Source organism: Bacillus sp. UNC125MFCrub1.1 (genome assembly GCF_000701305.1).
Classification (GTDB): Bacteria; Bacillota; Bacilli; order Bacillales; family Bacillaceae; genus Bacillus; species Bacillus altitudinis.
This window is the reverse complement of record NZ_KL370769.1, coordinates 170450-228120: the sequence shown is the minus strand read 5'-3', so window position 1 is coordinate 228120 and position 57671 is coordinate 170450. Positions and strand designations below refer to the sequence as shown.

The 57671-nt window shown below is 41.0% G+C and carries 52 protein-coding genes, 1 other RNA gene and 1 pseudogene (2 of these 54 running past the window's edge); 16 read left to right on the top strand and 38 right to left on the bottom strand.

Going from position 1 to position 57671, the window contains the following annotated elements; all coding sequences use genetic code 11:
• Positions 1-222: the start of a MerR family transcriptional regulator gene (locus N521_RS14015; RefSeq protein ID WP_035391789.1), read on the bottom strand. The gene continues 600 nt to the left of window position 1, outside the view; only the first 222 of its 822 coding nucleotides appear in the window; the start codon lies at positions 220-222; its stop codon lies off the left edge, out of view.
• 88 nt (positions 223-310) lie between these two features.
• On the opposite strand from N521_RS14015, the gene N521_RS14010 reads away from it, so the two are divergent.
• Positions 311-880 (top strand): GNAT family N-acetyltransferase, encoded by a 570-nt coding sequence (locus N521_RS14010; RefSeq protein ID WP_035391788.1) that lies wholly within the window; start codon positions 311-313, stop codon positions 878-880.
• 199 nt (positions 881-1079) lie between these two features.
• Here N521_RS14010 and N521_RS14005 read toward each other — a convergent pair whose 3' ends face one another.
• The 3 genes from N521_RS14005 to proC are packed head-to-tail and all read right to left on the bottom strand — an operon-like array spanning position 1080 to position 4310.
• Complete coding sequence (locus N521_RS14005) at positions 1080-2348, bottom strand: glutamate-5-semialdehyde dehydrogenase (RefSeq protein WP_025207480.1); 1269 nt, start codon at positions 2346-2348, stop codon at positions 1080-1082.
• Positions 2349-2366: 18 nt separating this feature from the next.
• Entirely contained in the window at positions 2367-3485 is a 1119-nt protein-coding gene (proB, locus tag N521_RS14000; protein WP_019743320.1) for a glutamate 5-kinase, read from the bottom strand.
• A gap of 27 nt (positions 3486-3512) precedes the next feature.
• Positions 3513-4310, bottom strand: a complete 798-nt coding sequence (proC, locus tag N521_RS13995) for a pyrroline-5-carboxylate reductase (protein ID WP_035391787.1) — start codon at positions 4308-4310, stop codon at positions 3513-3515.
• A 470-nt stretch (positions 4311-4780) separates the two neighbouring features.
• Between proC and N521_RS13990 the strand changes: the two genes are divergently transcribed.
• Together N521_RS13990 and N521_RS13985 are read left to right on the top strand one after the other, a co-directional pair.
• Complete coding sequence (locus N521_RS13990; protein WP_035391784.1) at positions 4781-5977, top strand: cytochrome P450; 1197 nt, start codon at positions 4781-4783, stop codon at positions 5975-5977.
• A 118-nt stretch (positions 5978-6095) separates the two neighbouring features.
• A complete protein-coding gene (locus tag N521_RS13985) occupies positions 6096-8135 on the top strand; it encodes a molybdopterin oxidoreductase family protein (protein WP_035391782.1) in 2040 nt (679 codons plus the stop codon).
• Positions 8136-8181: 46 nt separating this feature from the next.
• On the opposite strand, the gene N521_RS13980 is transcribed toward N521_RS13985, so the two are convergent.
• From N521_RS13980 to xylA, 3 genes are all read right to left on the bottom strand, one after another.
• The gene (locus N521_RS13980) at positions 8182-8868 is read right to left on the bottom strand and encodes a glycoside hydrolase family 11 protein (protein ID WP_007500674.1); all 687 of its coding nucleotides are present in this window, start codon (positions 8866-8868) and stop codon (positions 8182-8184) included.
• A 94-nt stretch (positions 8869-8962) separates the two neighbouring features.
• The gene (gene xylB, locus N521_RS13975) at positions 8963-10456 is read right to left on the bottom strand and encodes a xylulokinase (RefSeq protein WP_035391780.1); all 1494 of its coding nucleotides are present in this window, start codon (positions 10454-10456) and stop codon (positions 8963-8965) included.
• Positions 10457-10489: 33 nt separating this feature from the next.
• The gene (gene xylA, locus N521_RS13970; RefSeq protein ID WP_017367424.1) at positions 10490-11827 is read right to left on the bottom strand and encodes a xylose isomerase; all 1338 of its coding nucleotides are present in this window, start codon (positions 11825-11827) and stop codon (positions 10490-10492) included.
• A gap of 213 nt (positions 11828-12040) precedes the next feature.
• Between xylA and xylR the strand changes: the two genes are divergently transcribed.
• On the top strand, positions 12041-13201 hold the full coding sequence (xylR, locus tag N521_RS13965) for a transcriptional repressor XylR (RefSeq protein WP_025207484.1): 1161 nt from the start codon (positions 12041-12043) through the stop codon (positions 13199-13201).
• Between the two features lie 46 nt (positions 13202-13247).
• On the opposite strand, the gene N521_RS13960 is transcribed toward xylR, so the two are convergent.
• From N521_RS13960 to csaA, 3 genes are all read right to left on the bottom strand, one after another.
• Positions 13248-14855: a glycoside hydrolase family 43 protein gene (locus N521_RS13960; protein ID WP_035391777.1), complete on the bottom strand. Its 1608-nt coding sequence runs from the start codon at positions 14853-14855 to the stop codon at positions 13248-13250.
• 25 nt (positions 14856-14880) lie between these two features.
• Complete coding sequence (locus N521_RS13955; protein ID WP_007500679.1) at positions 14881-16272, bottom strand: glycoside-pentoside-hexuronide (GPH):cation symporter; 1392 nt, start codon at positions 16270-16272, stop codon at positions 14881-14883.
• A gap of 517 nt (positions 16273-16789) precedes the next feature.
• The gene (gene csaA / locus N521_RS13950; RefSeq protein WP_035391774.1) at positions 16790-17122 is read right to left on the bottom strand and encodes a chaperone CsaA; all 333 of its coding nucleotides are present in this window, start codon (positions 17120-17122) and stop codon (positions 16790-16792) included.
• A 244-nt stretch (positions 17123-17366) separates the two neighbouring features.
• On the opposite strand from csaA, the gene N521_RS13945 reads away from it, so the two are divergent.
• Positions 17367-17846, top strand: coding sequence for a hypothetical protein (locus tag N521_RS13945; RefSeq protein WP_007500681.1), 480 nt, complete (start codon positions 17367-17369; stop codon positions 17844-17846).
• Here N521_RS13945 and N521_RS13940 read toward each other — a convergent pair.
• The 7 genes from N521_RS13940 to N521_RS13910 all read right to left on the bottom strand — a co-directional run bounded on the left by N521_RS13940 (position 17843) and on the right by N521_RS13910 (position 23849).
• Complete coding sequence (locus N521_RS13940) at positions 17843-19468, bottom strand: YndJ family protein (protein WP_035391772.1); 1626 nt, start codon at positions 19466-19468, stop codon at positions 17843-17845. The genes N521_RS13945 and N521_RS13940 overlap by 4 nt on opposite strands.
• The gene (locus N521_RS13935) at positions 19461-20066 is read right to left on the bottom strand and encodes a DUF4166 domain-containing protein (protein WP_035391769.1); all 606 of its coding nucleotides are present in this window, start codon (positions 20064-20066) and stop codon (positions 19461-19463) included. Before N521_RS13935 ends, N521_RS13940 begins: the two co-directional genes overlap by 8 nt.
• The gene (locus N521_RS13930) at positions 20029-20910 is read right to left on the bottom strand and encodes a membrane protein (protein ID WP_035391767.1); all 882 of its coding nucleotides are present in this window, start codon (positions 20908-20910) and stop codon (positions 20029-20031) included. Before N521_RS13930 ends, N521_RS13935 begins: the two co-directional genes overlap by 38 nt.
• Positions 20911-21061: 151 nt before the next feature.
• Positions 21062-21634, bottom strand: coding sequence for a TetR/AcrR family transcriptional regulator (locus tag N521_RS13925; RefSeq protein WP_035391765.1), 573 nt, complete (start codon positions 21632-21634; stop codon positions 21062-21064).
• A gap of 3 nt (positions 21635-21637) precedes the next feature.
• Complete coding sequence (locus N521_RS13920) at positions 21638-22357, bottom strand: MBL fold metallo-hydrolase (RefSeq protein ID WP_035391762.1); 720 nt, start codon at positions 22355-22357, stop codon at positions 21638-21640.
• 37 nt (positions 22358-22394) lie between these two features.
• Positions 22395-22871, bottom strand: a complete 477-nt coding sequence (locus N521_RS13915) for a GyrI-like domain-containing protein (RefSeq protein WP_017359480.1) — start codon at positions 22869-22871, stop codon at positions 22395-22397.
• 54 nt (positions 22872-22925) lie between these two features.
• Positions 22926-23849 carry a helix-turn-helix transcriptional regulator gene (locus N521_RS13910; protein ID WP_017359481.1) on the bottom strand — a complete coding sequence of 308 codons (924 nt, stop codon included), beginning with the start codon at positions 23847-23849 and terminating at the stop codon, positions 22926-22928.
• A gap of 118 nt (positions 23850-23967) precedes the next feature.
• On the opposite strand from N521_RS13910, the gene N521_RS13905 reads away from it, so the two are divergent.
• The gene (locus N521_RS13905; protein WP_035391760.1) at positions 23968-24492 is read left to right on the top strand and encodes a CcdC protein domain-containing protein; all 525 of its coding nucleotides are present in this window, start codon (positions 23968-23970) and stop codon (positions 24490-24492) included.
• Positions 24493-24527: 35 nt separating this feature from the next.
• On the opposite strand, the gene czrA is transcribed toward N521_RS13905, so the two are convergent.
• A complete protein-coding gene (gene czrA / locus N521_RS13900) occupies positions 24528-24857 on the bottom strand; it encodes a Zn(II)-responsive metalloregulatory transcriptional repressor CzrA (RefSeq protein ID WP_007500691.1) in 330 nt (109 codons plus the stop codon).
• 187 nt (positions 24858-25044) lie between these two features.
• On the opposite strand from czrA, the gene N521_RS13895 reads away from it, so the two are divergent.
• Positions 25045-26370: an APC family permease gene (locus N521_RS13895; protein WP_017359483.1), complete on the top strand. Its 1326-nt coding sequence runs from the start codon at positions 25045-25047 to the stop codon at positions 26368-26370.
• A gap of 97 nt (positions 26371-26467) precedes the next feature.
• Positions 26468-27130 carry a lysozyme family protein gene (locus tag N521_RS13890; RefSeq protein ID WP_017359484.1) on the top strand — a complete coding sequence of 221 codons (663 nt, stop codon included), beginning with the start codon at positions 26468-26470 and terminating at the stop codon, positions 27128-27130.
• Between the two features lie 36 nt (positions 27131-27166).
• On the opposite strand, the gene prpB is transcribed toward N521_RS13890, so the two are convergent.
• The 4 genes from prpB to N521_RS13870 form a co-directional block, all read right to left on the bottom strand.
• Positions 27167-28084, bottom strand: coding sequence for a methylisocitrate lyase (gene prpB / locus N521_RS13885; protein ID WP_035391757.1), 918 nt, complete (start codon positions 28082-28084; stop codon positions 27167-27169).
• Between the two features lie 12 nt (positions 28085-28096).
• A complete protein-coding gene (locus tag N521_RS13880) occupies positions 28097-29533 on the bottom strand; it encodes a bifunctional 2-methylcitrate dehydratase/aconitate hydratase (protein ID WP_025207494.1) in 1437 nt (478 codons plus the stop codon).
• Positions 29534-29535: 2 nt separating this feature from the next.
• The gene (gene mmgD, locus N521_RS13875) at positions 29536-30678 is read right to left on the bottom strand and encodes a citrate synthase (RefSeq protein WP_035391756.1); all 1143 of its coding nucleotides are present in this window, start codon (positions 30676-30678) and stop codon (positions 29536-29538) included.
• Positions 30679-30845: 167 nt separating this feature from the next.
• The gene (locus N521_RS13870; protein ID WP_008346516.1) at positions 30846-31385 is read right to left on the bottom strand and encodes a DUF420 domain-containing protein; all 540 of its coding nucleotides are present in this window, start codon (positions 31383-31385) and stop codon (positions 30846-30848) included.
• A 204-nt stretch (positions 31386-31589) separates the two neighbouring features.
• Between N521_RS13870 and N521_RS13865 the strand changes: the two genes are divergently transcribed.
• Entirely contained in the window at positions 31590-32096 is a 507-nt protein-coding gene (locus N521_RS13865; RefSeq protein ID WP_008346514.1) for a GNAT family protein, read from the top strand.
• A gap of 152 nt (positions 32097-32248) precedes the next feature.
• Here N521_RS13865 and N521_RS13860 read toward each other — a convergent pair whose 3' ends face one another.
• The 8 genes from N521_RS13860 to N521_RS13835 all read right to left on the bottom strand — a co-directional run bounded on the left by N521_RS13860 (position 32249) and on the right by N521_RS13835 (position 38167).
• A complete protein-coding gene (locus tag N521_RS13860) occupies positions 32249-33040 on the bottom strand; it encodes a LysM peptidoglycan-binding and 3D domain-containing protein (RefSeq protein ID WP_007500712.1) in 792 nt (263 codons plus the stop codon).
• 256 nt (positions 33041-33296) lie between these two features.
• Positions 33297-35078, bottom strand: a complete 1782-nt coding sequence (gene recQ, locus N521_RS13855; protein WP_035391753.1) for a DNA helicase RecQ — start codon at positions 35076-35078, stop codon at positions 33297-33299.
• A gap of 135 nt (positions 35079-35213) precedes the next feature.
• Positions 35214-35399, bottom strand: a non-coding RNA gene (gene ssrS, locus N521_RS19370) — 6S RNA.
• A gap of 133 nt (positions 35400-35532) precedes the next feature.
• Positions 35533-36033 carry a TraR/DksA family transcriptional regulator gene (locus N521_RS13850; protein WP_017359489.1) on the bottom strand — a complete coding sequence of 167 codons (501 nt, stop codon included), beginning with the start codon at positions 36031-36033 and terminating at the stop codon, positions 35533-35535.
• Positions 36034-36122: 89 nt separating this feature from the next.
• Complete coding sequence (locus tag N521_RS13845) at positions 36123-36770, bottom strand: SDR family oxidoreductase (RefSeq protein WP_017359490.1); 648 nt, start codon at positions 36768-36770, stop codon at positions 36123-36125.
• Between the two features lie 177 nt (positions 36771-36947).
• On the bottom strand, positions 36948-37289 hold the full coding sequence (locus tag N521_RS13840; protein ID WP_008346505.1) for a PH domain-containing protein: 342 nt from the start codon (positions 37287-37289) through the stop codon (positions 36948-36950).
• A 478-nt stretch (positions 37290-37767) separates the two neighbouring features.
• Positions 37768-37905 carry a YozQ family protein gene (locus tag N521_RS19365; protein WP_017359491.1) on the bottom strand — a complete coding sequence of 46 codons (138 nt, stop codon included), beginning with the start codon at positions 37903-37905 and terminating at the stop codon, positions 37768-37770.
• Between the two features lie 49 nt (positions 37906-37954).
• The gene (locus tag N521_RS13835) at positions 37955-38167 is read right to left on the bottom strand and encodes a DUF6501 family protein (protein WP_008346502.1); all 213 of its coding nucleotides are present in this window, start codon (positions 38165-38167) and stop codon (positions 37955-37957) included.
• Between the two features lie 209 nt (positions 38168-38376).
• On the opposite strand from N521_RS13835, the gene N521_RS13830 reads away from it, so the two are divergent.
• The 4 genes from N521_RS13830 (at position 38377) to N521_RS13815 (ending at position 43758) form a co-directional block, all read left to right on the top strand.
• The gene (locus N521_RS13830; protein ID WP_017359492.1) at positions 38377-39861 is read left to right on the top strand and encodes an aldehyde dehydrogenase family protein; all 1485 of its coding nucleotides are present in this window, start codon (positions 38377-38379) and stop codon (positions 39859-39861) included.
• A gap of 100 nt (positions 39862-39961) precedes the next feature.
• Positions 39962-41839 carry a terpene cyclase/mutase family protein gene (locus N521_RS13825; protein WP_035391751.1) on the top strand — a complete coding sequence of 626 codons (1878 nt, stop codon included), beginning with the start codon at positions 39962-39964 and terminating at the stop codon, positions 41837-41839.
• On the top strand, positions 41832-42656 hold the full coding sequence (locus N521_RS13820; RefSeq protein WP_035391748.1) for a superoxide dismutase: 825 nt from the start codon (positions 41832-41834) through the stop codon (positions 42654-42656). The genes N521_RS13825 and N521_RS13820 overlap by 8 nt, the downstream gene beginning before the upstream one ends.
• Before the next feature lie 151 nt (positions 42657-42807).
• Positions 42808-43758 carry a bile acid:sodium symporter family protein gene (locus N521_RS13815; RefSeq protein ID WP_035391745.1) on the top strand — a complete coding sequence of 317 codons (951 nt, stop codon included), beginning with the start codon at positions 42808-42810 and terminating at the stop codon, positions 43756-43758.
• A 31-nt stretch (positions 43759-43789) separates the two neighbouring features.
• Here the strand turns inward: N521_RS13815 and odhB are convergent, their stop codons facing one another.
• The 7 genes from odhB to cdaS all read right to left on the bottom strand — a co-directional run bounded on the left by odhB (position 43790) and on the right by cdaS (position 54032).
• Complete coding sequence (odhB, locus tag N521_RS13810; RefSeq protein WP_007500721.1) at positions 43790-45046, bottom strand: 2-oxoglutarate dehydrogenase complex dihydrolipoyllysine-residue succinyltransferase; 1257 nt, start codon at positions 45044-45046, stop codon at positions 43790-43792.
• Positions 45047-45060: 14 nt separating this feature from the next.
• A complete protein-coding gene (gene sucA, locus N521_RS13805; RefSeq protein WP_035391743.1) occupies positions 45061-47895 on the bottom strand; it encodes a 2-oxoglutarate dehydrogenase E1 component in 2835 nt (944 codons plus the stop codon).
• A gap of 224 nt (positions 47896-48119) precedes the next feature.
• Positions 48120-50036: a vWA domain-containing protein gene (locus N521_RS13800; protein ID WP_017367448.1), complete on the bottom strand. Its 1917-nt coding sequence runs from the start codon at positions 50034-50036 to the stop codon at positions 48120-48122.
• Between the two features lie 11 nt (positions 50037-50047).
• Positions 50048-50926, bottom strand: a complete 879-nt coding sequence (locus tag N521_RS13795) for an ATP-binding protein (protein ID WP_017367449.1) — start codon at positions 50924-50926, stop codon at positions 50048-50050.
• Positions 50927-51015: 89 nt separating this feature from the next.
• Positions 51016-51594 (bottom strand): superoxide dismutase family protein, encoded by a 579-nt coding sequence (locus tag N521_RS13790; RefSeq protein WP_035391741.1) that lies wholly within the window; start codon positions 51592-51594, stop codon positions 51016-51018.
• Positions 51595-51671: 77 nt separating this feature from the next.
• Positions 51672-53003, bottom strand: coding sequence for a C40 family peptidase (locus tag N521_RS13785; RefSeq protein ID WP_035392632.1), 1332 nt, complete (start codon positions 53001-53003; stop codon positions 51672-51674).
• 402 nt (positions 53004-53405) lie between these two features.
• Entirely contained in the window at positions 53406-54032 is a 627-nt protein-coding gene (cdaS, locus tag N521_RS13780; protein WP_024718575.1) for a sporulation-specific diadenylate cyclase CdaS, read from the bottom strand.
• An 81-nt stretch (positions 54033-54113) separates the two neighbouring features.
• Between cdaS and N521_RS19910 the strand changes: the two genes are divergently transcribed.
• The 3 genes and pseudogenes from N521_RS19910 (at position 54114) to N521_RS13770 (ending at position 57137) form a co-directional block, all read left to right on the top strand.
• Entirely contained in the window at positions 54114-54239 is a 126-nt protein-coding gene (locus N521_RS19910) for a hypothetical protein (RefSeq protein WP_003215647.1), read from the top strand.
• A 59-nt stretch (positions 54240-54298) separates the two neighbouring features.
• The gene (locus tag N521_RS13775; protein ID WP_019743266.1) at positions 54299-55666 is read left to right on the top strand and encodes an MATE family efflux transporter; all 1368 of its coding nucleotides are present in this window, start codon (positions 54299-54301) and stop codon (positions 55664-55666) included.
• A gap of 118 nt (positions 55667-55784) precedes the next feature.
• A pseudogene (locus N521_RS13770) lies at positions 55785-57137 on the top strand (IS1182 family transposase).
• Positions 57138-57271: 134 nt separating this feature from the next.
• On the opposite strand, the gene bshB2 reads toward N521_RS13770, so the two are convergent.
• Positions 57272-57671: the 3' portion of a bacillithiol biosynthesis deacetylase BshB2 gene (gene bshB2, locus N521_RS13765; RefSeq protein WP_007500738.1), read on the bottom strand. Its footprint extends 266 nt past the window's final position; only the last 400 of its 666 coding nucleotides appear in the window; its start codon lies beyond the right edge, outside the window; it ends in the stop codon at positions 57272-57274.

The window sequence follows — 57671 nt, the reverse complement described above, 5'->3', positions numbered from 1 at the left end:
GTATTGTTTTAATTGCTTGATCGGAAATTGAACAGCACGAAGGGATTGAATGGCCATGAAATGATCAAATTGTTCAAATGTATAATAACGGTATCCATTTTCCTGAACACCTGCCGGCTTAAACAAATCGATTTTATCATAATAGAGCAGTGTATCTTTTTTCACTTCAAATAATGACGCAAATTCTCCAGTTAAAAATGTTTTTTGAACATCGCTCATCATTTTTAGGGCTCCTTTCTTGACTATGGAGTTACTCCATCCTTTATGATAACATGCATAAACACCACGTATGTGGAGAAAGGATTTACACATGAACAAAATCGCACAAGATCAAGTCACATTATCACTTGCAAAACAAGAGGACTTCCCTTTGATGAAAAAGGAACTGCAAGATGCTTTCACAGCTGGCATCATTGATGCATTTGGGAATGCAGAAGGTGGACCAATTCCTCCTGATGAGTCGATTGATGAATCTTTTTATTCGACAGAGAACCTTGTCTATCATATTTTACTAAATGGTCAAAAGGCAGGAGGGGTTGTTTTAAAAATCAACCATCACACACACCGCAATTCGGTGGACCTGTTATATATCTCTTCATCATCTCACAGCCGAGGCATTGGTCAGGCAGCATGGAAAGCCATTGAGGCGCAATATCCAGAAACGAAGGTGTGGGAAGTTGTCACTCCTTATTTTGAAAAGCGCAACATTCATTTTTATGTGAACAAATGCGGGTTTCAGATTGTTGAGTTTTATCACTTACACCATCCAGATCCGAGCTTCCCTCATGAGAAGAATCAAGAAAATGACCCTTTAGCACCTGAGACATTTGAATTTTTCAAATTTGAGAAAGTCATGAAAAAAGATTGTTCAAGTTCATAAAAAAACTCCCTCTTATGGGGAATTTCAGATTGTTGACAAAGGGCTAAAATGGACTTCATTTTAGCCCTTTGTCTTCTTTTTCAAGAGTTGTCAGTGCTTCAGCATCGTTTCCATGTCGTTCCCCCTTTTTCTCTCTTCTTTTCTCATACACTAAAAAAACACTACCCCAAGAAGAAAGGTAGTGTTCGTTACATTCATTCTAGCTTCTAATCTGACCATCACCAGATAGAAGCAGCTTTGTTGTTGTCAGTGCAGGAAGTCCCATTGGCCCTCTTGCGTGCAGTTTTTGAGTAGAAATGCCAATTTCAGCGCCATATCCTAGTGCACCGCCATCTGTAAAACGTGTAGATGCGTTATGATAAACAGCGGCCGCATCGACTTCGTTTAGAAAGATTTGTGCGTTTTTTTCATCCTCTGTTACGATGGCTTCTGAATGTTTCGTTCCGTACTGATCAATGTGGTGAATGGCGTCCTCAATTGAGTCAACGACTTTCACCGCAAGATCAAGACTTAAATACTCATCTGTCCAATCCACTTCCTCCGCAGGAACCGCTTCGGAAAAGAAAGATTGAGCGTCTTGATCTCCATGCACAGTGACATGATGCTGAAGCAATGCTTCATTCAATGCTGCACCATTTTCTTTCAGCCAATCGCGATGAACGATCAGAGTCTCAAGCGCATTACAAACGGCCGGACGATTTGTTTTCGCATTGATGACAATCTGAATGGCTTTTTCTACATTCGCTGTTTGATCAATAAAGATATGGCAGTTCCCTGTCCCTGTTTCAAGAACTGGAATGGTCGATTCTTCTACAACGGTTTTGATTAAAGAAGCCCCGCCTCTCGGAATTAAAACATCAATCCACTCTTTTAGATGAAACATCGCTTGAACCGATGAACGGTCTGTTTGTTCAATAAACTGTACCGCATCACGAGGGATCTTTGTTTGATCCAATGCCTCATGAATGACGCGGACGATGGCTTTGTTGGAAGAAATAGCGGAGGAACCGCCTTTTAAAATCACTGAGTTGCCTGCCTTGAGGGCAAGCCCTGCTGCATCGACAGTGACATTCGGTCTCGCTTCATAGATCATCCCGATCACGCCGAGCGGTACTCTTCGGCTTTTCACATGTAAGCCGTTCTCAAGAGTCCATTCATCCAATATTTCTCCAACAGGATCTGTTAATCTCGTCACAAGCCGCAAACTTTCTGCAAACTCATGAATTCTCTCTTCATTTAACATTAATCGATCCATTAATGCTTCAGAGAAGCCCTTTTCTTTTCCTGCCTCTAAATCCTTTTGATTTTCCTGTAAAATAAAATCACTTTGCTGTTCGAGCGTTTCTGCTATTTTCAGCAGCGCCTCATTTTTTTCCTCTGTTTGAAGTAAGCCTAGTTTTTTTGATACGTGCTTTGCTTTTTTCGCTTTTTCTTTGACCGATGTGACAACTTCAGCTGTCAGTGTCATGAAATTCCTCCCTTATGATTAGCAAACTGGTATTGATAAATCTAAATGACAAACAAACGCTTCAAGATCTACGACATGCACCACTTCATCCTGTAGCAAGTCACCGTTGAGTGCGAGTTCGTCGGACGCATAATTGACAATGCCAAGCCCTATTTCTCTTTCATCTTGATCTAAAATACGGACTACATCGCCTTTTTTAAACGAACCCTTTACATCGACTATGCCGTCAGAATCCAGACTTTTCTCACGATGCATGAGAAGCTCCTGTGTTTTCTCTTGAACAACGATTTCGCCTTTTGGGCCAGAATGAAAAGCAATCCACTGTTTTTTATAATTCAGCGGCGCTAAATTTTCGTCAGCTGTAAAATAAGTGCCGTCCTCTGTCCCGTTGATGGCTTTGTCTAAAATGTGAGGCGTATCGGCTTTTCCCAAAAAGCCATTGATGCCTGCGGCCATTGAAATTTTAAAGGCATCGAGTTTTGATTTCATTCCGCCTGTGCCAACGCTGCTTCCCGCATCTCCAGCGGCTGCTTCGATGTCTTCTGTGATTTCTGTGACTTCTAGAATTCTCTTCGCATTCGGGTTTGTATGAGGGTTATCTTCATACAAGCCATCAATATCAGATAAAATAGCAAGGAAATCCGCATCAATCAGTCCAGCTACTTTTGCAGACAATGTATCATTATCTCCAAACTTCAACCGATTGATCGTCACTGTATCATTTTCATTAATAATCGGGATGATCCCTCGATCTAATAACACATTCATTGTATTTCGCACATTTTGATAGCGCGTTTCATCTGAAAAATCACTTCTTGTAATTAATAGCTGTGAAGCAATATAGCCGTGCGATAAAAATAAAGTAGAATATGACTCCATTAAAAGCCCTTGCCCTATTGAGGCAGACGCCTGTTTTTCTGGCAGTGTTTTCGGTCTATCAATAAATCCTAATTTTCGGTAACCAGCTGCAACCGCACCAGATGAAACCAAAATGACTTCGTGTCCTTCATCTTTGAGTTTTACAATTTGATTGACGAGGTTTTCTAGTTTTTTTAAACTAATCTCACCTTGAAAGCTAGTAAGAGAGCTGCTTCCGATTTTCACAACAATTCGTTTTCTCTCTTTATCTGCGTACACCTTATCACTCCTGTATTGAGGCTCTATTTATATCGTTACTTTTTGTTTTTGCTGTTCACTTATTTCTTTTGATCGATTGGCGGCATGTTTGACGGCCTGCTTGATGGCTTCTCCTCCGCCAAAATCATCTAATGCATCTAGTCCTGCAGCAGTTGTTCCATTAGGTGACGTAATTTTTTCTCTGAGGACAGAAGGATTTTCAGCTGTTTCTTGCAGCATCTTCGCTGCACCGAGAAGTGTCTGTGTACCGATTTGACGGGACATTTCTTTTGATAAGCCAGCTTCTTCTCCAGCTTCTTCGATTCTTTCCATTAAGAAATAAAAATAAGCTGGACCGCTTCCGGCAATTCCTGTGAAAATATCCATTTGCTCTTCCTGAATGGTATACACTTCTCCCATTTCAGATAAAAGAGCCCGACTCATGCTTACATGTTCATTTTTCACATCACGTCCAGCAGATAAAGCGGTCGCCGACGCCCCAATCGTACTTGACGTATTTGGCATTACTCGCATAACAGGCTGCCCATCATGCAGCATGTCTTCAATATACGATGATTTCACACCTGCAAGTACAGACAGGATGAGCTGATCTTTCTGAATATGAGGTTTTAATGATTCAAGTGCTGTTTCAGCATCCTTTGGCTTCATTGCCAGGATCAACATATCCATTTCTTCAAAAGGAAATGAATCCATTGTGGCTGTTTGGATTCCGTAGCGTTTCGTTAGTTCGTTTAATCGCTGCTTATTTTGCTTGTTTGTTGCGTAAATTTGGCTGAGCGGCATCTGACCTGATCGCACAATACCTGCAATCATTCCTTCCGCCATAGAACCTGCTCCAATGAAAGCAACTTTCTTTTGATCAATGATATTGATCCTCTCCCTTGTTCGCTTTTTGTTCGTGTTTTTCGCACGTTAGTTATCGTAACATGATGAGAAATCGTGTCAAGAAAGAGCCAGCGCTTTTCAAAAGTCCCGAATGCGCGCTGAACAGCTTGCGGTATGTATGTTAGCCGTGTTTTTTCAAATCATCAATTTAGATCAAAAGAACTATACAGATTTGAATCATAGTACCCTTTCGTTCGACTGAATTCACCATTTTATTTTTGGTTTCGGTGACTTCAATTCTAGTTTTTAGAAAGCGCTATCATTTTTGATGACTTTCTATTTTCCTATAGGATGAATGTGTTTGAATCTTTCAATTAGACTATTGACATATTTTAGAAAACATGTCCGTTGAAATGCGTTTTTCGTGGTGATACCGTGAAAGGGAATCAAGAGAAAAAGGAGCGTTCATAATGAAAGTAAAAGAAAATTACGTTAATGTCATCCCAATGAAAGAAATCCGATCTACAGATGACCTTCTTTTCCCATTCCCTATCTACAATGAATTACGATCGCAGGGTGATATTCGATACGATGAAACGAGAAAGTGCTGGGATCTCTTTCGATATGCTGATATTCAGTCTGTTCTGAAGCAGCCAAAAGTGTTTTCATCACAGCGAGGAAGAAGCACATCTAAAACGAGTATTTTAACAATGGACCCTCCAAAACATACCAAAATGAGAGCACTCGTCAATAAAGCCTTCACGCCAAAAGCGATCAAACAAATAGAAGAAAAGATCAAAGACTTGACCCATGATCTATTACATCAAGTAAAGGATCAACGGACCTTCGATATTGTGCAAGATCTTGCCGCTCCCCTACCTGTCATGATCATCGCCGAGCTTCTCGGTGCAGAAGTGAAAGACAGAGAGCTGATCAAAAAACATTCAGATGCTCTAGTTGCAGGAGCCAAAGATGATTCAAAAGAAGCTATTCAAGCCGTTGTCGACATGCAAAAACAAGCAGAAAAAGAGCTGTCAGCGTACTTTGCTCATTTGATCCAAAAACGAAAAGAAACGCCAGCCGATGATTTAATCTCCCTTCTCATCCAAGCGGAAATTGACGGTGAGCGTTTATCAGAAAATGAACTACTTGGCTTTTGTATACTCTTACTCGTTGCTGGTAATGAAACAACAACGAATTTAATCACAAATGCAGTACGACTTTTAACAGAACAGCCGCATATCGCCGAATCAGTGAGGAAAGACCTGTCTCTCATTCCTCAATTGACAGAAGAAACGCTACGCTATTATCCGCCTGTTCAAGCGATTGGGCGAGTTGCAGCAGAGGATGTTCAGATTGCCGGTTCTCACATTGAAAAAGGAGACTATCTCATCAGCTGGGTGGCATCTGCGAATCGTGATGAACGGAAGTTTGACGATCCAGATACGTTTCGTCTTGACAGAAAATCAAATCCACATTTGAGCTTTGGCTTCGGCATCCATTTTTGTCTTGGTGCCCCTCTCGCCCGGCTTGAGGCTCATCTAGCACTTGAGATTTTACTCCGTACGTTTCGAGAAATCACCTGTACGGCAGATCAGCTGAAACCAATTCAAAGCACGTTTGTGTTTGGGGTCAAAGAATTCCCTGTGCAGGTCACCCGCTTTTAAAAGTCCCTTTCATTAGGGGCTTTTTTTCATATGCTTATCCTTACCTTCCTCGTCTGAACATGCTAAAATAAAGTCCATATGTACAGTGATCACGGAATTCGGAAAGGAAGCTAAACGTATGACCGATTACACAGCAATGAAAGACGGAATATTCAAATCAGTTTGTTCGTTAGATTGCCCTGACCAGTGCGGTCTTTTAATCCATAAAGAGAACGGAAAGATCGTTAAAGTTCAAGGAGACCCAGATCATCCAGTCACTCAAGGAAACATTTGCAATAAAGTGCGGAATGTCACAGCTCGTTTATATGATGAAAAACGTCTGACAACGCCATTAAAACGTGTAGGTCAAAAAGGTGACCGGCAGTTTGCACCAATTACGTGGGAAGAAGCGATTGAAACCATTCGTCAAAAATGGACAAAGCTGATCGAAGAAAAAGGACCAGAAAGCATTTTGCCTTACAGCTTCTATGGGAATATGGGGAATCTTAATGCAGAAGGAATGGACCGCCGCTTTTTCTATCGACTTGGCTCAAGTCAGCTAGACCGAACCATTTGTCAGTCAGCCGGAACAACAGGCTATAAATATACAATGGGCGCAAGCATCGGGACAGACCCAGAAGAAACCATTCATACGAAACTATTTATCTTTTGGGGCATCAATGCGGTTTCAACCAATATGCATCAAATCACGTTGGCACAAAAAGCTCGAAAGCAAGGGGCTAAAATTGTCGTCATTGATGTGCACAAAAACCAAACGGGCCGGATGGCAGATTGGTTCATTCCGCTTCGCCCTGGCACTGACAGTGCGCTAGCTCTTGGGATCATGCATGTCCTTTTTAAAGAAGACCGCACAGATGCGTCATTTTTAGAGACTTACACGGTCGGTCACAATGAACTTCGCGAGCATGTGAAGCAGTATGATCCAGAAACGGTTGAACAAATCACGGGTGTCCCGAAAGAAGACATCATCACACTTGCGAGAATGTACGCAGAGACAACGCCGTCTCTCATTCGTATTGGCAATGGGCTACAGCATCACGATAATGGCGGTATGAGTATTCGAACCATCTCCTGCCTCCCTGCCCTCACCGGTCAATGGCTGCATAAAGGCGGCGGTGCGATGAAATCGAACTCTTCTTTTCTTAGTTATAATGAAATCGCTCTTCAGCGACCGGAATTATTAAAGGAACGCGAACCTAGAACATTTAATATGAATCAGCTGGGCAGCGTGCTAACGAACGCAGAACCTTCTATTGATTCTCTTTTTGTCTACTCTTGCAACCCGGCTGTTGTGACACCTGAAGCAAATAAAGTAAGAGACGGTTTGATGCGGGAAGACTTATTTACGGTTGTCCATGACTTGTTCATGACAGAGACAGCCTCTTATGCGGATATTGTTCTGCCAGCTACATCTGCCTTTGAAAACGAGGATTTTTATACTTCTTACTGGCATCATTACATTCAAATTCAAGAACCTGTTATAGAACGTTATGGAGAAAGCAAATCAAACACAGAAGTGTTTCGTCTTTTGGCTCATGCGATGGGCTTTGAAGATGAAGCCTTTAAAGACACAGATGCGGAACTAATGGAACAAGCTCTTCATCATCCTGAAAATCCGCATTATGAAAACATTTCATATCAAGCGTTAAAAGAGAAAAAGTGGATCAAAGCAAAACGAGGGCCTTTCGAAGATTTAAAGCTCCCTACCCCAAGCGGGAAAATTGAGCTTTACTCTGAACAAATGAAAAAAGATGGATATCCAGCCCTTCCAACCTATGTACCTTTATTCAAGGAAAGTGATTATCCACTAACGTTTATACCGGGACCAAACCATAATTTTCTTAATTCCACCTTCTCTCTTCATGAGAAGCATCAAAAGCTAGAGAAATGTCCGAAGCTTCATATGAATGAACAAGATGCAAAAGAAAGACAGATTGAAGATGGGGACATGGTTCGTGTGCTGAATGATCGAGGAGAATGCGAGCTGATCGTGTCAGTCGGACAAAATGTGTTATCTGGTGTTGTTGTCAGCCAGGGATTATGGGCAGACCAAAAAGGCAAAAAACATTTGGTGAATGGCCTCACACCTGATCGCTTGGCAGATATGGGCGGCGGTGCGACGTTCTTTTCCGGCAGAGTCGAAGTTGAAAAATTATGATAGAAAAAGCCAGGAGTTTTGCTCCCGGCTCTTTTCTTTGACTTTTTTAGTTGCCAATAAACAGCTGATTGGTCATCACATTTGCACTTCCGCTGCTTTGGTAGCCTTCTACAGTAAATGCCGTTTCATACATTTTCCCCATTGGCATCCCTAAGCTTTCCCATTTTCTAAAATGCGCACTGACGGAGACCGTTCCGCTTGTACGTTTCGTTTGACGTACACTCCAATATTGCTTGAAGGTTGCGATCCCGATAATGGAAGGCTGATTGACACGGGTTGTTTCATAAATGTCATATGTGCCTCCATCAGCATAAAATGATCCTTTATACGCTCCTGTTGGACGATATGTGCCCCATGAATCAACAATGTAGTATTCTGCTAATGGAGATTGTGTCCAGCCATAGACACATAGATAGGAATTCCCGCCTGGGTTAAAACTTGCGTTGTAATTGATGGAGATGTTGCCAAGCTGATGGTGAGTTCTAGTGGAATCAAACTTTTTCCCTTTTCTAAATAAAGCATTTCCGATATTGTTCCAGCCTGCACTAAATGCCCCGCCGTTATTGAGTGTCATCGAGGTGTTTCCATAATCCTTCCATAATTCATAATCGTACCCGCTATGGTTACCCATTTCATTATTCGTAATGGTTCTCGCATGGGCTGGTACAGCCGTCAGTATAAGCGTCAGTCCAATACACATCACAAACAACAGTCTTAATTTTCTCAAATTCATCGTCCATTCCTCTCCTTTTTCATCCTTTTGATTCTGTCATCTCTAAGATGAAATGAATTCATCACCTCCTTTCATGCCCCTACTCACTACTAGATTATCGATACTGTTCTAGACCCGCATGAATGTCTCTTGTGTTTGTATAAATGCTTTGATACAAACGAAAGAGATGATCATATACATCGACATGCTGTTGATTTGGTGTAAATACGGCTGCTTGATGGATAAACTGATCCGCGCACGCCTCAAGTGACTCGTACCAGCCGCATCCAACTGCTGCAAGCATCGCTGCACCTAACGCGGGCCCTTGCTCATTTTCAAGCTGTATCACCTCAGCTTGAAAAATGTCTGCCTGCATTTGAAGCCATGTATGACTTCTCGCACCTCCACCAATAGACACGATGGAATCAATGCTTTTTCCCGCGTGCCTGAATAAAGCGATCGATTCATTTAATGAAAAAGTGATTCCTTCAAGCACAGCTCTAACCATATGCGCTTTTTCATGCCGGCTGTCTAATCCAATGAAGCTTCCACGAATGACTGAATCTGCATGAGGCGTTCTTTCCCCAACTAAATATGGCGTAAATAGCAATCCATTTGCGCCAGGCGCTATATCCTTTGCTCCGGCTAAAAGGTCTTTAAACGAATCATTTGGAGCAAGTAAAGATTTAATCCAATCGAGGCTATAACCTGCTGACAAAGTGACTCCCATTGTATAAAAAGCGTCTTTTTTTGCATGATGGAACAAATGCAAGTTTCCATTCAGCTCTCTGTTATGATTTTCTTCATAGGAAAGAATGACACCTGATGTGCCAATGCTGCATAGTGTGTGACCTGATGATAAAATGCCGGCACCAATGGCACCGCAAGCATTATCCGCTCCACCCGCAAAAACCTTCACATCTTCTGTCATCCCGGTTGCCTTTGCGATCTGTGGCAAGAGTGTTCCAACCTCCGCCTCCGACGAAACGAGCGGCGGGCAAATACGAAGCGGAATATCAAAGGTTTTGCAAATCTCCTCACTCCATGTTTGTTCTCCAATATCCAACAGTAACGTACCAGCCGCATCAGAATAGTCCATATGAATAGCGCCGGTTAATCGATATCTGACATAATCTTTTGGAAGTAAAAACAAATGGATTCGTTGATCAATTTCTGGTTCGTGTTCCTTTACCCATAACAACTTTGGCAGTGTAAATCCTTCTAACGCCTGGTTTTTTGTGATCGCTTGCAGCCTGCCTCCTAGCTTTTCTGTCATGCGCACGCATTGCGGTGTTGTTCTTGTGTCATTCCACAAGATGGCAGGCCTGAGCACTTGAAGGAATTCATCTAATAAAACAAGTCCGTGCATTTGTCCAGAAAAACTGATGCCTTCTACTTGCCTTGACTGAACAGGCTTTCTCTCCATAAGTTCTGTCATCGCGGCCATCGTCTGCTCTACCCAGTCTTCAGGATTTTGCTCACAATAACCTGGTTTGCTTTGAATGAGGCGGTAAGATTTAGTCGTCTCGCAGCATACCTTCCCGCTCTCATCTACTAATATCGCTTTAACTCCGCTCGTTCCAAGATCAATTCCCATCACATACTTCATGTGTTCACTCCTTCAAAACATCAGCCCGCTCCATTAATCTTCTAACAAATATTGATTCAATCTGGCTTTCAGCTGTTCCTCTCTGCCAGATTCGTTTCTGATGAGCGGATGTTTCAGTGCATATTCTTCTAATGTATGAAAGTTTGCCTTTCCTTCTGAAATCTCCCGTCCAATTCCTTCAGAAAAACTGCGGTACCGGTGCTTGATCACATCTTCAAACACACGGTCTTCTATGAGTCTATGAGCCACCCGCAGCCCTTTTGCGAATGCATCCATCCCCGCAATATGGGCATACAGAAGATCTTCCAGTTCAAAGGAGGCTCTTCTGACTTTTGCATCAAAATTGAGACCGCCTGTTCCAAGTCCGCCATTTTGCAAAATTTCATACATGGCGAGTGTTGTGGCATATAAATCCGTTGGGAATTCATCTGTGTCCCATCCTAGAAGGGAGTTTCCTTGGTTGGCATCAACGGAACCGAGCAGTCCATGAATTCTTGCTACACGCAGCTCATGCTCAAACGTATGACCCGCTAATGTCGCATGATTGGCCTCGATATTTAATTTAAAGTGTATATCCAATCCATATTGTTTTAAAAAGGCGATCGATGTCGCTGCATCCGTATCATATTGATGAGTTGTCGGTTCCTTCGGCTTTGGCTCAATTAAAAATTGACCTGTAAATCCAATTTCTTTTGCATAATCGACCGCCATATGCAAAAAGGTCGCCAAATGGTCAAGCTCTCTTTTCATATCTGTATTCAGCAGTGTGTCGTAACCTTCTCGTCCTCCCCAGAAAACATAATTTTCTGCGCCGAGTTCCTTTGCTGTTTCGATGCCCTTTTTCACTTGTGCTGCTGCATAGGCAAATACATCTGCATGACAGGATGTCGCTGCACCGTGAACAAATCTTGGATGCTTAAACATATTAGCCGTGTTCCATAGAAGACGAACCCCGCTTTGCTGCATGTAATCTTTCATTCTTTCTATGATGATGTCTAACTGTTGATTGGTCTCTTGAAGCGTGTCGCCCTCTGGTGCAATATCACGGTCATGGAATGAAAAATACGGGACATCCAATAGATCAAAGAGCTGAAAAGCCACTTCCAATCTAGCCTTCGCCAAATCCATTCCACTATAAGAATCCCATGCCCTTTTCATCGTGCCAGTTCCAAACATGTCTGTTCCATCAGCAGTCAATGTATGCCAATAAGCGACGGAGAATCGCAGGTGATCTTTCATTGATTTTCCGCCAATCATTTCGCTCGGATTATAATATTTAAATGCGAATGGGTTCTTTGAATGTTTTCCTTCATATTGAATGTTGCCAATCCCTTGTAAACTACTTAACGAAGTCATATTTGATTTGACCATAAGTGATTCCCCCTATATATTCACTTAGTAAGTTGATTCAACAAACAAATGAACGAGTTGACCAACTAATCTCTTTGAATTTTCCATATTTTTTAGTTTTTTAGAAATATTTTCGTTATAATAAAGTGAAAAGCATGTTTTATAGAGAATGAACTCGACAAAAAATGGCTTTTCTTCACTTAATCTAAAGACGAAACAAATGGAGTGGATACAATGGATATTGCGGATCAAAACTTTGTGAAAAAAATAAATCAAAAGCTATTGCTAAACGAAATTCTGCACCATGCACCAATTTCCAGAGCAAAATTATCTGAACGCACTGGGTTAAATAAATCGACCGTTTCTTCTCAAGTGAGTACATTAATGAAAGAACATCTTGTTTATGAAATCGGTCAAGGCGAATCTAGCGGCGGAAGAAGACCCGTGCTTCTCATGTTTAATAAACGTGCAGGTTACTCTATCGGCATTGATGTCGGTGTTGATTATGTCAACGGCATTTTAACAGACCTTGAAGGGTCGATGATTCATAATGAGCAGCTCAAGCTCCCATCCAGCACACCTGATGTGACCGTCCGTATTTTAATTGAATTGATTCAGCAGTTACGTTCACACATTCCTTCTTCTCCATACGGGCTGATTGGTATAGGGATTTGTATACCTGGTCTGGTCGATGCAGATGAACAAATTGTGTTTACGCCTCATTCAAAATGGAAAAATGTCGATCTAAAAACAAGTCTCCAAGACACATTCCAAGTACCGGTTTTTATCGAGAATGAAGCAAATGCCGGTGCATACGGTGAAAAAATCTTTGGTGCTGCTAAACATTATGACCATCTGATCTATGCAAGTATCGGCACTGGTATTGGAATAGGCATCATTATCAATCATCATTTATATAGAGGTACAAACGGTTTTTCTGGTGAAATGGGACATATGACGATCGACTTTAATGGACCGACATGTAGCTGCGGAAATCGTGGTTGCTGGGAACTGTATGCATCTGAGAAAGCACTGTTCCAATCGCTCCAAACAGATGATCAGCCATTCACCTATCAAGATATTGAGCGGCTGGCGAAGTTAAATGATATGAAAACACTCAATGCCTTGCGTAACTTTGGCTTTTACATTGGGGTAGGTCTCACAAACGTTCTGCATACCTTCAACCCACAAGCCGTTATTTTACGAAACAAGGTCATTGAATCTGAGCAGGCCGTTCTAAGTGTCATTCAAGATGAAGTATCCTCTAGAATGGATGCACAATTCAGCTCACGGGTGGAGCTGCTTCCTTCATCATTAGGACAAAACGCACCAGCCTTAGGGATGACATCTCTTGTCACTGAAGCTTTTTTGCGTGATGTCACGCCTTCACCATGATGGAATACATGTTAAAGAGAGACAGCCTTTAGAGTGTTGTCTTTTTTTATTCAGTTGTTTCTTCGTATCGAAAATACTTAAAATCGGCAGGCAGACGTTCACCGCTTGTGTCTTGGCACTGCATTCCAACAAAAGCCCCTGTAAAGAACCCCCCTCCTCGAATAAAATCATCTGACAAATGGGTCGATTCAAGCGGTACATCTATTTTTTCCCACTCTTGTTGATCAAAAGAATAAGAATACGTGTACGTCTCTCTCTGAACGGTCACTTTTAAATACACATACGGAATCTCGTCTGGGATGATGATTTTTTTAATTAGCGGCTGAGAAAAGGCCAGGTTTTCACACACAGATAACTCAAGGATACGGTCAAGCGCATCGTCATAAGTCACCTGAAGTGCAGTCCAATTTTCCGTATTATAATAATTCACAAGACCTGCCGCTTGCTGAAAGTTTTTCGGAAAGAAGGAAACCGCTGTCTCTGCTTCAAAATAAAAGCTTTGCCAGCGCCTCGCAACAAACGCTTGGGTAAATTTAGACGTTAAAGATTCCTGCCCATACAGCCTTAAATGATGAGGATTTTCCGTCACTGAACCAATCTGATCCGTAAATGGGATTCTTAATGTTTGGAAATGTCTATTTAACGATGAATCTTTAAATTCATCGACTATGTGATAGGTTGGAGAGAACTCTTTTACGCTCATCGCAGGCGCTTCAACCTCTAGGAGCCCCTCTTTTCCGCCTACCACATACGGCCAGCCATCTTTCCATTCAAGCTTTTGTATGGCTGTCTCTCTTCCTAAAGGGCACCAGCCTCTTTGCTGAAAAATGGATTCCTTACTTGAATGAATTGGACGGCCAGTCAGATGAGCCAAATACCATTCATTTGTATGCGTTTGTACAATGGAAGCATGCCCGCATTTTTGTAGTGGATGGCTAGGCGCGTGAAAAGCCGTTAAAATTGGGTTGTCAGGATGAACCTCATACGGCCCATCAATACGCGAGGAACGGGCGATTGTGGCTGCATGTTCGTAACGTGTTCCCCCTTCAGCTGTTAATAAATAATAGACATCATTGATGTAATAAAGATGCGGGGCTTCTGTCAGTTTGATTGGCGTGCCTTTAAAAATGACCTTCCGTTCACCGACCAGTTTTTTTTCAGATACACTATATTCCTGCAAGGCTATACCTGCAAAGGAGTGATGTTTTTCTCGATGGTCCCACAGCATATTCAACACGTATTTCTTTCCGCTTGGATCATGGAACAAGGAAGGATCAAACCCAGAACTATTGAGCCGAACCGGATCGCTCCACTCACCATCTACTGCATCAGCTGTGACCAAATAATTATGACCATCCTTAAACGGACCATCTACTACTTTAATATCTGAATAGATGAGCCAAAACTGACCATCCGCATAACTTAAACACGGTGCCCATACCCCGCCGGAATCAGGATTTCCTTTCATATCGAGTTGAGAAGTTTTTTGCAAGGGACGCGCGGCGAGCCGCCAATGGATGAGATCCTTCGAGTGATAAATTTGCACCCCCGGGAACCATTCAAATGTAGAAACCGCCATGTAATAGTCCTCTCCCGCACGGCAAATACTTGGGTCAGGGTTAAATCCTTTGAGCACTGGATTAGTAATCTTCAATTGAACTTCCTCCTCTTTCAGAGAACTACATTTTAAAATCGTCCATATGATCGATATACACCTTGTCTCTATTCTCAAGCTCTCGTATGACTTTTTTATGTTTTTCTTCATCTAGGTTATAAAAATTAATATCAACCATCGCTAAAATGAGTAAGCATACAGGAATCACCGTTGTCGTGATTAAAATGCCCAGTAAAGCTTCTGGTGTTTGCACTTGATTTGCAATATAACCAAATCGGTCAAGGACAAGCCCTGGAACGATGCCGCCTAAGGCCATCCCAAATTTAAAGAAGAAGCCAATCACTGCGTAAATCAGTCCACCCATTCTTTTCCCTGTTTTATATTCGCCATATTCAACGGTTTCAGGAATGAGTGCCCACATGTAAGCACCTGCTGTAATACTCCCTGCAGCCGCAACGAGCCTGAAAATAAGTATTAAAGTGATTTGACTCGGCGGGATCACAAGTAATGCAAGAAGGCCTACAATATTCAGCAATAATGAATAATTCAGCAGCTTTTTCTTTCCTAATAGTTTGTGCAATTTTGGAATAAACGGCAGCACCATTAAAGCTGGCAGACTGCCAATCAGGCCGTACCACTTCACTAAATCTTCTCTGCCGAGGTTATACGTCACATAATAGATCCCGACTGAGTTGCTGATCGAGTTCACACCAAAGATAATGATAAAGAAAATGCTTAACACAACAAGCGGACGATTCACTCGTAACTGGACAAAGAGATCACTGAACTTGATCTTTTCCTCTGGCTTTTGAAGTGTGACGCGCTCATTCGTACTTTTAAAACAGAAAATCAGTAATCCGCCCCCAAGTACACCGAGAAATGCCATCGTGATCTGCCAGCCAAGTGCTGTATTTCCTGTTGTATCACTCAAAAACGTCGCAAGAAACGGAACAAAAAAAGCAACAACTAAACCACCGAGATTTGCAAAAAGCATACGAACAGACGTAATACTGACGACCTCTTGGTTATTTCTTGTCATTGCGGAAGTTAAAGCACCATAAGGAACATTGATGAACGTGTATGTAAGCGATAAACCAACATACGTGATGTACGCATAAATGAGTTTTCCCATTTCGGAAAAATCCGGTGTCGTAAAACAAAGAATAGCAAGAACGGCAAAAGGTAACGCACCAAATAACAAATAAGGTCTAAACCGGCCAAAACGGCTGTTCGTTCGGTCAACCATCGCCCCAATAAACGGATCTGCAAGCGCATCGATGGCCCGAACCACCAAAAACATCGTCCCTGCTGCTGCTGCTGATAATCCATACACATCCGTATAAAAAAATAATAGATACGTAGAGACAGTTGCATAAATTAAATTACATGCGAAATCTCCTGAAGCATACCCCACTTTTTCAGACATACGAATCTTCTTTAAATTCTCACTCACCATGAGTTTTCTCCCTTCTTCACTTAGCCTCTTCTAACGGACAGATGGTGCAGGGCAGCAGCAATCAATAGGTCGAAAATAAAGCGCTTTCAATTCGTTGTAAAAATGAAGCTGAACAGCTCTTTCTTTCAGCTTAGCCCACATAGCAGCAAATCATGTGCTTTAAACAATAGATCAATAGATGATCGCCATCTTAGTTTATCGATTAAACAAACTAAGATGAATTCATTTTATAAAATATGATCTGACTTTTCAATATTTTTTGAAAAAATAATCCAAATAATTGATTTCTTGTCATTTTTTCTATGATATGAGGAGATGAACCTTCTTTTTATCTTCCAAAGACAAAGAGAACTCAAATAATGGTTGCATTCATACCAATCCCATGCTATATTAATCAAGCGATGAGCTGAATTGTGTAAGTCGGGTAACACGTCTCTTTGAGACACACACGAATGTGGCGTGTGGTTATTCCGCCTCAATACGCAAAAGACATCTTCTGATGAAGATGTCTTTTTTCTTACCCTATTTTGGTGCCATTTTCAACCGGCTCATCGGTGGCAAGCAGGACAACGTCTTCTTTTGACGGCATGCCTCCTAAGACAAGCACCTCTGATTTAAACCCGGCAATTCTTCTTGGCGGGAAATTGACCACTGCAATAATTTGTTTCCCAGTGAGATTCTCAGCCTGATAACGTTTTGTCAGCTGTGCACTAGATTGTTTTATGCCAATCTCATCCCCAAAGTCAATCTTCAGCTTGAAAGCAGGCACTCTCGCTTCTGCAAAGAACTCTGCTTCTACTATCGTCCCAACACAAATGTCTAATGCTAAAAACTGTTCAATATCTGCCATTAGAATCTCTCTCCCTTTCAATCTTTCATAAAAGATGACCACTTGTCTTCCACTAATTTCTTAATTGTAGCACACCCTACTCTTCTAAAAGAAAGGGTTAAAAAGACTATTCATTGAAAATCCTTTTTAGTTTACATAATCATTTTATAGTAGTCTATTAAATATTTGCATCATGAAAATGAATTCGGTAAAATGGCAAATAATCCTACTGCTTCCTCCCAAATATATCAGGGAGGGTTAACACTTGTTTACATTATCAGATATGTGGACGTTTTGCTGGTCGTTTTTCGTCATTCTTCCTATCGTTGCCATCTTGCATCAGCTGGGCCATATTGTAGTCGCATGGCTGTTTGGAGCAAAGGTTTCGTTTGCACTTGGCCGAGGCAAAAAAGTATTGAAAATAGGCGTCGTTGAAATTAGAAGAATCTATTTTCTAGATGCATTTTGCCACTATGAAGAAATGAGGAGAAATAACCGTTTCTCACACATACTTGTCTACTTAGGCGGATCATTATGCAACCTGCTCAGTGTTCTCATATTGAATACAATGATCGCCAATGATTTCCTGCCAGAACATCAATTTTTCTATCAATTTGCTTACTTCTCAGTCTACTATGTATTTTTTGCTTTACTGCCAGTACAGTATGCAGATCATCATCCGAGTGATGGGCAAGCGATTGTGAACATCATTCGTCACGGTGAACCATGCGACATCATTGACTAAGATGAGGGGCTTTCACTGGCGATTTGATACTGAATCGTTAAAAAAGGAATACCGAATAACTTCATTTGATGAATTGCTGTGAGACTTTTTTCCGTCTCTGCTTTCATATGAAAGCTTTCTTCCATTGGCAGTTTCATGGTGATGAAAGACGTATGCAAATACAATCCTTCATCGCCCGTACTGCCTTTTGGACTTTTACTTTTTAATAGAAAATCTTCCTTTTCATTCAAAGGTTTTAAAATTGCCGTAAGCTGTGAAAAAGGAAGCGGCAAAGCAATATTCATATAGACTGTCTCTTCATCATGGTGCTGAGCATAGAGCGCATAAAAGACTTGCTCGCCTTTCTCATTGCGCCTGACCCACACACGTACATTCTTCCTTTCTTCAAGAGGATGTTGAAATCTTGAAAGACTCCCCGGCATTTCATATGGCATTCGTGATGACCCTAAATAGAGCTGTCCTAGTTGTCTAAAAACAGGTTGAAGCAAAAAGACAAACGGCCTTACCCACCAATGAAAACAGACGGCTGCTTTTAACGTAAAGGACATCGGGTCTTCATAAAATCTGCGAATAACAGTTGACACACTCTCTGCTGAAAATGCCTTTCCATTTAATTGGTCAAGAGAATCGACTAAACCAATCTTCTCATCATGCTGCATGTGCTCATGTTGAAAAGACATGACCTGAAAACGACCGTGAACTCTCGATACCGGAAAATCCTTCTGTTTCAATCGATCAGCTGGTTTTTCAATCAACCATCCTATGAGGCCTGGTAAAATAACCAAACTTGCATTGATACTGCCATGAAACCAAATCATTTGATCCATGCTGATGTAGGTAACATGTAAAAGCATTCCGGCAGAATAAAGGAATGATAGGACGATCGTTCCCATTAACATGATGCTAGAAAACACAACGAACCCTTTTGCGACAGTTGAACGAAAAGAAGTTGTCATACATAAAATTCCATACAAATAAAGTGCGATCACATAAAGAACGACGCTGAACGTATCAAACAGGCGAGAATAGCTGATTCCCACAGCAATCATCACTGGCGACAGTAAAATAACCCAGCCACCCACTTTGTATAGCGTCGTCTCTTTTTTCCGCTGCCTCCCCAATAATCCATAAAAGATAGGGATAAAAAAAGCCGAATAATGAAAATGAATAGCGGTCAAAAGTACAATCATCGGTGAAAATGTCATCACTTGTATATCTGCTATGTACAGCCAGAACCAAAGCCCACCTAGAGCGATATACATACATGCGCCATCGATCATCAGCTCATGAAGCGGATGGGCCCCTCTTTTCAGCAAACGAGTGAAACCAAATAAAGCCAGAATCATTGTAAAGAAAAGCCATCCCAATGCAAGCCAAAGAGAATGATAGATGAATGCGCCTGTTGCACATAGAGCTGCTACTGGAAAGGCTTTCATTATGAAGCCGATCAGCCCCTTCTGCTGCCGTTTCTTCTCTTCCTGATAAAAAAAGTGTAAGAAAGCGGGAAGAAAAAATAACATCGCAATCAAAACAAAAAATTCTGGTATGGGAGCTGTCGTCAAACGTGTAAGGAGAAAGCAAGCCATCAACACGATGCTACACATCAAATGCCATTTATTCATGAGATGACACCCTTTCCGTAAACCGGCCCTTATACGTAAAAAGAGTGCCAAAAAGGCGATTTTTCACTTGAACATCAATCGTATACTCACCTGCATGCTCATCGTACCCTTCTGTTACATCAGATTCACCGTAAAGCCAAGAAGGCAGTGGCCACTCCCGCCCAAACAGCAAAAACTTTTGCTTACCTGATTGAATGTGCAAGAATCCTTTTTCCGTGACTGTAAAATGAAGCTCTGACACAAGAAGCCTAGGTTTTCCAAAGTAGTCTAGTACTTGATGGCTCTTCTGATCAATGATCATATCTGCATCAAAATGTCTTTCCTTGTCAGGAAAATAGAACGTTCGAAACCAGTGCATCCCTTCTTCTCCCTTACTTGTCGTAAAAGGCTTGTTCACAATTTGGAAGGGAATATTTCGCCCTCTTTCAGGAAAAAAACAGCGAAACAATGGACCGATTTTGAATAACAATCGGATGAGCTTTGTCCCGCCTCCTATTTCCTCCATGATGCCTTCGGCCGTAAACGCGCGGTTATAACGTTCTTTTAATGCTGGATGCAGCTTATCGTAGTCTTTTACTTGATGATGATGAACGACCATGTCTACCTCCCCTTTTTCGTTTGATCGAAAACACATCTACACAATCTTTTAAATTGATCATTCCTGCAACGGATAAAATGAAAAATGCACTCAGCACCAGCGGCTCGTGCAGAGTCGTTTCTGGCGATAAAATCCCTATACCAAGCATCAGTAGCAGAAAAATGCTTTGAAGGATAAATATATATTTTTTTGGCAGTTTAGGCATGAGCCATGATACACCTAATAGCGCATAAAACAATCGAAATCCGGTGCTATGATCAAAAGCAGAAGGTGAAAAAGGAATGATCGCTTGACATAACCAGACGATGGCAAACAACAAACAAATGCCATAATGGGCAAGTGTTCTCTCTAGCAGCAAACGGGGATGCGTTCCCTTTTCAAGCCACGTCTTTAATGCGCCAAAGCTAAAGGCAGTCATAAACCCCATCATTGGCCGAAAAAAGAACCGGTCTGCCCATTTCCACCCTTTTCCTTCCTTTGTTTCATAATCAAATTGCGTTTGAAACACAATGTGATCATTCGTTTTCATGTATTTCCAATACCCTCCGCCTTCTTTGATGAAAGACAAAGGGTGTGATGATTTAAATTGAAGTGAGGATGCTCTTTCATGACGCTCATCCTTCACGCTCGTTCGATACGCTCCTGTCCCAGTTACACTAATGCCGAATCCAAGGTGTTTCTCATACAAAAAGGATTGGGGCTGTTCATCACTAGGTCCATTTAATGAAATGGTCGAAAATCGCAAATCCCATTGTTCATGAAGCTTTGGATTTTGCGTATACTCCCATACTTTTTCAATAGGTGCTTGAATGGTTGTTTCCACATAAACAGGCTTTCTTTTCATCTGCCTCTACTCCTCTATGTGAATTATTTCACATAATAAGCATACCATGTTTCACAAAACTGTCAAATCTTTATTGGTTTTTTGCCCAAAAAATGTTTTGATTTGTTTACATCTCCTTCATCAAATCGGTTCGATACATAAAAAAGACCTGTCAATGAGACAGATCTTCTTGCTCTTTGATGCCTGCAATATAAAGACGGACCGCATAGCTCACACTATCTTCAAGCTGTTCTTTCCGTTGAAATCCTTTTTTGTTTGAAATATCTCCAAAGCCGTGCAGTAAGCTTCTAAGCCCTCTGACGACATGCGTCATGTCCTCTTCTTTTACACCAAAACGAGACATGATGGATTGGACAAGATCAGCAAGATTCTCTGCAGCCACACTGACTTCTCTTTCATTCATATGTGAAAAAGCAGCCTCATAAAGGCCGGGATGCTGACGAACAAATTGAACATATTGTCTTGCAAATGCTAAAACAGCGTCTTCTTTTTCCAGCCCCGCTGTTACTTGTTTGCCGGCCTCACAAAGCATTGTCAGCCCCTTGACAGCAAGAGCTGCCTGTATTTCATGAAGACCGGATATATGGTTGTAAAGAGATGGTGGTCTGATGTTAAGCCGTTTGGACAATGTAGCAATGGTCAAAGCGGAAAAGCCCTCCTCATCGACAAATTCGATGGCAGATTCAACAATTTTTTCTTGTGTGATACCCATTCTTGGAGACATGGCTTACTGTCCTCCCTTTTGTAGCTGATGCTTCCTTTTTTCGATAGCGGCTTTGAGCTTTGCCTCAGGCTCTATGATGAGATCACCATGTCCTGCTGCGAGACAAGACAAGCGAAGTGCCAGTAATTTTTCAGCGCTTTTTAGTGCTGTTTCTGCATCCCAAGTGGCAAAAGCCGGGAATGGGAAGGTGAAGCGAAACTCACCCGTTACAAATAAACCGCCTTTTGTCACAACTGCATCACCCGCAATGACAACCCCTGACTTTTCATCGTATAAAGAGATGCTTCCTGGTGTATGTCCTGGTGTGGCAATGACTTTAAGTGACCCAATCTCGTCCCCTTCTTCAACAAGCACGTCTGGTTTTGTGAGAATGTCTTTTGAAAAACTGCCTTTGACTTTTTTCTCTGGTTCACCAGGAAGTAAAGAGAAATCGCCAGCAAACAGGCGAGCATCTCGTTTCGATAAATAAACAACTGCCTCTGGAAAAGCCTTTTTCACTTCATCTAGTGCGCCAATATGATCCATATGACTATGAGTCAGAATAATTTTGTTAATGGGTTTGTTTAATTGATGTGCAAATTCAATGATCGAGCTTGCTGCCATTTTCAAAGCTGCATCAATTAAGATGAGTTCATTCTCTTCCTCAAATACATAACAATTTACCGGAAAAATACGTGGCATGAGTGTAAGCTGGTGCAAACGGTCAAATGTTGTCAATCTCATCTTGTTTCCCCCTAAAACTAATGTCGTTAGTTTTATATTAACTAATAGTATTAGTTTTAGCAACTATTTTTTCATCGACTGCAATATAAATATCAACTTGCGCTTCTTTTGGATCAATCGATCGTTCGTCGTACCATTCAAAATCGCCAGTATATGTTCGCAAGTAACGCTGATCCCAGCTCCAAATCTGCTGCCATGTTTCAAACACAACCTCTTCAATCGGGCCCTTTCTCGTTTGAAATCTTGCGTAGGTGGAGCCTGGAATCTCTTTTGCATCTTGTGCTAGCTGCTGGTCAACCAATTGCCCCGCTGTGAACAAATAAGCGCCATTTTCATCCTTTTCATAATCTGAATACAGCCCTATGACTGGCGCATGTCCTCCGCGAAGCTGCTGCGTGAAAAATTGCTGCCAAAGCGGAGCAATCTTCCGCTCGTTTGTTTGCTCCATTTCATTTGTTGTTCGAACAGATAATCCCTTGATCCATTGTTTCTGTAAAATCACGATATCGTACATACATTCTCATCTCCTTTTTTTCCATCATATAAAAAGAAACCTGACAACATTGTGTCAAGTTCCTTTTGGTTTTTGAAATTGTTTCAACTTGAGATCAAATGCTTCCCGAACGGATAGCGGAGAGACAATGTCGACATCTGGCCCTAAATAAAAAAGAAAGCTATATAACCAATCATCCTGAGGCAACGTGATTGTGGCAAGATACGTACCATCTGCACATACGGTGAATTCATTTTCATCTATCCATTCCTTCACTTTACCAACAGAATCTTCAGTCAACCTGAGCGTTAGTGTACTGACGGAAGGTTCTTCGTGCCAAGAATCATTCCAAGGCTTGTCTTCATTTTTTATTCGTTTAGGAAGAAAAGATACTGAATGCGTGATAAGGTCTGACATTCTTTTGAGTTTAAACAGACGAAACGCTTTTTTCACGCAGCAATACGCATACAAATACCAGTGTCTTCCTTTTAAGACAAGTGTATAAGGCTCTACTTTTCTAGGAAGTGTTTCGCCTTTTGCATTGCGATAGGTGAACTGGATATATTGATGCGCTGAGGCAGCGGTATGAATGAGCTGGAGCTTCTTTTCTAAATAGCTGTCTTTCCCCCAAGAGCTTAAATCAATAAAGACATGTTGCTGTTTCTCATTTTGAGGCGGAATCAGGGATTTCATTTTCTTTAGAACATGTTCACTTTCTTTAAAGGTGTATGCACTCGTAATGCTTTCAAGAGCTGTTAAAATCAGTTCAATATCATCATCGGTGAATAATTTTTTCTCTAGACGATAGTCGTCAACGAGTGAAATTCCACCCCCTGCACCTTGTTTTGTGACAACTGGAATCCCCGCTTGATTAATCGTATCAATGTCACGGTATATGGTTCTTACGCTCACTTCATGTAGTTCAGCGAGGTCTTTCGCCTGTACTTGCCGTTTGCTAATTAGTATCATCACAATGGACAAAATGCGATCGATTTTCATGACTTTTCCTCTTTTTCATAAATATAGGTTTTGATTTGATAAAAAAAGAAAGAATGGTAATGATAAGTAACAGCCAGCATTCGTTTACATCCCTGCCTGTGCAGGAGGAGGTTGCATCATGACACATCACGTATGGCAGTTGTTCATGATCGGGATCGTCATGCTCGTCTGGATCATCATTCGAATGAATCGAATGAGACGCTATCAGCTTGTGCGCCCGGTAAATCTTTTCATGAGAATGTATGTATTTAGTCTCACTGCCCTTATTCTCTTATCAGAAGGATGGCAAAATCACAGTATTTTTATCTATGCCGTCATTGGCATGATCTTCGGGAGCAGTCTCGCCGTTCACGCCTATCAGACGATTCAGATGAAATTAGAAAATGGCCGGCTGTATATGAAAACAAGTAAATGGATTGAAAGCTTTATTTTATGTTTGTTTTTATCTAGGCTTGCATTTAAATCGGTCAATCTGACAACACATGCGATCACCAAAATGGATATCGTTGAATTGTATCAGCATATTGTCAGCGATGATGCGTTGACAATACTCAGCTTTTTCCTTCTAGCGGCTTACTATATTGTGTTTTCTTATCAAATGATGAAAGCAAATAAACGATCAACCCAAGTACATCATGCATAAAAAACCTTCCTATATAAAAGTAGGAAGGTTTTTTCTCAATCATGCTGTGCATGGTGTATCATTTGTTCAAGCACTTCCATCACATGCTGATCTTCAGGACTGTAAAAAATCGAGGTCCCTGCTCGTCTAGATTTCACGAGACGAAGATTTTTTAAAAAGCGCAGCTGATGAGATACGGTTGATTGCATAAGGTTTAGTGTTTCTGCTATATCATTTACTGAATGTTCACCTTGAGACAGCAAATGCAGAATACGAATACGCGTCGGATCAGATAAGGCTTTAAATGTTTGGGAGACAAGAAATAGACTTTCTTCGTCCAGCTCCATCCGTTCCTGTTCTTGATTTGTATTCAGTTCTTCCTTCATTTCGCTTCACCTTTCTTGTCAGTCAACTCACGACTTATTCTATGTATCATCATATACCAAAACGTGTAGCATGCAAAGCTTCCACACCTTTTGAAAAAAGATTTATTCAAATAGCATTGACACGTGGTAGCATTCTTTTTAAAATGAGCATTATTTATACATTTTTTTAGAGGAGCTGATAGGCAAATTGACTGAAGAGCCAAGACTAAAACGCAGCCTGACTGTTTTTCCGCTTGTTGTGATCGGGCTTGCTTATATGGACCCACTTGTCGTATTTGATTCATACGGCATTGTTGCTCAGCTGACGAAAGGACACGTTGCTGCAGCTTATATCTTTACTTTACTGGCATTACTATTGACAGCGCTTAGCTATGGGAATATGGTGAAGGCTTTTCCAAAAGCAGGATCTGCATATACATACGCGCAAAAAAGTATTCATCCTCACGTCGGCTTCCTTGTAGGCTGGACACTATTGCTGGACTATTTATTTTTGCCTATGGTGAATTTTGCAATCGGAAGTGCATATTTAACCGCAGCCTTTCCTGATGTACCTCATTACATTTGGATCATCATACTTGCTATCGCCATAACGACTGTCAATGTAATCGGTATACGTCTTACAGCCAACATTACAGCGCTATTTGTGACCTTTCAGGTGATTGTCGCTGTTACATTTGTTGGGTTTATTATTTATGGGCTCACGCAGCATGCAGGCACGGGAGAGATACTGTCAACCCGCCCGTTTTATTCAGCAAGCTTAGATCCCGCCCTTATTTTTTCCGGCGCGACGATTTTATGTTTTTCTTTTCTAGGATTTGATGCGATTTCGACTATGTCTGAGGAAACAATTAAGCCAAAAAGAACGATTCCTCTCGCCATATTTTTAACGGTCGCCATTGGAGGTGTGCTGTTTACCCTCACCTCTTATTTTTTACAGCAGGTGTTTCCAAATTTTCAACAGTTCAAGCATCCAGATGCGGCATCACTTGAAATTGCGGAATTTGTGGGCGGCGCGTTTCTCCACTCATTCTTTTTAGCCGGCACCATGGTCGCTGTCATCTCTTCCTCCCTATCATCACATGCGAGTGCCGCAAGACTCTTGTATGCGATGGGAAGAGATCAATCATTACCAAAGCGTTTCTTCGGTTATATTCACCCAACATTGAAAACGCCTGTATTTAATATTTTATTAATTGGTGTTTTCTCGTTAACCGCAGTTGTTGGTGAGCTTGAGGTCATTTACTCGTTTATCAGCTTCGGGGCATTAATTGGATTTACGTTTGTTAACTTGTCTGTTTTCGCTTACTATTTCATCAAACAAAAACAAAGAGGTGTATTAAACACACTGAGGTATGCCATCATCCCTCTTTGCGGAACGGCTTTTTGTATTTGGCTCTTAACAAGCATCAGTACAAATGCATTAATCATCGGCATGGTGTGGCTCATGATCGGTTTTGTTTATTTCTGCTATAGACTGAAAACAAGAACAGAATTTACGTTTGGCTATGATTGAATATAAGGTTTTCACTTGGTATCCTGTGCAGGATATGGCATAATATAAAGGCTGTACTTCCCTTTTAAAAGCGGGGCAAAACAGGGGTGAACTGACCTTGAAAAAGAAAAAAACAGGATGTTTTGCCATTTCAGGCTGTTTCACGATTTTTCTGTTTGTTTGCGTATTAGCGGCCATTGTCATTTCCTTTAATCAAAAGGAGTTAAAAAAGCTGCCGATTGATACGGAATCAATTGTTTTGTCGAGATTGGATGATTACAAACCGCTTGTAGAAACAGAGTTAAGAGATCAAGATTTAGATCAATATACCGCGTTAATTCTCGGTATGATGTATCAAGAATCAAAAGGCAGAGGCGGAGATCCAATGCAGTCCTCTGAATCTCTTGGTTTGAAACGAAATGAAATCAATGACCCTCAGAAAAGCATTAAACAAGGAGTCCATCATTTTTCAACCATGTACAAGCATGGGAAGAAAAAAGGCGTTGATTTGGAAACCATTATTCAAAGCTATAACATGGGAATCGGCTATATTGATTTTGTTGCAAAAAACGGGGGAAAACATTCCGAAAAATTGGCAAAGCAATACTCCAAAAAGCAAGTGAAGCGAAACCCTGAAGTCTATACATGCGGGGGCGACAAAGATAACTTCCGCTATCCGTATTGCTACGGTGATTTCACTTATGCTGAAAAAGTAAAAGAAAAAACGAAAACAGTTGAAGAAAAGATGAAATTGGCTTCATCATCCACACCATCATCGTAAAAAAAAAGCACTTCCTAAACGGAAGTGCTTTTCATTTTATGAATGCTCTTTCCCGATTTCCGGCAGGATCGTTTTGGCTAAATGCTGATCCATTTCTTCATATTCATCATAATGAATCGTTTCATATAGTTCTTTTCTCGTTTGCATGTCCTCCAGCATTCCCTGCTGCGTCCCTTTTTCCTTAATCTCTGTAAATAAACGCTCATACGCTTTTGCAGCAACTCTCAAGGATGACACTGGATAAATCACCATTTGAAAGCCAAACATAGAAAATTCGTCTGCATGATAATAAGGTGTTTTTCCAAACTCCGTCATGTTTGCAAGAAGCGGCCCTTTTATATTGTTTGAAGCATACGTGAAATCTTCTGCTGTAATCAGCGCCTCGGGGAAAATGGCATCTGCTCCTGCTTCTAGATAGAGATTAGCCCGGTGAATCACATCCTCCACCCCGTTTACTGACTTCGCATCCGTTCTTGCGATGACAAGAAGTGTAGGTGCCGCTTGTTTGATCGCTTTGATTTTCGCCATCATTTCTTCTACAGAAACAAGTAATTTTCCGTTTAAATGTCCGCATTTCTTCGGCATTTGCTGATCTTCAATTTGAACAGCCGCTACCTTGCTCTCAACCATCTCTTTTGCTGCTCTGGCTGCATTTAATACACCGCCATAGCCAGTATCCATATCAACCAAAAGAGGCAGCTGAGAAGCTCGAATGATTTCCTTTGCCTTTTCCGCCATTTCAGTGGAATGAATCATACCAAGGTCAGGAAGCCCTTTGCTTGCGCAAAAAGCGGCACCCGATAAATAAAGCCCTTGAAATCCCATTTTCCTCGCATAGAGCGCAGACATTCCATCGTGAACGCCTGGAATTTGAAATAAAGCGGATTTGTGCATTTGCTCTTTAAAAGCTGCGGCTAAGTCAGCTTGACTTACTTCATCATTCACGATCCACACACTAGCTCCCCCTTATATGACAAATAAGTCCATAAATGCTGGTACTGTCGTTGTTTTTAATTGATTGGGATTTTGACAAAGTGAAACAATTTGATCGACTTGTTTTTGTGGAAATCTCGTTTTCAAATGATATACCCATTTCTTTTCAAGCAGCGGGATCCCTTCCTGCCTTCTTCTGCGATGACCAAGCGGATATTCAATTTCGATTCGATCTGTCATCGTTCCGTCTTTAAAGAAGATTTGAACACAGTTTGCAATTGATCTCTTTTTCGGATCTAAATAGTCTTCTGTATACCTTTTATCTTCTTTCACGATCATTTGATCACGCAAACGGTCAATGAGCGGATTCTGCGCCGTTTCTTCTTCATAATGATCAGCGGTCAGCTCACCATAGATTAACCCAATGGCTGTAATATACTGCAAGCAATGGTCACGGTCTGCCGGGTTGTAAAGCGGTCCTTTTTTATCAATAATTCGAATGGCTGATTCATGTGTCGTAATCTCTATCCTGTCAATCTCATCTAAACGGTCTTTTACCGCGTCATGTAGAATGACAGCGGCCTCAGCGGCAGTTTGCGCATGAAATTCTGCTGGATAAGCAATTTTAAAGAGTACATTTTCGATCACATATGACCCAAGCGGCTGGGCAAGTGTGAGTGGTTTTCCTTTCATTAACACATCTTCAAACCCCCACTTTTCTGCACTGAGGGGCGTTTGATAGCCCATTTCTCCTTTCAATGTCATCATCGCTAGTCTCACTGCACGGCTTGTTGCATCCCCTGCTGCCCATGATTTCCTCGATCCTGTGTTTGGGGCGTGGCGGTACGTTCTAAGCGGTGAATTGTCCACAAATGCTTGTGATAATACATGCTGCACATCTTCTTTCGTTCCGCCAAGCATTGCACAAACGACTGCACTTGATGCCACCTTGACAAAAAGAACATGATCCAAGCCATTTCGATTCAAACAATTTTCTAAAGCAAGCACACCTTGTATTTCATGTGCCTTTACAATCGCATGCAGTACGTCATTCATCGAAAGCGGTTCTTCTCCGTTTGCAAGCCTCGTTCTGCTGATATAATCGCTTACAGCCAATATCCCGCCCAGGTTATCTGAGGGATGCCCCCACTCCTGTGCAAGCCACGTGTCATTATAATCTAACCAGCGAATCATACAGCCAATATCAAAAGCCGCTTGAACAGGATCTAATACAAATGAAGTGCCGGGCACTCTTGCTCCGTTAGGGACAACAGTTCCAGGTACGATGGGTCCAAGATGCTTCGTGCATTCTGGAAAGTTGAGCGCCAGCATTCCGCAGCCGAGTGTATCCATGAGTACATACCGAGCTGTTTCAATGGCCTCTTTGCTCGTAATTTCTCCATCCACGGCATAAGCTGCGATATCTTCTAATAGTTGATCTGTTTGATTGGCTACTGCTGTTTTATTCATATTCATTCCCCCGTTTTTCCATCATCATTTGAGACTTTTAATCCTCTTGGTCCTAAATACCTTACTCTCGGTCTAAAAATCCGATTGTGTGAATGCTGCTCGATGACATGCGCTGCTAATCCGCTTGCTCTCGCAGCAAAAAAAATCGGTGTATAAAGTGAAATAGGAATACCGAGCACGTAATAAATAGGTGCTGCGTAATAATCAAGGTTTGGATAGAGGTTTTTCTTTTCTTTCATGTATGCCTCGCCTGCGACGCACATGTCATAAAGCGTCGTGTCTCCTTTTGATTCGGTAAGCGTTTTCAACGATCGTTTTAAAAGTGCCGCTCTTGGGTCCATTTTTCTCATGTATACCCGGTGTCCAAAGCCCATCATTTTTTCTTTTGCGGCTAATTTACGTTCGATGAGCGAAAGGAAACCTTCTGTTGTTTTGCCTTCGAGCAGCATGTGCATGACTGCTTCGTTTGCGCCTCCGTGTAAGTCACCTTTTAATGAAGAAATCGCTCCAGTAAAAGCACCATACATGTCAGAATGAGTAGATGCAATGACTCTTGCTGCAAATGTTGAATTCGGCAGCTCATGCTCACTATAAAGCGTGAGTGTTTGGTCAAATGCTTTGATTTCGTCTTGTGCCGGAGTGCGGCCTGTTAACATCGCTAGAAAGTTTTCAGTGTAGGATTTGGTCTGGTCTGGAGTAGGTGTGGTGTCTTGTGTGAGAATATGATAGCTTCCCGCAACAATCGCTGGTAGCTGGCCAAGTAATCGAACAGCACGCGCTTGTTGGCATGCTTCTGATCGATCATTCAGTTGTTCATCGTACCCTGCAAGAGCAGATAAACACGTTCTCATGGCATCCATTGGGTGAGTGGTTTTTGGCAGTTTTGTCAAAATGGTTTGAATGGTTGGATGTAAGCTTGTTTGTGAGGAAATATCTTGCTGAAATTGGTGATATTCCATTGCATCTGGTAATCTTCCATAAATGAGCAAATAGGCTGTTTCTAAGTACGTCTTGTTTTGTGCCAGCTCGATGAGGTCATAACCGCGAATCACAATTTCTTCTTGCTGGACATCTAGGAACGAAATTGACGTTTCGCTTGCCACAATGTCTTCAAGCCCCGGTTTGTACTGCAATTGTTCAGTCATCATATAACCCCCGTTTCGTTCAATTGTGTTCTCCAAACGAGCAAACGGCCAGACATGATGTGATTCTATAGGTGGGAAGATACCGTGCAAGTCGGATACCCAATTCCCATTTTATCCAAAGCACTTCATCTTGTAAATAAAAGAACGTATGTCCAGATGGACATACGTTAGCTGTAGTATGGAGAAATCATAATATATACGATGACACCTGTTAGACTGACATAGAGCCAAAGAGGCATGGTCCATCTGGCAATTTTACGATGACGTTCGACTTGCATTTGTGCGCCTCTAAAGAGAGTGATCAGTGCAAGCGGTACAATGACGGCAGATAAGACGATATGTGTGATGAGAATAAAGAAGTAAATCGGACGAATGATTCCTTCTCCCCCGAAGTGTGTATCAGCTGCCATTGAATGATACGTCACATACGAAATTAAAAAGACAAGTGTTGTTGAAAAAGCCGCAAAGATAAATCGTCTATGGGCTTTAATGTTCTTTTGTTTAATCATAATGAGCGCTGAAAGTAAAAAGATAAACGTAAAACTGTTCATCACGGCATTCAGTAACGGCAGAAATGTAATATCCAGATGACTAAATTTATCTGTTTTTGGCATGAAAAATAATAAAGCAATTAAGCCGTTTATGGCAATTGTTAAAAAGACAACAATGCCGGTGAAATTTTTCGGTTTTTGATTCTGTTCGTTCATGTTTGAAAACCTCTCTTTATTAGTTCCGACTAAGAGTATGTTATTTAACTTTCTCTCTAAAGTCAATGAATTCGCTGTCTTCGTCGAATTTTAGACAAACTTGCCGATTGCCTGCCTTCTAGCGGCTTGAAAGATCCACTCACTTCCTTTAGAATGGGAATTTGTGTGGTTTTTATCAACTCTTCTATGAAAGGAGCAATAGACTTGTCAATCTTACAGGAAACAACAAAAGATGTGAAGACATTAGAGCAAGAATTACAGCAGTTGCAGTTCCAAATGTATCGAATGCAAGAAAATATAAAAGATATTTCAAAAAAAGCAAAGATTATTGGCATTGATCAAGCGAAGGAAGATGAATGGATGATCGTCTCTGCAATTGAGAATGCAGATACGTGCAAAATCATGTTAAGCGATTGTGAAAAAGCTTTTCGCGGACAATCTGATTTTTCCTTGATCGCGGAATATCCTGAAGAAGGAAAGATTCACATTGCCGATATTAAAGGCCCGCCTGATAATGGCTATGGATCCATCTGTATGAAGCATTTAAAAGAAATCGCAAGAGAGCAAAACATTCCAGTCATTACTGGGGATCTCGTCAAAAGAGATTGGAACCATGTGGACCGCCTGATTCATTTTTATGAAAAACACCATTTTGATGTCCAAATTAATTGGAAAGAGCAAAGCGGAGAAATTTATTGGGTGGACAGCTAACGACACAAAAACCAGCGTTGAGATGGGCTTATACGCTGGTTTTTGTCGAAAATGCGAATTTTTCAGAAAAATATGTGTATTTCCGGCCAAAAAAAGGTATAATAAAAGCATCAGGCCGCCACCTGATGCTTTCTTCCAAAAACAATAGACTACTAGTTAAGTACTTTCACTTTGACTGATTTTACGCCCCAATTTTTAGCTTGGGATTTGCTTGGTACGTGTACATCAATTTTGTTACCTTTAATTGCGCCGCCAGTATCTGCTGCGATGGCTTCACCGTAGCCTTCAACATAAACCTTACTTCCTAATGGAATGACATTAGGATCTACTGCGATTACTTTTGCATTTGGGTTTTTGTTTAAGTTTACCCCTGTTGCAGTGATACCTGAGATGCCACCATCATTTGCTGTATAAGCCGTAGCCGTTACAGTCATTTCTTTTTGAACACTTTGACTAGCAGAAGATGATTCTGCTTTAGCTGTTTCCTTTTTAGGAGCAGCTTTTTTCGTTGTTTGCTCTTTTTGGACAGGTGCCTGTTTTTGAACAGGTTCTGAGCTTACCGGAGCTGAGCTTTGACCAGCAACACTTAATGTTGAACCAATCATAATTATATCTGAGTTTAAGTTATTCCAAGACTTAATATCGCTAATTGACACATTGAATTTTTGAGCGATTTTCCAGAGGCTGTCCCCCTTCTGGACTTTGTACTGCTCCTGAGTTTTCTCTTTTGAAGAGATTGTCAATTTATCTCCTACATAGATCATGTCTGTAGATAAATTGTTCCAACCCTTTAGGTCCTTTAGAGACACATCATTTTTTTGAGAGATTCCCCAAAGTGTATCACCTTTCTGTACAGTGATTTCCTTTGCAGAAGCTTGCTGTGCTCCTAATGCTGTTGTTGAGATTGCTGCAACAGCAACCAAGGACATAATAGTCTTCTTCATAAAGTAAATCCTCCCTTGTTAGCTTTTTATGGCGGCTAACGAGTGCTATCGTAACATATGTAAATGTCATTTCAATAACAAAACGATATGTTTTAGATTACAGTTCCTTTACATGAAACATCTCTCTCCATTGGTAAATCAGCCCACTAAATGGCTCAATTCCGCACCATATCAAGGTTTTGTAGGGATGGAAATCATCATGATGAAAACGCGTCCAAGTGAAACGAAAAAAATTTATTTTCCTTCTTCAAACTCTTTATTTTTTCTCTTTTTCTATAAATAAACGAATTTCTTCTAAAAAAACATCTCCATATTTCTCTCTTTTTTGTGCACCGACACCCTTAATATTTAAAAGTTCTTCTTCTGTTTTAGGCTCTACTGCTGACATTTCTTTCAATGTTTGATCAGAAAAGACAACAAATGGCGGAACGCCCTGCTCTCTTGCCAACTTCATTCTGACCATTCTTAACTGCTCAAATAATGCATCATTTTCTTGAATAGCCTCTGCCTTTATCGCCTGCTTTTTATAGACGGTCTCCTGCCCCACTAGCACTTTCTTTCCTTTTTGTGTCACTTTTAGTGTTGGAAAAGCTCCTTCAGACATGTGTAAATACTCTTCTGTAATTAAAAATTCAATGAAATCACTGATATGTTGGGCTGAATGCTGTTTCATTAAAGCATAAGTAGGGAGCCGGTCGAAACCAAAATCAAGCACTTTTTTGTTTTTAGAGCCGGCTAATACTTGAGCTATCATCATTTTTCCAAATCGTTCGTTCATTCTAACGGTACACGACAAAACCATTTGTGCTTCTCTCGTGACGTCTTCACGCTCTCTCTCGTCTAGACAGTTGCTACATTTTTGACAAGGGGCACTTGATGATTGGTCAAAGTAATCCATCACAAATTGCTGAAGGCACTGTTCCGTATGACAGTAGTCTACCATTTGTCTCAGCTTGAGCAATTCATGCTGATACCGCAATTCATCTTCTGTTGATTGTTCAATGAGAAAGCGCTGCACGCGTACGCCTTGCGGTGAAAACAGCAAAATGCATTCACTTTCAAGCCCGTCTCTCCCGGCACGTCCTGCTTCTTGGTAGTAACTTTCAATATCTCTTGGAATTTGATGATGAATGACAAAACGTACATTAGACTTATTAATCCCCATACCAAATGCAGATGTAGCTACCATTACTTGAATATCATCATTTAAAAAAAGATTTTGCTGTTCTTCTCTGACTTCATCATCTAATCCTCCGTGATAAACACCCGCTTTGATTTTTTGCTTTTTTAGACGATGATAAATTTGATCTGCTTCTTTTCGTGTGGCTGTATAAATAATGCCTGACTCAAGACTGTTTTTCTTCATATATTGTGTGATGAATTGGTCGCTGTTTTGCCCTTTCACCACTTGAAAAGACAAATTTTCTCTAGCAAAACCAGTAAAGATTGTTTCTTCTTCGTCCATGCCAAGTTGCTCACATATATCCTGTTGGACCTTCTTTGTAGCAGTGGCTGTTAATGCTACAATAACAGGCCTTTTTGAAAGCTTGTTTACACATTCTTGTATAAAGCGATAGCTCGGTCTAAAATCATGTCCCCACTCAGATATACAGTGCGCTTCATCAATAGCCATTAAAGAAATCGTCAATCGATCAAGCAGCTGAAAAAAACGTTCATTTTGTAAGCGTTCAGGGGTGATATAAAGCAAATCATACTCCCCCTGTTCACATTTTTTCAGCCTTGTATTCATTTCACCTGCTGAAAGTGTACTATTTAAAAAGGACGATCGTATTCCCATCTCATTTAACGCATCAACCTGATCTTTCATTAAAGAAATAAGCGGAGATACAACGATTGTCGTTCCTTCCATCATAAGAGCAGGAATCTGGTAGCAAACCGATTTCCCTCCGCCTGTCGGCATAATGCAGACCGTATCCTTCCGTTTATTCACAATCGATTCAATGGCTTGTTTTTGTCCTTGTCTAAAAGCATCAAAGCCATAATATTGTTTAAGAAGTGCTTCTGCTTGTTGTAACATCCAATTCCCTCTCCGTCGTTTGTTTTGTCTATTTTAACATACATTTGTACATGCACATTCGGTCTGTTCAAAATCGTATTTTGTCCAAAATAAAAAGCCATTTTCCAAAAATGGAAAATGGCTTGAATCATCCTAGGAAAAGCTGCGGATGCCGTAATCTAAGTAAGAAAGTTTTAAACCACCACTCCTCAAAGTGGGTGTTTGCAGAAACGTTCCTGTCTTCCTCTCGAAGGAGGCGTGACATTCCGGCTTCAATATAAAACTCCCTATTACAGCTTAAAGGTTAAAACTTAATTAACATTACGCGCATCGCAGCCTTTAAACTATACTACACGAAAGTTTATTAAATTTCAAGATATGTTTTTTCTAAAAAAATACTCATGTATACAAGATATTTGTCCATGTAGACGGGGAAAAACATTATGTTGAGAAAACATAAATTCCTCTCATCATGTTATTTTTCCTCATCTACATCAACATCTTGCTCTTCTTCTAGCCTTTCATACGTATCTGAATGTAATTGATCCATTGTTTCTCTATTTGTTAAATCACGCATTTGCTCAGAGAACGAACGGTCAAATTCATTTGGATCTTGATTGGTTTCTTCATTTTTCTTTGCATCAATTGAATAACGAGTATAGGGTACTGCTTTCAAACGTTCATATGGAATGTCTTTTCCTGTTTTTTCACAAATTCCATATGTTCCGTCTTCCATCCGCTTAAACGCCGCATCAATTTCACCTTCGAGCTGATCGTCGACTTGATCCAGCGTCTGTTCGGTCATGCGATCTAAATAGATGCTTCCGTGATCTGCGATATGGTTTCCAACACCATTTGAAATCTCATTCGATTCGACCAGCATGGATTCTTCTTTCTTTTTTGATCCTTTCACATCTTCTTTTAATTGAATAAGTCTTTCATATAAATCAGTTTTTTGCTCTTTCGTTAAGCTCACGGTCAATCACTCCTTTCTCTTTACCTTCCCGCTCCATGCGAAATGAAAACATCAAAAAAGCCGCCGCCTTTGGCAGCAGCTTTCTTCATTTAAAGATTGCGAAGTGCTTCTTCTACTGGTGTATCACCTTTGATTAAGTCAAAGGCTTTATTTTTCACATTGGATTCCGTTAAGCTTTCCACTAAGACAGTGGCTACATCTTCTCTTGAAATCTCAATGTCACGATCGTCTGGAACATGAGCCGCCGCTTCTATTTTCCCTGTCTTTTCCTCATGCAGCAGTGCTCCTGGCCGCACAATGGTGTAAGAAAGACCAGACTGTTTTAAATGTTCATCGGCTTTTCTTTTCGCTTCATAATAAATTTCCATACTGCCTTGTCCTTTTCCTTGATGAGGATCGTCGGCATTATAAGAACTCAGCATCACAAAATGCTGAATATTTTCTTTTTTGGCTGTATCAACGAGGCGTTTTGCCCCCTCTTGATCAACAGCGATGGTTTTATCTGCACCTGTTTTTGAGCCTGAACCAGCTGCAAAGATGACAGCTTCTGCTTGCTTCACAGCATCTGTCACATCCTTTTCAAGATCACCGATGACAGGCGCTGCACCAAGTTCTTTTAGCGCATCTGCTTGTTTTTCATCTCGAATGAGAGCAAGTGGCTCATGTCCTTTTTCTTTTAAATATCGAATGACAAGTCTCCCTGTATGTCCGTTTGCTCCAGCAACCAATACTTTCATTGTTCATTCTCCTTTCTGTATCTGTTTCATCTTTATCCTTTTTTGATGTGATTCAAACACACGAATAGAAAAAAGCCTTTCCCACTGTAATGGGAAAAGCTTAAGGGATATGCGATAGATAAAAATAAGAACAAAGAATGAGAAAAGTGCATGTGATCTATGTAATCGCATCGTTGATCAGCAAAGATGTTTTGTTAAAATGGCCTGCACGTCACTCAAATCTGTATCTTTAGAAAAATCGAGTTCAAATACTTTTGAGCTTGTAACAAGCAGCATACCAGTGTCCTGATCAAACACGCCAGCTTCTTGAATGGCAAAACTTTCAATTGATCGATACGGCAAGGAGACCCTGACTTTCTTTTTAGAAAATACGCGGTTATCGCCAAAGATCAGTCGTTTATTAGTGAAACAAATTTGGTCGTGACGCAGTCTGTAAACAGCCTCAATTCTTTCTCCTTCAATTAATAAGGATTCGAATTTTTTATGATCATTTTGTTTACTGACAGAAAAAATACCCACGTAAACCCCCTCTTCCTGCATCAAATTCCTTTATGACAAAACGGCCACACGGCTCTGTGGGTACGTTTTATTCTCACTTATAGAATACGCTATAAATCGTCGTTATTCCATTACGAATAGATTAAATTTCATTTAACTTTTTCTTTTTGATCCGATGCTCTTTCCTCTACTTATTTAGACTGTTAAAGCAGGAAAAAAGTTTCATTTTTTTTCAAGAAATCATTCGTTATGAGACCATAAAAAAACAGTGATTATGTAAAATCACTGTTCAGCGTGTAGACAAACCCTCGCATTCTTTGTCAGTCCTGCGCTCTGGTGCTCACGAATGGCAAATTCGCTCCGCAAAAGTAGCTGTCCTTCCTAGACTGCAAAGGTTTTCTATCACGCTGAAAAGAAGACAAAGGGCTAAAATAAAGTTCATTTTAGCCCTTTGTCAACAATCTGAACAGTGATTATGTAAAACCACTGTTTTAAATGACTATTCATCTTTCGGGGTATCAATCGTTCCTTCGGCATACACATCAGAAATTTGCTCAAGTGTAATCGCCATATCAGCATCTTCATTGTCATGCCAAGCATTTTGATGTTTCTGCTCTTCTTGCTGCTGCTTTTTCATCATCATCACCCTTTACTGTTTTTCTTAGTATGAGTGATGACCATCAAAATCATTCAGCAGAATTGTCTTCGAAATACTCTTTGTAGTACCCGCCTACTTTACCCGTATTATCAACGACAAAGAGAAATTCCTCAGTTTCATTTTTCACATCATATGTGTGCCCAACCGTTAATGCCCGGTCAACCATATATTTTTTCGCATTTGTATGTACACATTTTACTTGTTTTATCGTTTCAGCCGTTTGCCAGTTTTGATGGATCATGATTTAAAAACTCCTTTTTTCATCTATACATTTATTGTAGCCAATTTTTCGTGAAATGCAATGAGTGTTATCGATTGCTTTCAAAGATGTCGTGTAATATGATAAATGTATACGTTTACATATGTGTGCGTATACAAAATGCTTCATGTCCACTTTTTCCACCTAGAACTCGCAGAACAACCCATATCTTTAAGGAGGTTTGTTTATTTATGAGCTCTACAACACTTCAAATCAGTTCAAAACTCGAATCTTTTCTCCAAGGGACGAAAAAACTCTACATTAACGGTCAGTTTGTCACAAGTCATGATAACAAAACATTCTCTACACCTAACCCTGCCACAGGAGAAACCCTTATTGATGTATATGAAGCAGGTGCAGCCGACATTGATGAGGCAGTAAAAGCTGCTAAAAAGGCGTTCCATGGACCTTGGCGTTCTATGTCTGCAGCCGAACGTGCCCGCTTGATGTTTAAGCTGGCAGATTTAATGGAAGAACACCAAGAAGAACTGGCCCAGCTGGAAACACTTGACAATGGAAAACCAATTAATGAAACAACCAATGCGGATATCCCTCTTGCCATTGAGCACATGCGCTATTATGCAGGGTGGACCACGAAAATGACTGGACAAACCCTTCCTGTCAGCCAGGGATATTTTAATTATACTCGCCATGAGCCTGTTGGCGTTGTGGGACAAATCATTCCTTGGAACTTCCCGCTCCTCATGGCCATGTGGAAAATGGGTGCTGCACTGGCAACAGGCTGCACCATCGTTTTAAAGCCAGCTGAACAAACACCGCTATCTGCTTTATATTTAGCTGAATTAGTGGATAAAGCCGGATTCCCAGAAGGCGTGATTAACATCGTTCCTGGATTTGGTGAAACAGCCGGTGAAGCATTAACCGATCACCCTGATGTCAATAAGCTGGCTTTCACTGGATCAACAAGTGTTGGGAAATTGATCATGGAGAAAGCAGCCAAATCCATCAAGCGTGTTACTTTAGAGCTTGGCGGAAAATCGCCGAATATTATTTTACCAGATGCCGATTTAAAGAAAGCCATTCCAGGTGCATTAAACGGCGTGATGTTTAACCAAGGTCAAGTGTGCTGTGCAGGATCAAGGGTCTTTGTGCACCGGAGCCAATATGATGAAGTCGTCGATCAAATGGCTAAATATGCGACATCATTAAAACAAGGAGCTGGTCTTCATCATGATACCCAGATTGGGCCTCTAGTGAGTAAAGAGCAGCATGAACGTGTGTTAGGTTATATCGAAAAAGGGAAGTCAGAAGGTGCAACAGCCGTAGTCGGTGGTGACTGCCCTTATGAAGCAGGCTATTTCGTCTCCCCTACTGTCTTTAGAGATGTAGAAGATGAAATGACAATCGCAAAAGAAGAGATCTTCGGTCCAGTTCTATCTGCAATTCCTTACGATTCCATTGATGAAGTGGTCGAACGGGCCAATCAATCTGACTATGGGTTAGCGGCAGGACTTTGGACAGAAAACTTAAAGCATGCTCACGATATCGCTGCACGCCTAGAAGCAGGGACCATTTGGGTCAACTGCTATAATGTCTTTGATGCCGCCTCCCCGTTTGGCGGATATAAACAGTCAGGCCTTGGCAGAGAAATGGGATCATATGCCCTAAACAACTATACAGAAGTCAAAAGCGTGTGGATTAATCTGCAAGATTAATCATTTAAGAAAGCCGGTGACGATGTCATCGGCTTTTTTTGAGCTGTCATGTGACAGGCCGACTCCTGAATATAGTGATAAAGGAAAGGAGCATGGCCGAATGCAAGATTTTAAAACGAGAGTCAACGAATATATCGATGAACTGCACATGCAGGTAGAACGCAGACAAAGAGAAGATGGCGCATTTATTTTCTGCTTTGAAGGACCTATGATGACAAATGCTTTTTTCATTATGCTGTTAAAAGCCGTTGGTGACCCCGATCAGCAATTGATCCATCAATTGGCCGAAGCAATACATGCCAAACAAAATGAAGATGGTTCCTTTTCTTTGTATCATGACCAGTCAGGACATCTCACAGCTACAGTACAAGGTTATTGCGGAATGCTCGCATCTGGCAGATTTCAAAAAGACGAGCCCCATATGGAAAAAGCAGCACAATATATTCGCTCAAAAGGTGGCCTAAAGAACGTTCATTTTATGACAAAGTGGATGCTTGCCGTAAATGGCATGCACCCTTGGCCCTACTTCTATGCACCTCTTTCCTTTTTACTCATCCCTACGTCTTTTCCGCTACACTTCTACCACCTTAGTGCCTATGCAAGGATTCATTTTGTACCCATGATGATCGCACTGAACAAACGGTATACCTCTCATGCTGCGTTTCCATCATTAGCCCATCTTGATGAAAACATGTCTAAAAATCCATTTGACTGGTTTATGGCAAGAGAAGAACGTTCGACTGATGACTTCCTCATGTATATGCGGTCATATACAGCCCTCGACAGCCGGCTCGACTTTTTCGGATATGAAGCGGCAAAGCGATACATGTTTGACCGTCTTGAAAAAGATGGGACGCTGTACAGTTACTTAAGTGCAACCATCTTTATGGTCTATGCCCTCATGAGCCTTGGGTACTCCCCTGGACATCATCTCATCCAAAAAGCAGTCAGGGGTATGAAAAAGCTCGTCACCTCCTGTCAAGGCAAGATATATGCTGAGAATTCCACCTCGACTGTGTGGGATACAGCGCTTGTCAGTTACGCTTCTCAAAGAGCAGGAAGAAAACGAGAAGATCCCATGATCATGAATTCCTTCACCTATTTGCTGGACCGCCAGCAAATGAAGAAAGCGGATTGGGCAGTTCATAACCGTCTTGCTACTCCCGGGGGCTTTGGTTTCTCACATATCAATACGAATAATCCTGATTGTGATGACACGCAAATTGTGTTAAAAGCGATCCCAAAAGAATACGCTCCACTTCAGTGGAAACGAGGATATGACTGGCTTCTCTCCATGCAAAACCGTGATGGCGGCTTTTCTGCTTTTGAAAAAAATCAAGATCACTTTCTACTTCGTCACCTTCCGCTTGAATCTGCGGAGGATGCGGCGATTGATCCGTCAACTCCTGATATTACTGGTCGTGTGCTCCATTTGATTGGTTTAGAAGAAAAAGAGACTGCTTCACCCACGATTCTCAGGCAAAAAGATCGATGTGTAAAATGGCTCATTGACCACCAGGAGAAAAACGGATCATGGTTTGGCAGATGGGGTGTTTGTTATATTTATGGAACTTGGGCAGCGTTAACAGGACTGAAAGCGGCCGGCATTCCCTCCTCACACCCTGCTGTGCAAAAAGCGTGCCGTTTCCTAAAGCAGATTCAGCTTGAAGATGGCAGTTTCGGAGAATCGTGTAAAAGTGCAGAACTGAAAACCTATGTCCCGCTTTCCTTTGGCACAGTGGTTCAAACCGCATGGGCGACAGAGGCGCTCCTCCAATATGAGAAAGCAAATAACGCAGCCATTTTGAAAGCTGTCTCCTTTTTAGTGAACCATCACCATACTGAAGAAGCCATGTACTATCCGGTCGGCATTGGACTGCCAAAACAATTTTACATCACCTATCATAGCTACCCATTTGTGTTTCCGATGATGGCTTGTTCTACATTTTTAGAGGAAATGAGGCGTATACATGAATAAAGAAGAATATCGCTCACAGCTCAAAGAGTGGCTTAGCACGATTCAACATGTGTGGCAAGATGATAATATCCATCGAAAAGTGGAACATTTACGACTCAAAATGGAGGATGATGATTCCAGTGAACAAGAATGGTACGAACTAGCCGAAAGGATTGCAGAAGACATGCAGCATCCACACGAAGAAGTGCGCGATGTAGCAGCTGGAAATCATCAGTTACCACCACTGCCTTATCGGTATGACGCACTCGAACCTTATATTTCAAAAGAAATTATGTACTTGCACCATCAAAAGCATCATCAAACTTATGTTGATGGTCTAAATCAAGCTGAACTTGCGCTAAAAAAAGCAAGAAGAACCAACGACTTTACGATGATCAAGCATTGGGAACGTGAGCTTGCCTTTCATGGGGCAGGACATTATTTACATTGTATCTTTTGGTTTTCCATGAGTCCTTCAGGGAAAAGAAAACCTACTGGTCAAATGCTTCGTCTCATTGATCAATCATTTGGCAGCTATGAGGCGTTCAAGTCACATTTTTCAGCTGCTGCCAAACAAGTAGAAGGTGTCGGATGGGCGATTCTTGTATGGTCCCCTCGATCTCAGCGTTTAGACATTTTACAAGCAGAACGCCATCAGTTCCTCTCACAATGGGACGTCATCCCCCTTCTTGCTCTTGATGTGTGGGAGCATGCCTATTACCTCCAATATCGAAATGAAAAGGCGCAATATGTAGACCGGTGGTGGAATGTCGTTGACTGGCGTGAGCCAGAAGCAAGACTAAAACAGGCTCAACAAGTAAAATGGACACCTTTTTGATCGCATACTCCACATAGTTCATTTACTATGTGGGTTTTTATTAGTTTACATAATAATATTATGAACACCCCTTGCAAAATCATAGGTTGTTTTTTCAGAAAATTCATTTAAAATAGAAAAGATATGAAAAGAAAGAGAGTTGAACGATAGTATGAACACCCTTTTACACATTAGTCACTTTGCAGGAAGAACATTCGCTATATGGGTCATTGTCTTTGCTTGTCTAGGTTTTACTTTTCCTGCGGCATTTTCTTTGATTGGACCTTATATCCCTTTTTTACTGGGCATTATTATGTTTGGCATGGGGCTGACGCTGTCTTCTGAAGATTTTAAAGAGCTTTTTAGAAAGCCTCTTTATGTATTGATCGGGGTTTTAGCGCAGTATACACTGATGCCACTCATAGCATTTTTATTGGCCTATGGGTTACATTTGCCTTCTGAAATCGCTGTTGGTGTCATTCTCGTCGGCTGCTGTCCAGGCGGGACTGCATCCAATGTAATGACCTTTTTGGCGAAAGGAAATACGGCCTTATCCCTTGCCGTGACAACGATCTCGACACTACTTGCTCCCATTTTGACCCCTGTTTTTATTTATATTTTTGCAAAATCTTGGTTATCTGTATCACCGGGTGCTTTGTTTTTGTCGATTGTCCAAGTTGTCTTAATTCCGATTATTTTAGGTGTCATCGTCAAATTGTTTTTTAAAAAACAAGTGACGTATGCTGTACAAGCACTTCCACTTGTATCTGTTACTGGCATTGTCGCCATCATTGCAGCTGTTGTCAGCGCAAATAAAGAACAGATTCTGCAATCTGGACTGCTTATTTTTGCCGTTGTTGTTTTACATAATGCTCTTGGTCTATTATTGGGTTACCTCATTGCAAAATGGTGTAAAATGGACATTCCTTCTCAACGAGCAATTTCAATAGAAGTAGGGATGCAAAATTCTGGACTTGGCGCAGCCCTTGCAACCGCACATTTTTCTCCACTTGCCGCCGTTCCCAGTGCCATTTTTAGCGTATGGCATAATTTATCTGGCTCTTGGCTGGCAACATTTTGGTCAAAAAGAGGCTACTCAGAAAATAAAGACCAAAAAAGCTAGTACCCTCATCGGTACTAGCTTTTTCTTTCGATTATCCTTCAAGCAATAGCTGTTCAGGATCTTCAAGTAGATTTTTAATCGTGACAAGGAACCCAACAGCTTCTTTACCATCGACAATACGGTGGTCGTATGAAAGAGCTAAATACATCATTGGACGGTTTTCAAAGCGTTCTTCATCAATTGCAACAGGACGAAGCTGAATTTTATGCATACCTAAAATTCCAACTTGAGGACTGTTTAAAATTGGTGTTGAAAGCAGAGAACCAAATGTTCCTCCGTTTGTGATCGTGAATGATCCACCTTGTAATTCATTGAGCGATAATTTGTTATCTCTTGCTTTTTTCGCAAGATGACCGATTTCTTTTTCAATTCCTGCAAATGATAGTCTATCTGCATCACGGACAACTGGTACCACAAGCCCTTCATTGGCGGCTACAGCAATACCGATGTCATAGAATTTTTTAATGACAAGCTCATCACCTTGAATTTCTGCGTTGAGAAGTGGATATTTTTTAAGTGCTGCTACCACTGCTTTTGTGAAGAAGGACATGAAGCCCAGTTTCACATCGTTTTGTTCAAGGAAGGCATCTTTGCGACGCTTTCTTAGATCCATGACAGCTGTCATATCGACTTCATTAAATGTTGTCAGCATCGCTGCCGTTTGTTGAACTTCAACTAAACGTTTTGCAATGGTTTGTCTGCGGCGTGACATTTTTTCACGCTCAACTGGTTTCCCTGCTTGATCATTTTGCACCGCAGCATTTGCTTTTGGCGCGGCTTTCGGTGCACTTGCAGGAGCTTCATTCTTTTGGTAAGAAGCTACATCCTGCTTTCGTACCCTGCCCAGCGGATCTGCGGTTGGAATCTCAGATAAGTCTAACCCCTTCTCTCTTGCTAGTTTTCTAGCTGCTGGAGAAGCGATCGTTCTGCCATTACCAGATTTCGGCTCTTCTTTTGCTGCCTCTTCTTTTTGTTCAGCTGCTGGTTCTTCTTTCGAAGCTGGTGCAGAATCTTGCTCAGGTGCTGGAGCTGCGGACTCGCTTCCGCCAGCTTCACCTGCTGCAATCGTTCCGATGACTTCTCCAACTTGGACAGTGTCACCAGAATCTTTCAGTACTTCTTTTAGAACACCAGATTCTTCAGCTGTCAATTCGACATTGACTTTATCTGTTTCAAGTTCTAACAGGTATTCCCCCTGCTCAACATAATCGCCCGGCTGTTTTAGCCACTGAGCAATTGTTCCTTCCGAGATTGATTCCGCTAGTTCAGGTACTTTAATTTCCGCCATTTTTCATTTCCCCCTTAGTTTTTGCGAGTCAAGCTATCAGATACAATTCGTTCTTGTTCTTTTTTATGAACAGTTGGATCACCCTCAGCCGTACTTGAACGTCTTCTGCGGCCGATGTAACGTACTTTTACTTTTTCAGATGCAATTTCACGTAAATATGGCTCAATATATCCCCAAGCGCCCATATTTTGCGGTTCTTCTTGCACCCATACGATTTCTTCTAAGTTCGTCAGTTTTGATAAAATGGCTTTAATATCTTTGGCTGGGAATGGATATAATTGTTCCACTCTCGCAATATGAAGCCAATCTTTTGAGTCTTCCATTTGAGTAAAACGATCACTAATATCGATCGATACCTTCCCGCTCGATAGCACAAGGCGTGTTACTTTTTCATGATCATGCACAAGGCCCGGCTGTTCAAGAACTGGACGGAACTGTCCATCTGTTAGTTCTTGGACTTCGGATAATGTGTTCGGGTTTCGAAGCAGACTCTTCGGTGTCATGATGACAAGAGGACGAATCTCTTCACGAAGCAGCATTTTCGCCTGTCTTCTAAGAATATGGAAGTATTGAGCTGCACTTGTCAGGTTCGCAACTGTCCAGTTATTCTCAGCAGCTGATTGCAAGAAGCGTTCTGTTCTTCCACTAGAATGTTCTGGACCTTGTCCTTCATATCCATGTGGCAAGAGCATCACAAGCCCTGACTTTTGTCCCCACTTGGCGCGGCCTGCTGAAATAAATTGATCAAAATACACTTGAGCCGCATTTGCGAAGTCTCCAAATTGAGCTTCCCAAATCACTAATGTTTCAGGAGAATAGACATTATAACCATATTCAAACCCGATGACAGAGCCTTCTGACAGTGGACTATTATGGACTGTAAATGATGCATTTGCATCACTCAGTTCATGAAGAGCAATGAATTCATCACCCGTTTGACTGTCGTGAAGAACAAGGTTTCTTTGAGCAAATGTGCCTCGCTCAGAATCCTGTCCGGTCATTCGAATCGGCGTACCGTCTTTTAATATAGATGCAAATGCCAGTGCTTCACCAAGTGACCATTCCACTTTGCGATCATCTGTAAACACTTTTGCACGTTTTTCAAGGATCCGCTTTAGCTTACCGAATACTTGGAAGTCTTTCGGCCAGCTAATTAATTCTTCATTCAGCTTTCTTAATACATCAAACTCTACAGATGTATCAACTGCAGGGAAGCCGTTAGATACAGGCTCTGGCAGTTCGATTTCTTGAATCGTATGTTCTTTCTTTGAAGGTACTTTTTTATAAGCTTCTTCAATTTTTGCCGTGACAGCCTGCTCAATTTCTTCTCTTTGTTCTTTTGACAGAAGGCCCTCAGTGACAAGCTTATCTGCGAAGATATTCTTGACCGTTTTGTGCTTTCTGACCGCATCGTACAGCATTGGCTGAGTAGTAGAAGGCTCATCCATTTCGTTATGGCCATATCTGCGGTAGCCAATCAAGTCAATTAAGAAATCCTTTTTAAACCGTTTACGGTATTCTACCGCCAGCTGAACAGCTGCTAAACAAGCTTCTGGATCGTCTGCATTGACGTGAACAATTGGAATCTCGAAACCTTTTGCAAGGTCACTAGCGTATTTCGTTGAACGAGATTCATTGCTTTCTGTGGTAAATCCAATCATATTGTTGGCAATGATATGGATCGTTCCCCCCACTTGATAGCCGACTAATTGACTTAAATTTAATGTTTCTGCGACAATTCCCTCTCCAGGAAATGCAGCATCCCCATGAATTAAGATGGCTAACGCTTTTTCAACGTCTTGAACTGGATAGCCTTTTTGAGTACGCGATTCTTGAGCAGCACGAGTGCTTCCTTCAATAATCGGATCAATAAATTCCAAGTGACTTGGGTTATTGGCAAGTGTGACTCTTGCACTCTTTGTATCTTCATCTTTGATTTGGCGGTCAGCACCGAGATGATATTTTACATCCCCTGTCCATCCGTAGCTGATGCCGATAGAGCCTTCTGATGGTACAAGCTCTTTATTAGGCGCATGCTGGAATTCTGAGAAAATGATCTCATATGGCTTTCCTAACACATGTGCTAATACATTTAAACGGCCTCTATGTGCCATTCCAATGTTAATATTTGAAGTCCCTTGTGTAACAGACTCGGATATAATTTCATCAAGTACTGGAACAAGTGCGTCTAATCCTTCTATAGAAAAACGCTTTTGTCCAACAAATGTTTTATGAAGGAACTGCTCAAATTGCTCGACTTCTGTTAATCTTTTGAGTACAGAAACTAGTTTATCTGCTGGTTTTTTCTTAAATAATTCACCAGACTCAATAGATTTAGAGAGCCAGTTGCGCTCTTCGAAGTCATGTACATGATCAAACTCAAATGAAATGGTACGCTTATACGTATTTCTCAAATGGTTAATGGCTTCTATGCCGTTTGAAATGTGTTTAGGTGCATCTGGACTAATAATTGATATTGGAATATTCTTAACGTCTTCTTCAGTTAAACCGTATTCCTTTAATGGAAACAGCTCTTGTAATTCCTTTTCTTTGCGAAGAGGATTGACGGAAGCATTTAAATGGCCATACGTTCTGATGTCTTCTGCCAGTTTAACGACTGATGCTATCTTTTGGATTTGTTCAGAAGTAACTACGCTATTTTCTTTTTTCCCAATTTCCTCCTTCATTTCACTCGGTGGTGCACCAAGTTCATCAAATATGCCTCTTATGTCTTCATCAACACTAGTAGGATCCTGGACATATTGATCGTAGAGCTCGAGCACGTAGCCGAGGTTCGGACCATGAAATTCTTCCCAACTCAACGGTTGTTTCACATCATTTTGAAACATTTTGAACACTACCCCCAACTTTGATCATCAAGTGATTGAACACTATCTCGATATAACTTCCAGAACACAATGACCAAATTTATGTAATAAAACGCTTCCAATCATATTCTACCACTGTTTCGGATTACTTTCTACATTCTTTGTTCAATTAAAGATAAAAAATTCAAAGAAAAACAAAAAATTTAAATCATTCCGAAAAATATTTTAAAGAAAGGGGCAAAACCTTATGCCCCAATGCTTTTATGCAGCAATTTCTTGAGTAATGGATATAGCACATCTGGCAATGTATCGACATCCGGTACAAAAATGCTGAACTTGCCATACATATCTTGGATCGTTTTCATCTGCGCCTCTTCAATCGGAGAATTGGATAAAAACACATTGATGACTTCAATTCCCTTTTTTCTCGCTTCGAGAACCGCTTCATGTGTATCCACGATCCCATTTTGTTCGTAGCTGAATGCAGCCGGCTCTCCGTCTGAGAAAACAATGAGGAACTTTTGCTCTTCTCTTCGTTTTAAAATCATTTTTGTCATTTGGCGAATCGCATAGCCGTCCCGGTTATCCTCTTCTGGCTCAAGTGACATGATGGATGGTCCTGCGTCAAATAAGGAATCTTTGAACGATACGACGGTGTTAAAGTAGTTCGGCTGACTTGTTTCAGTTGCGTCATTTGTATCTTCCCAGAACCCTACAATTTGATGAGGTACCTGCACTGATTTTAAAGCTTCATGAAACAGAACAATCCCTTTTTTTGTCTCATCCATTTTGTCAAACATACTCGCAGAACAGTCAACTAATAAAGTGAACACAGCATCAATTTGAGAAGATGGCGCTTGTTTTTTATAAAATAGTCGAGGATTGGACTCTGTAAAATAACGAATGAGCTTTTTACTGAGACGTCCTGCATGAAGATCTGTTTTTGGCCATGATTTTTTATGCTCAAGTGTTTTTTGAATCATTTGTTTTAAGCGTTTCTGATAAGGCTCGATTGCCTTTGCGTGCTGCCTGTACACATCTACTTGCTCTGGTGAAGGAGATTCTGGTGAAATCATGACTGGAAATGCATATTTGTTTTCTTTTCCATTCTCATGCGAATCTGCCCCGCTTTCTTCTCCTTCTGCCTCTTCTAGTGCTTCAAGCTTTGAATAGTCTTTTCGATGGGTTTGTTTGGCTGAACCTTGAACCGTTCCAAGCGCCTGATCTCCATCGTCACCTTCTCTTGCCGCATCTTTACCGAGATCGCTTTTACCACCGTGTTCTAAATCAAATTGAAGGAAACTTTTAGATGGTGCTTCCGTTTCTCTATGCCATACTTCCATATATTCATTATGGATGTCTTCATCCCCCTCTTTTTCCCGATCGACTTTTATATCCTCACTTAATTTTGGCTTTCTTTTGAGGTCATGGAAAAGCGGTTCTTTTGCCGCTTTTTCATAGTCCAATTCTGGGAAGAAAAAGTATGTGTTCAGCATATCCTTTTCAAGGAGCTCATCGAAGCCTTCTGTCAATTCCTTCACAATGATGGCGATATCAGATGTCGAGCGTGCGTCATATACACGTTCAAGACTTGACTCAATAAACGGAATCATTGGATCTATCCGCTCATGAAGGGGTGGAATTTCTTCAAGCGGAGATTCGGCTGTCAGCTTCACGTATATCGCACAAAAGAGTGCATCTGTTAAAATACTGCGCTCTTGGTTAATCGTTAATTGTGTTTTAAAGTGACGTCTGTAAAGCTCTCTTCTCCGTTTAAATACCTTTTTTGTTCCTGGGCGGTCACGTTTAATCCGCTCTTCAATGCGGATATCTTCAAACAGCATAAACAATTGTTTGCACACATCAGGAATGGATAATGTGTGGGCATAGGAAATGATGTCTTCAAACACTGTAAGATCGCTATACACTGTCCCTACTGCTCGCAGAAACACATCACTTTTTAGGCCTGCCATCATATCCTCTTGATGACGATCATCCCAAAAATGGCTGATGAAAATTTTCTTTTCAAACGGTTCATAGTACGATTGAACACCGTATTCAAGCTCCACATCATCACTTTTGGCAAGTGTTTTGGCTAAATCCGTTAATTCCATAAATAGAAATGAATCGATTCTGCTGTCATTAAATTTGATGAATTTCAAAAGTCAGAACCTCACTCGAATAATGTTTGAGCGATATTTCTTACCGCTGCTTTTTCCCGGTCATCTTCTAGCTTCTCTACAATTCCTCGTTCAATTGCACGAAGCGGCGGAATATATTGCGCAAGATCACATGTATCTAACAGTGCGCGAATGGATGCGGCTTCTTCACTGACCTGTCCATTGTGTGCTTGGACGATGAGATCTGATGAGAGCTGTACGAATTGATCGATTAACCGCTCATCCTTTAATACGGACTGAGTGTGCAGTACTTCTTTTAAAATGCCACCGCCAATGTAAGGAACTTCAATGACGACAAAACGGTTTTTCAGCGCTTCATTGAGCGGCACTGTCCCCACATATCCCTCATTGATTGCTGCAATCACGCCAAAACCTTCTTCTGCTCTAACGACTTCACCTGTAAATGGGTTTGTCATCATTTTTCTGTAATCAAGCACACCGTTTAAAATAGGCAGTGTTTCTGGTTTTGCCATGTTGATTTCATCAATATATAAAAGGTGTCCTTTTTTCATTGCTTTTGTAACGGGTCCTTCAATGAATTCTATAGAAGCAACTTGTCCATCATTATGGATGGTTTTATAGCCAATAAGACTTTCTGCATCAAGGTCAACTGAGCAGTTTACACTGTGCATCGGCTGTTGAAAGAAAGCGGATAAAGTTTCTGCTAGTTTGGTTTTACCTGAGCCCGTCGGTCCTTTTAACAGAACATTTTTTCCTAGGGCAAGTGCAATCATGGCATCTTGAATAATAGACGTATCTTGTGATTCATAGCCGCCTGTTCCGATAAGCGGACGAAATTCTTCTTCGAGAACTTTTCCTTTTGCTTCGATCATTGCTTGAATTTCTTCTGGGAGTGATGGTTGGTTAAACATATATGATTAATTCCTCTCTTCGATCATTTTCCTCACCAAGTATACTAAAAAAACCTTTATGCACTCAATACATAAAGGTTCGTCTTCTGTTATTTTACCATTTCTTTTGTGATGGCTCCGCAAGCAATGCGTTTCCCTGAGTTGCCAGAAGGGTTGCTTAAGTAATCATCTGCTTCTGCATGGATGATGAAACTTCGCCCGTTTTGATCAACCAATTGATTCGGGCCTCCCTTTAACGTCACATCTGGTACATTCACGACAACATCAATTTGTCCATCTGCCCCTACCTCTAAATTAGGCATATCTCCAGCATGATGCCCTTTTGGGTTGTCGAAGCCATGCTCTCTATGGGTCGGATTAAAATGTGCACCTGCTGTTTCAAAATCTGGCGTTTCACATATTCCTGTTTCATGAATATGAAAGCCGTGAGGACCTGGTGGCAGTCCTTTCGCTTTCACATGCAGATCCAGCCCATTTTCTGAGGACTCTCTTATTTCAATGCTCCCTATTTTTTGCCCGCTTTCGTTTATGAGTGACGTTGTGACTGGTGCTTGTTTAGGTGCGGCAACTTCTCTTGTTTCTTCTGTCGTTTCTTTTTTCGGCGGTGCATGACATGCTGATGCGGTAAAGATCAAACATATCATGATCATCCACACTGACTTTTTCATTTATGACTGCCCCCTTTTGATATCAGTATGGACAATCACAGCAACGGGCAAACAAAAAAAGCCGAAAATCGGCTTTTTTAGAAGAAACGTTTTGCGCCTAGGTAGGCTTTTTTCCAATAAGGATTGCTTAAGTTTGAAATTCCTACTCCGCTGTCACTTGCATGAAGGAAATCTCCTCCACCTAGGTATAGTCCCATATGAGAAGGACCTGCTTTGTACGTTGTGAAATAAACAAAATCTCCAACTTGTGGTGTGCTGACAGGCGTCATCATATTCCAGTATCCTGCTGTACTCAATCTAGATACTGATGAAACCTTATTAATGAGATAGTAAACAAAGCCGCTACAATCAAATCCAGCTGGTGTATTGCCACCCCATCTGTAAGGAATGCCTGTGAGTTTTTTACCTTCTTGAATCATTGTCGTGATTTTTGCATTCATTGGAACGTCAGTTTTATTATTGTTGACCGGTGTTGTTGAACCGTTTGACGTAGAACCATTAGATCCAGTTGAACCGGAAGCTGTTCCGTTGATTTTTAATACTTGTCCAATTCTCAGCACATCACTTTTCAAGCTGTTTGCTGTGCGGATTGATTGAACCTGCACCTTAAACTGATTCGCAATTTTCCATAATGAATCACCTGATTTAACCGTATAAGATGTTGTTTTACTACTTGAAGACTGATTGCTGTTTGAAGGCGTGCTAGGTTGAGCAGGTGCTTTCGGCTGACTTGGTTTTGACGTCACCGTTCCTTTTACCTTCAATACTTGATTTGGATAAATCATATCAGATTTTAGCGAGTTCAATGTTTTAATTTCACCAATCGACATATTTAACGAATTGGCAATTTTCCAAAGTGAATCGCCTAATTTCACTTTATATGTACTAGATGCTGACGACGAACTATTAGAATTCGTTGATTTGTTACTTGAGCTAGAATTAGATGTTGAGTTTGAATTTGTGGACTGGCTGCCGCTCGTTTTCGTCGTTCCAGACACTTTCAGCTTTTGTCCAGGACGAATGAGGTCACTGTTTAAGCTGTTCAAACTTTTCAAACTTGCAACTGACATTTTGTGATTCTTCGCAATCAGCCATAATGAATCCCCAAGCTTGACTGTATAGCTAGATGTTGTTGAAGCACTTGATTTCGTTGCTTTTGAACTTGTTGATGAGCTGGATTTTGAACTTTTTGCACCAGGAATCTTTAAGCTTTGTCCTGCAAAAATCATCGTCGTTTTTAATTGATTAAGAGATTGAAGTTCCGAAATACTTGTGTTGTACTGTTCGGCAATCTTCCAAAGTGAGTCACCGCTTTTCACCTTGATCGTCTGTGCTTCTGCCGGTGCAGCAATAACAGCTGAGCCTGCGATCGCTGAAACTGTGAGGCCGGTTACTACTTTTTTCTTCATAGATAAATCTCCGCCTTTCATGATTTCGTTCCATAAGACTTATGTACTAGTTTTGAGTTTAGCATTTAATGGTTCTGCTTCTCTTGCACTATTTTATCTTTATTTCTATTATATTACTCGACATGAAGACGTTGGGCAATACTAAATAGGTTAGAGCAGCAAACTCAAAATGCTAAAACAAAGCCATATCGTTTCTATCGGCTGTTTGCTGTATTTATAAACAATTTTTAAGGAATTTTTAAGTTGACGTTTAGAAATTTGTCAAAACAAGCACGTTGCTAGTTTCATAGTTCTATTCTACATGACAAATTTTTCTGTATCAAATGACTTTTTACTTAATTGCCTGTTTTTTCTTCTCAATAAAAAAAGCACCCTTCCCAATGAAGAATGCTGTGTTCATGTTTACTTTCTGATTTCTTGATCTTTTACAGTTAACGGATAGAGGACGCCTTCTTTCGCAAACGACATTTTCCCTGTTTCTTCTGATACCACAAGAACAAGGGCATCGGTCATGCCAGAAAGTCCAATGGCTGCCCGGTGTCTTGTGCCAAGAGAAGGGCTGACTTTTTTTGAGGTGAGCGGTAGAACGTTTGCAGCGGAAACAAGCGTATTTTCTTTTACTAAAAGAGCGCCATCATGAAGTGGGTTTCCAGGATAGAAAATGCTTTCTATTAATGATGCGCTAATTTTCGCATGGAGGTTTGTCCCTTTTTGTATATAATCCTCAACCTCATCTCTCCTTTGAATCACAATCAGTGCGCCATGCTTTTGTTTTGATAAGTTCTCAATGGCTAAAGAAAATTGAGCAAAACCTGGTGTGAATTCTTCCATATATGCTTGTAAATAAAACGAGGAAGCCTCTGCATGCATTTCATTAAACTGATCATGCAATGATTCGAGTTCACAAAGAAGGCATTGTTCGGTCTGGTCAAGCGAATCGACGATTTTCCTTGCATCCATCATAATTTGCGTCAAATGAGATTTCATTTCTAACTTAAACATCGCTTCTTCATTTGTGCGATTGATCATCTCACCATGTCCCTCCTTCTTTCGCTTGTGTCATAAAATAACAAATTGTGCACATTCTATTTGTATGGAGGTGAATTCAATATGACCATTCAAAAAGTGATTCAATATGCTTGCAGCATTTTAGGTGTTGTCAGTCTTTCTTTTATTTATGCCCAAATGTTCAAAAAAACGAAGCCCTCAAAGAAAAATAATCCGACAGAGAATTGATTTTTTTACATAGCATGATATAATTCCTCTCGTTATTTCTGTTCAGAGAGGAACTTATGATGAGAGAAACGAATAGTATTCGAGCAAAGTTGGCACAATTTTTAACCATATTGATTCCGATTTTAATTACACAAGCAGGTCTTTCGCTCATCACATTTTTAGACACGGTGATGTCTGGAAAAGTGAGTGCAGAAGACCTAGCAGGTGTAGCGATCGGTTCGAGCATTTGGACACCTGTTTATACTGGCCTCGCTGGCATTTTAATGGCTGTTACCCCTATTGTGGCTCAGCTGATGGGCGGCGGCCGCAGGGAAGACGTTCCTCGTGCAGTCTTCCAGGCCATTTATTTATCTTTTCTTTTAAGTATCGTGGTGATTGTTATTGGATCGTTGTGTGTTCCTTTTATTTTAGGGAGACTTGGGCTTGAACCATCCGTAGAAACCATTGCCCGTCATTTTCTCAGCTTCCTTGCTATTGGGATCATCCCGCTTTTTGGTTATTCAGTCATGAGATCGTTCATTGATGCATTAGGAAAAACACGTGTAACGATGTTCATTACGTTAACCGCACTTCCTATTAATTTTGTTTTAAATTATCTCTTTATTTTTGGAAACTTTGGGTTTCCAAAGCTTGGCGGTGCAGGGGCAGGTCTTGCATCTGCGCTGACGTATTGGGCGATTTTCATCATGAGTATTTGTATTGTCATCAAAGCCGAACCGTTTGCATCCTTTCGGTTGTTTCAGACATTACCTCGTTTTAACGTCTCCCGAATGGGTCAAATACTGAAAATCGGTATCCCTATTGGGTTTGCGATCTTTTTTGAAACAAGTATTTTTGCAGCTGTCACGCTCTTAATGGGTCACTTTGATACTGTGACAATCGCCAGTCACCAAGCAGCGATGAACTTTGCTTCTATTTTATATATCCTGCCGCTTAGTATCTCAATGGCTTTAACGATTGTTGTAGGTTTTGAAGCCGGTGCCATGCGATATAAAGACGCAAAAAGCTACAGCTATATTGGCATTGCAACAGCTGTTTTGTTCTCATTATGTACTGCAGCACTCATCTTGTTATTTAGACCTGAGATCGCTGGTTTATATACAACTGAATCAGCTGTTTTACAAATGACACAGCACTTTTTGATGTATGCGATCTTTTTCCAGCTGTCTGATGCGATCGCTGCACCCATTCAAGGGGCTCTGCGCGGCTATAAAGATGTGAATTACACACTGATTGCTGCGTTTGTCTCTTACTGGGTCATCGGCCTTCCAGCTGGCTACTTGATTGGCACGTATACCTCATTTGGAGCGTTTGGTTATTGGGTTGGGCTGATTACTGGGCTTGCCGCAGGTGCCATCGTCCTATTTGTTCGTCTCAGGTTGATTGAAAGACGTATGCATTCTGATACAACAGGAAAAGGCAGCTGACTTCAGTCAGCTGCCTCAGGCTGTCGAGAAAATCTCGACAGCTTTATTTTTTTCCTTAAATTTTCCACTATCCCATTTTATAATAGAGAAAAGCATACTAAAGGAAGGTGTTTTTCTCATGTTCCACACTAGAAATTCTTCTCAGCACGAAGCCGAATTTGTTTTGCTAGATCAATTGGTCGAAGAGGATCACCTGCTTAGTAAAATTGATCAGTACATTGATTTTTCATTTATCATAGACAAAGTAAAACCATATTATAGTGAGAATAAAGGTCGTCCCTCACTTGATCCACTTATTTTGTTTAAAATGATGTTTATCGGATACCTGTACGGTATCCGTTCTGAAAGACAACTTGAAAAAGAAATTTACTATAACATGGCGTATAGATGGTTTTTAGGTTTAAACATCAATGACCCCGTTCCCCATCATTCGACCATTAGCTGGAATCGTCGTACTCGATTTAAAGATACAACCATTTTTCAAGACATTTTCGATGAAATTGTTCTTCAAGCCATCAATCACGATATGGTTGGAGGGCGCGTTCTTTTTACTGACTCCACTCATCTTAAAGCCAATGCCAATAAACATAAATATACAAGAAAAACGATTGAACAAGATACCCAGAACTATATAAATGAATTAGAAGAAGCGATCCAAGAAGATCGGGTGGCACACGGAAAAAAGCCCTTAAAGGTAAAAGAGGAGGTGAAAACGGAAAAAGACATTCGTCAAAGTACGACTGATCCTGAAAGTGGCTATCTTTATCGTGAAAACAAACCAGAAGGCTTTTTCTACCTAGACCACCGTACAACGGATATGAAGTACAATATCATCACAGATGCCCATGTCACGCCTGGCAATGTCCATGATTCCGTTCCGTATCTTGAACGATTGGATCACCAAATCGCACGATTTGGTTTTTAAGTAGACGCAGTTGCCCTTGATTCTGGTTATTTGACCAGCCCAATCTGTAAAGGTTTATCTGATCGCCATATTTTTGGTGTCATCGCACATAGACGTTTTCATCCAACAAGAGGATTATTCGAGAAGTGGAAATTCCAGTATGATTCTGAACACGATCAATACATATGCCCGAATGGTGAAAAGCTTTTATATACCACGACTGATCGAAAAGGTTATAGGTTCTACAAATCAGATCCTAAAAAATGCACATCGTGTCCTTTCCTTGAAAACTGCACAAGATCTAAAAATCATCAAAAGGTCATCTCAAGACATGTGTGGGAGGAACATAAAGAAAAGATCAGGCAAAATCGTCTGTCTGCCGCTGGAAAAGAGCTATATAAAAAAAGAAAAGAAAAAATAGAGCGAAGCTTTGCAGATTCAAAACAACTGCATGGGCTTCGCTACTGCCGGTTAAGGGGAAAACAAAATGTAAGTGAGCAAGTGCTTCTCACAGCTGCCTGCCAGAACATGAAGAAGATTGCCACACACCTAGCAAAGCTAGGCTAGGTGTGTGGGAGGCCTTTTTCATGTTTTTCCTTCAATCTCATCTATCATAATGATGGTGAAAATAAAAAAGATTGTAGAAAAACATGGGTTTCTCTACAATCTGAGGCAGCTGACTTCAGTCAGCTGCCTTTCATTTAGTCATTCCATTGATACGTCCAGAAAATTTCTTCATCAAACCATTTTTGGACGACTGGTTCTTTGTTTTTCAACTTTTGTTCAAGCTCTCTTAGCATGCCTTCTGTTTGTGTTCTATGCGCTCTTAGTGCATTTAATTTGATATCGGCTACATCCGTAATATCAATCACAATATCGGCATTTCCTAGCACTTCTTCTCGATTTTTCGTAATGGCCATGCAGTATGTGACGGGACGGTCTTCTTTTTTCTTGCGGTATAGAGCACGAATGACCGCTTCACCTGTCGCATCATGATCAGGGTGTACGCCATGACCTGGATAAAACGTGACAATAAGAGTTGGTTTCACTTCATCAATTATGCGTTCCATCACATCCGCTAAATACTCATCATCTTCAAAT

Coding starts and splice junctions, on each gene's coding strand:
- N521_RS14010 (WP_035391788.1), top strand. CDS start 311: ATGAACAAAATCGCACAAGATCAAGTCACATTATCACTTGCAAAACAA.
- N521_RS14005 (WP_025207480.1), bottom strand. CDS start 2,348: ATGACACTGACAGCTGAAGTTGTCACATCGGTCAAAGAAAAAGCGAAA.
- proC (WP_035391787.1), bottom strand. CDS start 4,310: ATGGCGGAAGGAATGATTGCAGGTATTGTGCGATCAGGTCAGATGCCG.
- N521_RS13990 (WP_035391784.1), top strand. CDS start 4,781: ATGAAAGTAAAAGAAAATTACGTTAATGTCATCCCAATGAAAGAAATC.
- N521_RS13985 (WP_035391782.1), top strand. CDS start 6,096: ATGACCGATTACACAGCAATGAAAGACGGAATATTCAAATCAGTTTGT.
- N521_RS13980 (WP_007500674.1), bottom strand. CDS start 8,868: ATGAATTTGAGAAAATTAAGACTGTTGTTTGTGATGTGTATTGGACTG.
- xylB (WP_035391780.1), bottom strand. CDS start 10,456: ATGAAGTATGTGATGGGAATTGATCTTGGAACGAGCGGAGTTAAAGCG.
- xylA (WP_017367424.1), bottom strand. CDS start 11,827: ATGGTCAAATCAAATATGACTTCGTTAAGTAGTTTACAAGGGATTGGC.
- xylR (WP_025207484.1), top strand. CDS start 12,041: ATGGATATTGCGGATCAAAACTTTGTGAAAAAAATAAATCAAAAGCTA.
- N521_RS13955 (WP_007500679.1), bottom strand. CDS start 16,272: ATGGTGAGTGAGAATTTAAAGAAGATTCGTATGTCTGAAAAAGTGGGG.
- csaA (WP_035391774.1), bottom strand. CDS start 17,122: ATGGCAGATATTGAACAGTTTTTAGCATTAGACATTTGTGTTGGGACG.
- N521_RS13940 (WP_035391772.1), bottom strand. CDS start 19,468: ATGAATAAATGGCATTTGATGTGTAGCATCGTGTTGATGGCTTGCTTT.
- N521_RS13935 (WP_035391769.1), bottom strand. CDS start 20,066: ATGGTCGTTCATCATCATCAAGTAAAAGACTACGATAAGCTGCATCCA.
- N521_RS13930 (WP_035391767.1), bottom strand. CDS start 20,910: ATGAAAAGAAAGCCTGTTTATGTGGAAACAACCATTCAAGCACCTATT.
- N521_RS13925 (WP_035391765.1), bottom strand. CDS start 21,634: ATGTCTCCAAGAATGGGTATCACACAAGAAAAAATTGTTGAATCTGCC.
- N521_RS13920 (WP_035391762.1), bottom strand. CDS start 22,357: ATGAGATTGACAACATTTGACCGTTTGCACCAGCTTACACTCATGCCA.
- N521_RS13915 (WP_017359480.1), bottom strand. CDS start 22,871: ATGTACGATATCGTGATTTTACAGAAACAATGGATCAAGGGATTATCT.
- N521_RS13910 (WP_017359481.1), bottom strand. CDS start 23,849: ATGAAAATCGATCGCATTTTGTCCATTGTGATGATACTAATTAGCAAA.
- N521_RS13905 (WP_035391760.1), top strand. CDS start 23,968: ATGACACATCACGTATGGCAGTTGTTCATGATCGGGATCGTCATGCTC.
- czrA (WP_007500691.1), bottom strand. CDS start 24,857: ATGAAGGAAGAACTGAATACAAATCAAGAACAGGAACGGATGGAGCTG.
- N521_RS13880 (WP_025207494.1), bottom strand. CDS start 29,533: ATGAATAAAACAGCAGTAGCCAATCAAACAGATCAACTATTAGAAGAT.
- mmgD (WP_035391756.1), bottom strand. CDS start 30,678: ATGACTGAACAATTGCAGTACAAACCGGGGCTTGAAGACATTGTGGCA.
- N521_RS13870 (WP_008346516.1), bottom strand. CDS start 31,385: ATGAACGAACAGAATCAAAAACCGAAAAATTTCACCGGCATTGTTGTC.
- N521_RS13860 (WP_007500712.1), bottom strand. CDS start 33,040: ATGAAGAAGACTATTATGTCCTTGGTTGCTGTTGCAGCAATCTCAACA.
- recQ (WP_035391753.1), bottom strand. CDS start 35,078: ATGTTACAACAAGCAGAAGCACTTCTTAAACAATATTATGGCTTTGAT.
- N521_RS13845 (WP_017359490.1), bottom strand. CDS start 36,770: ATGAAAGTATTGGTTGCTGGAGCAAACGGACATACAGGGAGACTTGTC.
- N521_RS19365 (WP_017359491.1), bottom strand. CDS start 37,905: ATGAAAAAGCAGCAGCAAGAAGAGCAGAAACATCAAAATGCTTGGCAT.
- N521_RS13835 (WP_008346502.1), bottom strand. CDS start 38,167: ATGATCCATCAAAACTGGCAAACGGCTGAAACGATAAAACAAGTAAAA.
- N521_RS13830 (WP_017359492.1), top strand. CDS start 38,377: ATGAGCTCTACAACACTTCAAATCAGTTCAAAACTCGAATCTTTTCTC.
- N521_RS13825 (WP_035391751.1), top strand. CDS start 39,962: ATGCAAGATTTTAAAACGAGAGTCAACGAATATATCGATGAACTGCAC.
- N521_RS13820 (WP_035391748.1), top strand. CDS start 41,832: ATGAATAAAGAAGAATATCGCTCACAGCTCAAAGAGTGGCTTAGCACG.
- N521_RS13815 (WP_035391745.1), top strand. CDS start 42,808: ATGAACACCCTTTTACACATTAGTCACTTTGCAGGAAGAACATTCGCT.
- odhB (WP_007500721.1), bottom strand. CDS start 45,046: ATGGCGGAAATTAAAGTACCTGAACTAGCGGAATCAATCTCGGAAGGA.
- sucA (WP_035391743.1), bottom strand. CDS start 47,895: ATGTTTCAAAATGATGTGAAACAACCGTTGAGTTGGGAAGAATTTCAT.
- N521_RS13795 (WP_017367449.1), bottom strand. CDS start 50,926: ATGTTTAACCAACCATCACTCCCAGAAGAAATTCAAGCAATGATCGAA.
- N521_RS13790 (WP_035391741.1), bottom strand. CDS start 51,594: ATGAAAAAGTCAGTGTGGATGATCATGATATGTTTGATCTTTACCGCA.
- N521_RS13785 (WP_035392632.1), bottom strand. CDS start 53,003: ATGAAGAAAAAAGTAGTAACCGGCCTCACAGTTTCAGCGATCGCAGGC.
- cdaS (WP_024718575.1), bottom strand. CDS start 54,032: ATGATCAATCGCACAAATGAAGAAGCGATGTTTAAGTTAGAAATGAAA.
- N521_RS19910 (WP_003215647.1), top strand. CDS start 54,114: ATGACCATTCAAAAAGTGATTCAATATGCTTGCAGCATTTTAGGTGTT.
- N521_RS13775 (WP_019743266.1), top strand. CDS start 54,299: ATGAGAGAAACGAATAGTATTCGAGCAAAGTTGGCACAATTTTTAACC.